Below are 51484 nucleotides of genomic sequence, written 5' to 3' on the forward strand. Positions count from 1 at the left end.
CAACCGTTGCGCCGAAGCCCGCCGCTCCGCGTGTGAACGTGCCGGTGCCCACCCCCGGCGCGCCGCGTCGCGCCCAGGAAGCCGCACCCGCACGCGGCCCGGCTTCCCCGGCCCCACGTAACGGGGCACAGGGCGCATATGGTGGGCAAAGCGGCGAGAGCTTGCCGCCGGTGGCGCCGTGGGACGACATGCCCCCCGACGACTACGTGCCGCTGTCGGCCGAGGACGATTACTTCGGGCCGCCCGACGACGGCTACATGCCGGTATTCGACGTCGGCCCCGATGACGTGCGTGTGCCGGCCGCCGCGCTCGCACCGGCGCCGCTCGACACGCGTCCGCTGCCGCCTGCCATCCCGCTCGACGCCATCGGCTTCGACGGCGACTGGCCGGCCCTCGCCGTGGGCCTCGCGCTCAAAGGCATTTCCTATCAGCTCGCCTTCAACAGCGAACTGATGGCGCTCGAAGGCGGCATGCTCAAGCTGAACGTGCCGGTCCCGCAGTATGCTGAAGCCTCGCAGGTCGCCAAGCTCAAGGTGGCGCTCGCCGAGCGTCTCGGCAAGGCGGTCGACGTGCAGGTCGAAGTCGGCCCGGCGCGCCGCACGGCAGCGGCGTTCGACGCGGCCGCCCGCGCCCAGCGTCAGAAGGACGCCGAGCGCGAAATCGGCGCCGATCCGTTTGTCCAGTCGCTGATCCGCGAGTTCGGCGCGAGCATCGTGCCCGGCTCGATCCGGCCAATCGCACCGGACGCCGCCGGCAGCACCTCGTCAACCCATTGATTAGCGGCGCACCATAGCGCCACATTCCCAAATTTCACGCTATCAAGAAGGAGCATGTCCATGATGAAAGGCCAACTCGCCGGGCTGATGAAGCAGGCCCAGCAGATGCAGGAAAACATGAAGAAGATGCAGGAGCAGCTTGCACAGATCGAGGTGGAAGGGCAGTCGGGCGCCGGTCTAGTCAAGGTGACGATGACGTGCAAGAACGACGTGCGCCGCGTCTCGATCGACCCGAGCCTGCTCGCTGACGACAAGGACATGCTGGAAGACCTCGTCGCCGCCGCATTTAACGACGCTGTGCGCAAAGCCGAAGCGACCGCCCAGGAAAAAATGGGCGGCATGACCTCGGGCCTGCCGCTGCCGCCGGGCTTCAAGCTGCCGTTCTGAGCGCAGGCTGGATAGGTTTTTGCTGTGCCGCTTTCATGCTGTGACGAAGCTGCGGCATGAAAGCTGCGGCGAGCGGACGCGCGCCGTCGGCCCGTCCATCGCTGCAAGTAACATCCAGGCCAAAGCAAGGCCAAAGCAACGCCAAAGCAAGGCCAAAGCAAGGCCAAAGCAAGGCCAAAGCCACGCCACACCCAGGTCACACCCACTTCGACACCGCCGATTCCGCATGAAACAACCCTCCGCCTTGTCGGCGCTTGTCGAAGCGCTGCGCGCGCTGCCCGGTGTCGGGCCGAAATCCGCGCAGCGCATGGCCTATCACCTGATGCAGCACGACCGCGAGGGCGCGGAAAAGCTCGGCCATGCGCTGCTGTTTGCGACCGGGCATCTGCAGCACTGCGAGAAGTGCAATACCTTCACCGAGGCGCAGATCTGCGAGGTCTGCAGCGACGAGGAACGCGATCCGACGCTGCTGTGTGTCGTCGAGACGCCCGCCGACCAGATCATGCTCGAACAGACCATGACCTATCGCGGCCTGTATTTCGTGCTGATGGGGCGGCTGAGCCCGCTCGACGGCATCGGCCCGAAGGAAATCCATTTCGACCGGCTCGTGAAGCGGGCTTCCGACGGCATCGTCAAGGAAGTCGTGCTCGCGACCAACTTCACCAACGAAGGTGAAGCGACCGCGCATTATCTCGGGCAGACGCTCAAGGCGCGCGGGCTCGCCGTGACGCGGCTGGCGCGCGGTGTGCCGGTGGGCGGCGAGCTCGAATATGTGGACGCAGGGACGATTGCGCGGGCGATGCTCGACCGGCGCTCGCTGTAGCCGCCGCGCTTCGCACAGATTGAGGAGACGACACCATGAGCGCAATCCCTGACGCGACACGTCCCAGCGGCCCGCTCGCGGGCGTGAAGGTGCTCGAACTCGGCACGCTGATCGCCGGCCCGTTCGCGGCGCGCTTTCTCGGCGAGTTCGGCGCCGACGTGATCAAGATCGAAGACCCGAAGGGCGGCGATCCGCTGCGCAAGTGGCGCAAGCTCTACCCCGAAGCCGGCGGCACGTCGCTCTGGTGGGCCGTGCAGGCGCGCAACAAGCGCTCCATTACGATCAATCTGAAGGCCGAAGAGGGCAAGGAGATCGTGCGGCGGCTGGCAAAAGAAGCCGACATTGTGGTCGAGAATTTTCGCCCTGGGCTGCTGGAAAAGCTCGGCCTCGGCTATGACGTGCTGTCAGCCGAAAACCCCGGCCTCGTGATGGTGCGTCTGTCCGGTTACGGACAGACGGGACCGTATCGCGACCGTCCTGGCTTCGGCGCGATCGCCGAATCGATGGGCGGTCTGCGCCATATCACCGGCTACCCGGATTTGCCGCCGCCGCGCATCGGCATTTCGATCGGCGATTCGATTGCTGCGCTGCATGGCGTGATCGGTGCGCTGATGGCGCTGCATCATCGCCAGGTGAACGGCGGCAAAGGGCAGGTGGTCGACGTCGCGCTCTACGAAGCGGTCTTCAACATGATGGAGAGCGTGGTGCCCGAGTACGGCGTCTACGGCATGGTGCGCGAGCGTACCGGCGCATCGCTGCCGGGCATCGTGCCGTCCAACACGTATCCGTGCCGCGACGGCAGCATCGTGATCGGCGGTAATAGCGATCCGATTTTCAGGCGGCTGATGCTCGCCATCGAACGCGAAGATCTCGCCAACGATCCGGCGCTCGCGCACAACGACGGCCGCGTGCCGCGCACCCAGGAAATCGATGCGGCGATTGCTGCCTGGCTTGCCACCCGCACCATCGACGAGGCGCTTGAAGTGCTGAACGGCGCGGATGTGCCGGTGGGCCGCATCTACAGCGTGGCGGATATGTTCACGGATCCGCAGTTCATGGCGCGTCAGATGATCCAGCGCTTCAAATGGCAGGACGGCAAGGAAATCACCTTGCCGTCGGTCACGCCGAAGCTCTCCGAAACGCCTGGCGAAACACGCTGGCTTGGCCCGGAGCTAGGCGAGCATACGGATGAGATCTTGCGCTCGCTCGGCTATGACGCCGGGCAGATTGCCAGCTTGCACGCGCAGCAGATTGTCTGAGCCCCGGCTTACGGCGTAATCACCACCTTGCCCACGACGCGGCGCTCGGCCATCTCCCGCAGCGCCCGCCCGGTTTCCTCGAGCGGATAGTGCGCCGAGACGTAGGGCCGCAGCTTGCCTTCGCCTATCCATCCGGTCATTTGCCTGAACGCTGCCGCGTTGTGCTGCGGCTCGCGTTTGGCGAAATCGCCCCAGAACACGCCGACGAGGCTGGCGCCTTTTAGCAGCGTCAGATTGAGCGGCAATCTGGGAATCTCACCGTTGGCAAAGCCCACGACGAGATAACGCCCGCGCCAGCCTATGCTGCGAAACGCCGGCTCGGCGTAAATTCCGCCGACCGGATCGTAGATCACGTCGGGCCCTTTACCGCCGGTGAGCGCCTTGATGCGCTCGCGCAGGTCTTCGGTGCTGTAGTTGATGGTGGCGTCGGCGCCGTGCTTCACGCAGATGGCGAGCTTTTCAGCGGAGGAGGCCGCGGCGATAACCCGCGCTCCGAGCGCCTTGCCGATCTCCACTGCCGCGAGTCCAACCCCGCCGGCCGCGCCCAGCACCAGCATCGTTTCGCCGGCCTTCAGCGCGCCGCGGTCGACCACCGCATGGTGCGATGTTCCGTATGCGAGCGTGAAGGCTGCCGCGATCGAGAAGTCGATGCCCTCGGCGAGCGGTACACAGGCGGCCGCTGGCGCAACGGCCTGCTCGGCAAAGCCGCCATAGCCCGTGAATGCCACGACGCGCGCACCCGGCTGAAACTGCGTCACCCCGGCGCCGACCGCGCGAACCACGCCAGCCACTTCCGAACCCGGCGTGAAAGGCAGCGGCGGCTTGACCTGGTATTTATTCTCGATGATCAGCACGTCGGGAAAATTCACGCTGGCCGCCTTGACGTCGATGACAACTTCACCGGCTTGCGGTGTCAGCTCAGGCAGATCGACGACCTCCAGGCTCTCAGGCGGGCCATACTGATTGCAGCGAATCGCGCGCATTTCGTCTCCATTTCGATCGGGGTTCAGCAAGGTATTCTGAAGTGTAAATCAAGCCGAACGACCGTGCGTTTTTTCCGCGCGGCGTAGGCCCGTTCCGCAATGCCCGGGCTGTCGTTCGCGCGTCTTCTTTCCTCGGTTACAATCGCCGCATGCGAATCCTACTCAGCAACGACGACGGTTATCTGGCGCCAGGCCTCGCTGCGCTTTATGAAGCGCTGAAGGCATTTGCCGATGTCACTGTGATGGCGCCCGAGCAGAACTGCAGCGGCGCCTCGAACTCCTTGACGCTCTCGCGGCCGCTATCGGTGCTGCGCTCGTCGACGGGTTTCTATTACGTGAACGGCACGCCGACCGATTCCGTGCATATCGCCCTGACCGGCATGCTGGACCACACGCCCGATCTGGTCGTCTCCGGTATCAACAACGGCCAGAACATGGGTGAGGACACGCTGTACTCGGGCACGGTCGCCGCGGCCACCGAGGGCATCATGTTCGGTGTGCCGGCCATTGCGTTTTCGCTGGTCGACAAGGACTGGGGGCATCTCGACGCCGCCACCCGCGTGGCCGCTGAAATCGTCGCGCATTATCTCGGGCATCCGCTGCCCGGCAACCCGTTGCTGAACGTCAATATTCCCAATCTGCCGTACGAGCAGCTTGGCGACTGGCGCATCACGCGTCTGGGCAAGCGGCATCCGTCGCAGCCGGTGATCCGCCAGACCAATCCGCGCGGCGAACCGATCTACTGGATCGGTCCGTCCGGCAGCGCGCGCGATGCGAGCGAGGGCACCGATTTCCATGCGGTTGCCAACGGCCATGTGTCGATCACGCCGCTGCAACTCGATCTGACCCATACCGACATGCTGCCCGCCGCGCGCGACTGGCTGCGCGCCGGGAGCGGCGCTTCATGACCAACGAGCGCGCAAAGCGCTTTCCGCTTGGCCTCGAGGATCTGGTGCGTGAGCCACGCCGGCCCGAAGGACGCCCCGGCGAGGTGCGCGCGGCAAATCTCGCTGCCGCCGCCGAGCCGCGTGCGGGCGGGGGGCGCGGCAAGACAGCGGTGCGCGGCGACGCAACGGCCAATCGCAGCACGGCGCGCGCGCCGGCCAAGGCGGCGGCGCCGGTGGTGGCGAAACCGGCTGTCAAGGTAACCAGCAATCTGGCCACCAAGCCGGCAGCCAACCTGACCACCAAGCCGGCCACCAAGCCGAGCGGCTCTTCCGTCAGTAAAACTGCTGCAGCCCTGGCTGCCTCGTCACCCGTCAGCCGGCCCGCACCCAAGCCGCTTGCCGCGCGTCCGAGCGTCAAACCCGCCAGGCCCGCCGAACGCAGCAGCGCGCCCAATGTGCCTTTGAACGGCGCACTCGCGCTGACTTCGGAACGGGTTCGCGAACGCATGGTCGAACGCCTGCGGGCAAACGGCATCACAGATCAGCGCGTGGTGCATGCGATGTCGGTGGTGCCGCGCCATATGTTCGTGGATCCGGGACTTGCTACCCAGGCCTATGAGGATGCGGCCTTGCCGATCGGTCATCACCAGACCATCTCCAAGCCTTCGGTGGTGGCGCGGATGATCGAGCTGGCCGCGGCCGGCCGCACGCTCACGAACGTGCTTGAGATCGGCACCGGCTGCGGTTATCAGGCGGCAGTGCTGAGCCAGGTTGCTCGCGATGTTTATTCGATTGAACGCATCAAACCGCTTTACGAGCGCGCCAAGACCAACTTGCGTCCGCTGCGCATTCCGAACATCCGGCTTCACTACGGTGACGGCCGCATCGGTCTGCCGGCTGCCGCGCCGTTCGACGCGATCGTGATCGCCGCAGCCGGACTCGATGTGCCGCAGGCGTTGCTCGAGCAGCTCGCCATCGGCGGGCGCCTCGTTGCGCCGGTCGGCACGCAGGACGGCCAGACGCAGCAGGTACTCACGCTCGTCGAGCGCACCGGACCGGCGCAGTGGCGCGAGTCGCGGCTTGATCGCGTTTTCTTTGTACCCTTAAAATCCGGAGTGATCTGAAACCGATGACCATGAGCAAGTTGCGCGCGATGCAAAAAACCAGCCTGAATGTCCACCTGACCGTAGCCCAGCGTAGCGTGTGCGTGGTCGCGCTCTCCCTGTTGACGGCCTGTGCGACACGGCTCGATAACGCGCCGGTCGTCGACAAATCCGGCGACCTCGGTACCCAGGCTGCGCAGCAGCCGGCGGCACCGGTGCCGCTGGGCCCGCCGCCTCCGGGTTATTACCGGGTGAAGCCGGGCGATACGCTGTACCGGATCGCGTTGGAGAACGGTCAGAACTATCGCGACATCGCGACGTGGAACAACCTGAGCAACCCGAACCAGATTGAAGTCGACCAGTTGCTGCGCGTGGCGCCTCCGGGTGCGAACGTTGCGGCGCTGACGCCGGGCGTGGCGACGTCGCCGATCGCCGGCGGCGGCGTGCAGACAGCGCCGCTTGGCAGTTCGCCGGCGCCGGGCCCAGGCGGCGCAGCCGGCGTGGCGTCAGTGCCGCCGGTCTACGGCGCGGGTTCGACCGCTACCACGATCCCGCCGCAACCGGCTGCGAGCGATTCGAGCGCGGCGCCCGCCAGCAACGTTGCTTTTGCATGGCCGGTGCGCGGTCCGATTCTCGGCACCTTCGACGATTCGGCCAACAAGGGCGTCAATATCGGCGGGGCTGCCGGCGATCCGGTGAAAGCGGCTGCCGATGGTCGCGTCGTTTATGCTGGAAATGGGCTGCGCGGTTACGGCAATCTCATTATCATCAAGCATGATGCAACTTATCTGACGGCGTATGCACATAACCGCGCTTTGATGGTAAAAGAGGGAGACGCGGTGACCAAGGGGCAGAAGATCGCCGAAATGGGCAATAGCGATTCGGACCGTGTGATGTTGCATTTCGAAGTTCGCCGACAGGGTAAGCCTGTCGACCCACTGAAGTATTTGCCGCCGCAATAAGCGATACGACCATGCCGAAATCGAAGCGCCGCCCGCCGCAAGCCGAGTCTGAGAACATCAGCCGCGCCACGCATGTCACGGTGGAGGACGGCGGTGCTTCGGAGATCGAAGACGATAGCGTCGACGATCTGGACAACGCACGCGACATCGACGAGCGCCAGGGCGGTGCGGAAGAGGGCGGCGAAGCGCGCGAAGGCGCAACCGACAGCGCGCCCGACGCCGACGATTTCCGCGCGCTGCTGCAGGCCGAACTGACCGCTGACACGATTCAGCACTACCTGAACCGGATTAGCGTCAAGCCGCTCTTGACGGTGGAAGAAGAGCAGCGCTATTCGCGGCTCGCCAAGGCGGGTGAATTCGAAGCGCGTCAGGTGATGATCGAGCGCAATCTGCGCCTTGTCGTCAGTATCGCGAAAGGTTATCTGAACCGCGGCGTGCCGCTGCTCGATCTGATCGAAGAGGGCAACCTCGGCTTGATGCACGCCATCGAGAAGTTCGATCCTACACGCGGCTTCCGTTTCTCCACGTACGCCACTTGGTGGATCCGTCAGAGCATCGAGCGCGCCATCATGAACCAGGCGCGCACCGTGCGTCTGCCGGTGCACGTGATCCGTGAGCTCAATCAGGTGCTGCGCGCCAAGCGCCATCTGGAAAAGAATTCGATGAACTCCGGCGAAGCGGCCGATCGCCGTGACGCCAGCATCGACGATATCGCGTACCTGACCGGCAAGACCACCGACGAAGTCACCGACATCCTGGCGCTGAACGAGCACACTGCTTCGCTCGACGCGCCGCTCGATCTCGATCCGGCGAGCAGCCTGCTCGATCTGCTGTCCGACGACCAGAGCCAGTCTCCGGATGCCGAGGTGCAGCACCGCGAACTGGAAACCCTGACGCGTGCGTGGCTGGCCCGTCTCTCGGACAAGCATCGCCATGTGATCGAGCGCCGCTTCGGCCTCAACCATATCGAGCCGGCCACGCTCGAAGAGCTGGCCGATGAAATGGGCCTCACGCGCGAGCGTGTGCGCCAGATCCAGCAGGAAGCGCTGGTTCGCCTGAAGCGCTTCTTTGCCTCCAACGGTGTGCGCAAGGACGCCGTTTTATAAAACCGATGACACCGATTCTTGTTTTCGACATCGAGACGATTCCCGATGTCGCCGGCATTCGCCGCCTCGAAGATTTGCCCGCCACGCTGAGCGACGCCGAAGTCGCCGAGCATGCCTTTGCCGCGCGCCGCGAAAAGACCGGCAGCGATTTTCTGCCGCATCACCTGCAACGGATTGCGGCCATCTCCTGCGTGTTTCGCGACAACAACGGCTTCCGGGTGCGCTCGCTCGGCACGCTGGAAGACGGGGAAGCCGCGCTCGTGCAGTCGTTCTACCGGGTGATCGAGAAGTACACGCCGCAACTGGTGTCGTGGAACGGCGGCGGTTTCGATTTGCCGGTGCTGAACTATCGGGCGCTCGTCAACGGGATTCCGGCGAGCCGCTTCTGGGATCTCGGCGAGGACGACCGCGAGTTCAAGTGGAACAACTACATCAGCCGCTACCACGCGCGCCACACGGACCTGATGGACGTGCTGGCGATGTACCAGGCGCGCGCCAATGCGCCGCTCGATGCACTTGCCAAACTATGCGGCTTTCCCGGCAAGCTCGGCATGGACGGCGGCCAGGTGTGGCATGCGTTCCAGGCTGGCCGCATCGAAGAAATTCGCAATTACTGCGAGACCGATGTGGTCAATACGTATCTGCTGTATTGCCGTTTCCAGCTGATGCGCGGCGGCTTCTCCGCCGAGGAGTACGCGGACGAGATCGCGCTGGTGAAAAGCTCGCTCGCGCAGGAGCCGGCGGCGCACTGGGCAGAGTATCTGGCGGCGTTCGACGACTAGCCGGCGCCTGCCGGTTGCCGTTGACCGCATTTCGCGCCTTCAGTCGAGCTCCAGCAGGATCGGTTGATGATCCGACGCCTGCGTCACGCCATCAATCTCGCAACGGCGCAGCCGGCCCCGCAGATCCTCGGTGACGAAGATGAAGTCACAGGTCAGAGGACCGGATGACCACTGCACCTTGTCGTAAACCCCAGCCGTCGGTGGTGGGGTTTCGCCCGGATGCAGCGCTGTCCACGCATCGATAAAAGCCGGGCTGTCCGGCAGCGGCGCCAGCATGCGCCGATAAGCGTCGCTTTCAAACGCGCTGTTGAAATCGCCGCAGACGACTGCGCTGACCGGTCGCGAGGTGTCCACGAACGGCCCCGCGGCGTTCTCCGCTTTTGCCGGATGCGCTGCGTGTCCCGCCGCCTCTAGTTGCAACCCGCGCAGCGCGTCGACTTGCGCGAGCCGCTGGTTCAGCGAATAGAACTCCAGATGCGTCACCAGCACCCGCAGCGGACCATCCGGCGCTTGCAGCACCACTTCCAGCACCGCGCGCTGCATCGATGGTGCAGCCGGGTCGGCGGGCCACGGCAGTGCGTGCCGGGTGACGCGTTCGACCGGCAGGCGCGTCGCCAGCGCGTTGCCGAACTGCCGGCGGGAAGCTCCCTGCGTCGCGGATGCCGCGGGTGTCGCTGTCGTGAGCGGCGGCAAATCGGCGCCGATCGCCTCGAACACGCTAAAGCCGGGCAGGGCCGCCGCGAGTTCGGCGAACTGGTCGCCGCCCGGATGCCCCGGCAGCGCGCCGAAGCCGCGTGTGACCTCCTGCAGGCATAGCACGTCGAAATCGAGCAGCCGGCGCGCCTGCGCAAGCGTGCGTGCAAGGTCCACCTCGCCCACGGCGTTGCGTCCCCACTGGACATTCCAGCTTATCAGTCGCATCGTCAAATCTCCGTCGCCGGTTGTGGTTCGTCTACAATCTCGCCTTCCCCCAATAGTCTGTCAGGAAGCCGCAGGTGTCTCAGATTGCCCCCAATCGTGCCTCGAACCGCTCGTCGCGAGGCAAGAAAAAAGCGTCCGCCGAAGCCGGCGCATCCGGCGCGGCCGCCGCGCCTGTTATCGCCCCGATTCTCGACGTCGAATCGCTCGACATGGAAGCGCGCGGCGTAGGCCGGACCGTCAACGAAGACGGTACACCGGGCAAGGTGATTTTCGTCGAGGGCGCATTGCCCGGCGAGCGTGTGACCTATTTGAGCTATCGCAGGAAGCCGAGTTTCGAGCAGGCAGAAGTGGTCGACGTGCTGCGCGAGAGCGTGATCCGCACGAAGCCGCAATGCCAGTTCTTCGGCATCTGCGGCGGTTGCTCGATGCAGCATCTGGATGTGCGCGCGCAGATCGCCGTCAAGCAGCGCGTGCTCGAAGACAACCTGGCCCATCTGGCCAGGCTGCGGCCCGAGACGGTGTACCGGCCGATTCACGGCCCGACATGGGGCTACCGCTACCGGGCGCGCCTGACCGTGCGCCACGTGGCCAAGAAGGGCGGCGTGCTGGTGGGCTTCCACGAGCGCAAGAGCAGCTTTATCGCCGACATGACCTCCTGCGAGGTGTTGCCGCCGCACGTCTCGGCGATGCTGGTGCCGCTGCGCCGGCTGGTCGAGGGGCTGTCGATTCGCGAGCGCATGCCGCAGATCGAGCTCGCCGTCGGCTCGACGGTGACGGCGCTGGTGCTGCGCATTCTGGAGCCGATCAACGCCGCTGACGAGCAACTGCTGCGCGAGTTCGCCGATGCGCACAACGTGCAGTTCTGGTTGCAGCCGCAAGGACCGGACTCGGTTACGCCGTTCTATCCGCTTGACGCCCGGCTCGACTACACGCTGCCGGAGTACGACATCCGCATGCCGTTCAAGCCGACCGACTTCACGCAGGTCAACCACCAGATCAACCGCGTGCTGGTGGGCCGCGCGCTGCGCCTGCTGGCGCCCTCGCGCGACGACCGGGTACTGGATCTGTTCTGCGGCATCGGCAACTTCACGCTGCCGCTCGCGCGGATCTCGAAGGAAGTGGTGGGCATCGAGGGCAGCGAAATCCTGACCACACGCGCACTCGCGAATGCCGAGGAAAACGGCGTGGCGGGACACACGTCGTTCGCCTGCCGGAACCTCTTCGAGGTCACCGCCGACGACATCCGTGCACTCGGTCATTTCGATAAATTCCTCATCGACCCGCCGCGCGAAGGCGCACTGGCGGTATCGAAGGCGCTCGCCGAGATCGCCCAGAGCGGTGAAGGCCCGCTGCCGAAGCGCATCGTCTACGTGTCCTGCAATCCGTCGACGCTGGCACGCGACGCGGGCTTGCTGGTTCACGAGGCCGGTTACCGGCTCAAGGGCGCGGGCGTGGTCAATATGTTCCCGCACACCTCGCATGTGGAGTCGATTGCACTGTTCGAGCGCGACTGATCGGGAAGATGGCTGACGGCCCAGCGGCCGTCGTCCGCGTGCTTGCTTGCCCGTACGCAAACAGGCCCGGCACAAACAAAAACGCCACGACGTTAGGGTCGTGGCGTTTTTTTGTGTGGCGTGAGGCTTAGAACTGCCACCACGATTTTTGCGCTCCCGGCCGGGCATGACCGGTGATGTACGGGCTATCCGGGAAGGTGCCGGCCAGCACGCGCTTCGTATCGTCGGCCAATTGCGGCTGATTCAGTTTCTGATACGAGAGCATCATGATGTGCAGTGCGTCTTCGATGGCCGGCGCATTGCGGTAGTCCTTGATGGCAAGCTGCGCGCGGTTGATGGCCGCAACGTACGCGCCACGACGGTAGTAGTAGTCCGCCGCATGGACTTCGTGCGACGCCAGCGCATTCACGATATAGCGCATGCGTTGTGCCGAATCCGGTGCGTATTTGCTGTTCGGATACTTGTCGACCACCACCTTGAACGCGTCATACGATTCGCGCAGCGACTTCGGATCGCGCTCGCTCATGTCCTGGCCGGAGAAGCGGCCGAACAGACCCAGGTCGTCGTTGAAGTTGATCATGCCCTTGAGGTAGTACGCGTAGGCAATATCAGGGTGACCCGGGTGCAACTGGATGAAGCGGTCGATAGCCTGGTTGGCGGCGTCGTTTTCGCTGTCTTTCCAGTTGCAGTAGGCGACGTTGATCTGCGCCTGCTGGGCAAAGTGGCCGAACGGATCGCGACCCTCAAGCATTTCGAAGTATTTCGCGCACTTGCCCCAGTCGCCACCGGACAGGGCGTCCTGCGCCTCCGTATATAATTTGTTGTTCGCCCACGTTGCCGTTTCATCGGTCTTTTCCGGCAGGCCATGGCAGGCCGCCACAATCGTGACGGCAACGAGGCAGGCCAGATAGCGCGCCACCCGGGAGACGGTGCTCCGTACCGTTGTGCGGGCTGCGGTCTTGGTGGCCGCCGTGCTTGGGGCCGCCGTCTTTTGGGCCAATTCGGTAATGATATTCAAGGCTCGCATTTTCCAGTCTAGCTTTACGTCCAGGTGACCCAGACTCAATGACCCGTTCAAATAATCCGGTTCCCGCTACTGGTACCCGGAATAGCAACAAAGATTATAGCCCAAGCGCTGACCCCTCCGACGCGTTGGGTAGTGATTCGTTAGACGACGATCTTGACGGCGACGCGCTCGTGCCGCAGCAGGCCGCGAGCGAGGTGCCGACCGTGGCCAGCAAAGCCGTGGACAACACGCCGCGCGTCGTCACCGTGCCCGACGAGCTGGCCGGTGAGCGGCTCGACAAGGTGCTCGCCAAAGTCTTTCCGGAGTTTTCGCGCAACCGGCTGCAAAGCTGGATCGAAGCGGAGCGCGTGCGGGTGGACGGCGTGCCCGCGAAGATTCGCCAACCGGTGCCGCTTGGCGCGAGCATCGAGCTTGTACCCGATCTGCTGCCCGAGCAACTGGCGTTTACGCCTGAGCCGGTGCCGCTGGATGTCGTCTACGAGGACGACACGCTGGTTGTCATCAACAAGCCCGCCGGCATGGTGGTGCATCCCGCCGCCGGTAACTGGAGCGGCACTGTCCTGAACGGCTTGCTGCATCGCTATGGCGAGGCGGCGGCCGGCTTGCCGCGCGCCGGCATCGTGCACCGCCTCGACAAGGAGACGTCCGGGCTGATGGTGGTGGCGCGCACGCTCGAGGCGCAGACCGACCTTGTGCGGCAACTGCAGGCGCGCACCGTCAAGCGCCGCTATCTGGCGCTGGTGTGGGGCACCATGCCGGAAGAGGGCACGATCGATGCGCCGATCGGCCGCGATCCGCGCGAGCGCACCCGCATGGCGGTGGTCACGAGTGCAGCGGGCAAACCCGCGCGCACGCATTTCCGGCGCGTCGACACGGTGATCTGGCAACGCCAGCCGGTGTCGGCGATCCACTGCGACCTCGAAACGGGACGGACTCACCAGATTCGCGTGCATTGCGCGCATGTCGGTCACCCGTTGCTGGGCGATCCGGTCTATGGGCGCGCGCGCGGCAAGCGCTCGGTCACGCCGCTGCCGGACGGTTTCGCGCGCCAGGCGCTGCACGCGTGGCGCCTCGGCCTGATCCATCCGCAGACCGGCCGCGACATGCAATGGCGCGCCGAGGTGCCGGAGGACATGGCCGCATTGTCCGCCGCACTCGGGCTCGGACGTGACGACGAAGGCGAGTTCGACGAGTCGTATTACGAAGATGAGGAAGCGCAAGGTTACGAAGCATCCTTCGATGACGGATTCGATGATGACGACGATGAGGACGATCACGCATGACGCAGCCTGAATCGAGCCGGCCCGAGGGCGTGTTGGATGGGGCGGCGCCACCTGGATCCGCGATGCCTGCGCTGACGCTTGCCGATGTGCTGCAACCGGCCTGGCGAGTCGCACCGCGCGTGCGTACGCTCGTGACCACCCGCAACGGCGGCGTGAGCTTGCCCCCATACGGCGGTTGGCGCGCTGGCGCCGATCAGCCGGGAGGCCTGAACCTTGGCCGGCTGGCCGGTGACGATCCGGTCTGCGTGGCAGAGAACCGCGCCCGTCTGATGGCTCTGACGGACGGCGCCGAGGCGGCGTGGCTCGAGCAGGTTCACGGCGCGGAAGTCGTCGACGCGCACGAAGTGCTGATGCGGGCCCGGGAGGGCGCACCGATGATGCGCGCCGATGCGAGCGTGACCGACCGGCCGGGCACGATCTGCGTGGTGATGATCGCCGACTGCATGCCCGTTCTGATCTGCGATGCCGAAGGCCGTGCCGTGGGCGCTGCGCACGCGGGCTGGCGCGGCCTCGCAGCGGGTGTGATCGAGAAGACCGCGCAGCGCGTGGCCGAACTCGCCGGCACGCAGGCCGGCTTGTTGCATGCGTACCTTGGACCGTCCATCGGACCGCAGGCATTCGAGGTTGGCGCAGACGTGCGTGACGCCTTCATGGATGGCGCTGATATAACCGAACGTGAAGCCACGGCTCGGGCATTCGTGCCGCGCCCGGGCGCAGCGGGCAAATATCTCGCTGATCTTCCCGCGCTGGCGCGTTTGCGCTTGCATCGGTCGGGTGTGACCGCAATTAGCGGCGGCGATGCATGCACGGTGACTGAGCGCGAACGCTTTTATTCGTATCGGCGCGATCGCGTGACGGGCCGCATGGCCGCAATGATCTGGCTAGCGGATTAACAGGCGGAGTGGCTTGCCTCTCGGCGAGCCAGAGCAGGCGGGGCGCATAAGGGTTTGTTCGGGGGCGCGGCGGGCATTTTTGTTGCGCCGCCGAAGCGCATGCGCCAATCGCGGTGTGGCGAATACAGCGCGCCGAAAATCGCCGCCACGCTTTGCGTTAAATCCAGAAAAGGCCCTGTAATACGGGCCTTTTACATTTCCTGAACATTTGCTCAAGCCCGTCTCAATAACGCGATGAAATACATGGGGAAAACGATAATTAAAAAAGTATCGCACTGCGGCAAAATCGGGAACAAGCATTGACATGCCTTGCGATGGGGAGCAAAAATGTCCCCCACACACGGGACAGGGCGTGACGAGGTCGCGAGCAATCGCCCACGTGCGCTGGAAACCTGCCTCTCAACCGTCCGCGAGGACTCACCGGTCAAAAGCAGGTATGGCAGCATCACAACATTCCTCGACTTCCTCAAGCACGGACTCCACGACGGAGCGTACCCAGCAGCAGGCCGGTGCAGGTTCCGCCGGACCGCAGCAGTTATTCGACGCGTGGATGAACGCGTGGCGTTCCCTTGGGGTGCCCGGTGCAGGCCAGGGTGGGGCATTCCAGATGCCACAGATGCCCGCTATGCCGGCCATGCCCGACTTCGGCAATGCCGCCGCAGCCATGGCGCCGTTTGCCGGCCTCAAGCTGCCCACGGCGGCGATTCCCACGGAGCATCTGCAGAAACTGCAAGCCGACTATTCGCGTGAAGCGATGCAGTTGATCCAGCAGGCGGCCGACGCCACGCCGAAGATTCCCGAACTCAAGGATCGCCGCTTCAGTTCGGACGCGTGGAGCGCCTCGCCGGCGTATGCGTTTACCGCCGCGTGGTATCTGCTCAACGCACGCTATCTGCAGGAACTGGTCGATGCGCTCGACGCCGAGCCGAAGGTGCGTGAGCGGATTCGCTTCGCGGTTCAGCAATGGACGGCTGCCGCTTCGCCAAGCAACTTTTTCGCACTCAATCCTGAAGCACAGAAGACCTTGCTGGAAAGCCGCGGCGAGAGTCTGCGCCAAGGCGTTGCCAACCTGCTGGGCGACCTGCAGCGCGGCAAGATTTCGCAGACGGATGAGTCGCGCTTCGTGGTCGGCAAGAATCTCGCGAACACCGAAGGCTCGGTGGTGTTCGAGAACGACCTGATCCAGTTGATCCAGTACAAGCCGCGTACGGCGAGTGTGCGCGAGCGGCCGCTCCTGATCGTGCCGCCTTGCATCAACAAGTTCTATATCCTCGATCTGCAACCCGAAAACTCGCTTGTCGCGCATGGGCTCGAGTCCGGACACCAGGTCTTCCTGATTTCATGGCGCAACGCAGACGCATCGATCGCGCATAAGACGTGGGACGACTACACGGAAGAAGGTGTGCTTACCGCGATCGACACCGTGCGCAAGATCAGCGCGCGCGAGCAGATCAACACGCTGGGTTTCTGCGTCGGCGGCACGCTGCTCGCCACGGCGCTTGCGGTAGCAGCGACGCGCGGCGAACATCCGGCCGCTTCGATGACGCTGCTCACCGCCATGCTCGACTTCTCGGACACGGGTGTGCTTGACGTGTTCGTCGACGAAGCGCATGTGCAGATGCGCGAACAGACCATCGGCGGCAAGAACGGTGCGCAACCGGGTTTGATGCGCGGCATCGAGTTCGCCAATGCGTTCTCGTTCCTGCGCCCGAACGATCTCGTGTGGAACTATGTCGTCGACAACTATCTAAAGGGTCGCACGCCGATGCCGTTCGACCTGCTGTACTGGAACAGCGATTCGACGAGTTTGCCTGGTCCGATGTATGTCTGGTATCTGCGCAATACGTATCTGGAGAATCGTCTGCGCGAGCCGGGTGCGTTGACGGTGTGCGGCGAGAAGGTGGACCTGTCGCTGATCGACGTGCCGACCTTCATCTACGGTTCACGCGAAGACCATATCGTGCCGTGGCGCACGGCTTACGCTTCGGTGCCGTTGCTGAGCGGGCCGCTCGAGTTCGTGCTCGGCGCATCGGGGCATATCGCGGGCGTGATCAATCCGCCTGCCAAGAACAAGCGCAACTACTGGGTGCTCCAGACCGAGGACAGGCATTTGCCGGAGAACCCGGACGACTGGTTCGAAGAGGCAACGGAAGTGCCCGGCAGCTGGTGGCCCGAGTGGACCCGCTGGCTCGATCAGTATGGCGGGAAGAAGGTCAAGTCGCGCGCCACCGCGGGCTCGGCCGAGTTTCCGGTAATCGAGGCAGCGCCCGGCCGTTATGTGATGCAACGCGAGTGACATGCCGTAGACGAATGGCCGCGTAGGGCTGTGCAGGAGTTGTGTAGCGGCAGCGCAGCGGCGGGCCAGAGCGGTTAGAGTGGTGACAGGGTTTGAGCGGCACGGTGCAGGTGAATGGATTTTTAACTTGACGGGCGGCGGAGCGACTGGCCGCAAAGTCCGGAGGAAATTGAAATGACTGATGTAGTGATCGTATCGGCCGCGCGTACGGCAGTCGGCAAATTCGGTGGGTCGCTGGCGAAAACCGCTGCACCCGATCTCGGCGCCATCGTGATTCGCGCTGCACTCGAACGCGCGGGCGTCAAGCCCGAGCAGGTCAGCGAAGTCATCATGGGTCAGGTTCTGACGGCGGGCTCGGGCCAGAACCCGGCGCGTCAGGCGCTCATCAAGGCTGGGCTGCCGCTGGCAGTGCCCGGCATAACCATCAACAAGGTCTGCGGCTCAGGCCTGAAGGCCGTGATGCTGGCGGCCAATGCCATCATCGCCGGCGACGCCGACATCGTGGTGGCCGGCGGCCAGGAAAACATGAGCGCCGCACCGCACGTGCTGCCGGGCTCGCGCGACGGCTTTCGCATGGGCGACGCCAAGCTGATCGACAGCATGATCGTGGACGGCCTGTGGGACGTGTACAACCAGTACCACATGGGCGTGACGGCGGAGAACGTCGCGAGGGAATACGGCATCACGCGCGAGCAGCAGGACGCGTTCGCCGCGCTGTCGCAGAACAAGGCGGAAGCGGCGCAGAAGGCCGGCCGTTTCGACGACGAGATCGTGCCGGTCGAGATTCCGCAACGCAAGGGCGAGCCGCTGCGCTTCGCCACCGACGAATTCGTGCGCCACGGCGTCACGGCCGAATCGCTCGCCGGTCTGAAGCCGGCCTTCTCGAAGGAAGGCACGGTCACGGCCGCGAACGCGTCGGGCCTGAACGACGGTGCGGCCGCGGTGGTCGTGATGTCGGCCAAGAAAGCCGAAGCGCTCGGTCTCAAGCCGCTCGCACGCATCAAGGCGTATGCGAACGCCGGCGTCGATCCGAAGGTGATGGGCATGGGCCCGGTGCCGGCTTCGCGCCGCTGCCTCGAGCGCGCGGGCTGGACCCCGGCCGACCTCGACCTGATGGAAATCAACGAGGCCTTTGCGGCCCAGGCACTCGCCGTGCATCAGCAAATGGGCTGGGACACCTCGAAGGTCAACGTGAACGGCGGCGCGATTGCGATCGGCCATCCGATCGGCGCATCCGGTTGCCGGATTCTCGTCACGCTGCTGCACGAAATGCAGAAGCGCGACGCCAGGAGGGGCCTGGCCTCGCTGTGTATCGGCGGTGGCATGGGCGTGGCGCTGGCAGTCGAGCGCGGCTGAGGCGTTTGAGTGGAGCAAGGCAGGAGTGCCGCGCACCGCTCGCTCATTTGCAGCAAGAGATGAGCGGGGGCGCGGTGTGTTGGCGGCCTCGCCAGCCGGTCGCCCGGCGGCAGTGGAGATGATGCAGTAAAGGCGAGGGAAGAGGCTGCCGGTCGGCGCCTCGAAAAACGATAACGGAGTGTGGTTTATGGCACAGCGAATTGCGTATGTAACGGGCGGGATGGGCGGCATCGGCACGAGCATTTGCCAACGTCTTCATAAGGAAGGCTTCAAGGTTGTCGCCGGCTGCGGCCCGAACTCTCCGCGCCGCGCAAAGTGGCTCGAAGAGCAGAAGGCGCTCGGTTTCGACTTTATCGCTTCGGAAGGTAACGTCGGCGACTGGGAGTCAACCAAGGCGGCGTTCGACAAGGTGAAGGCCGAAGTCGGCGAGATCGACGTGCTGGTCAACAATGCGGGCATTACGCGCGACGTCGTGTTCCGCAAGATGACTCACGAAGACTGGACGGCGGTAATCGACACCAACCTGACGAGCCTGTTCAACGTCACCAAGCAGGTGATCGACGGTATGGTCGAGCGCGGCTTTGGGCGGGTGATCAACATCTCGTCGGTGAACGGGCAGAAGGGCCAGTTCGGGCAGACCAACTACTCGACGGCCAAGGCCGGGATTCACGGTTTCACGATGTCGCTGGCGCAGGAAGTGGCGACCAAGGGCGTGACGGTCAACACCGTTTCGCCTGGCTACATCGGCACGGACATGGTCAAGTCGATCCGCCCCGATGTGCTGGAAAAGATCGTCGCGACGATTCCGGTGCGCCGTCTCGGCCAGCCGGATGAAATCGGTTCGATCGTGGCCTGGCTCGCGTCGGACGAATCGGGCTTTTCCACGGGAGCCGATTTCTCGTTGAACGGCGGTCTGCACATGGGCTGATCCGTGAGGCGCTCCGTCGTGAGACGGAGCGCGGCATGGTTCAGGTGTTTCCGGCGGCGTCTCGCGCGCGCAATCGTAGGCCCGATTGCCCCGTGCGGCAGGACGCCGTTTCTGCGCTTCAATGGCGCTCAAAGGCGTTAAATGACCACTACTACAAAGAAAACTGCCGAACGACTGATCAAGAAATATCCGAACCGTCGGCTCTATGACACCGAGACAAGCACGTACATTACGCTGACCGATGTCAAGCAGCTCGTGCTGGATCAGGAGGATTTCAAGGTCATCGATGCGAAGAGCAACGAGGACCTGACGCGCGCCATTCTGTTGCAGATCATTCTGGAAGAAGAGAGCGGCGGCTTGCCGATGTTCTCGTCGTCGATGCTCTCGCAGATCATCCGTTTCTACGGGCACGCGATGCAGGGCATGATGGGCACCTATCTCGAGAAGAACATCCAGGCGTTCATCGACATTCAGGCCAAGCTCGCCGATCAGTCGAAGAATCTGTATGAAGGCAAGGCCATGAACCCCGAAGTCTGGTCGCAGTTCATGAACATGCAGGCGCCGATGATGCAGGGCATGATGACCAGCTATATCGAGCAGTCGAAGAACATGTTCGTGCAGATGCAGGAGCAGATGCAGAACCAGGCCAAATCCATGTTCAGCACGTTCCCGTTCACGCCTGCCAATCCGCAGACGAATCCGGAGCCGGAGAAGAAGTAGGGGCGGCGTACGCGCCGTCCGGTTCAGGGTGGAGCGGGCGCGACCGCTGCCGCAAGGATGCGCGGCGCGGCGGGCTGATCCGCTTTCAGCGTGCGAGGCTGCGCGGTGCGTGGCGCGGGGTACAATAGCAGGTTACGTTTACCGCCACCCGCTGGATCGATCCTATGCCGCAAGCTTCTTCCCCCATTTCGCCGAACACGGCCGCACCCAAGGTCGGCTTCGTTTCGCTCGGGTGCCCGAAAGCACTCGTCGACTCCGAGCAGATCATCACGCAACTGCGCGCCGAAGGCTACGAGATCTCCGGCACGTATGACGGCGCGGACCTGGTGGTCGTCAACACTTGCGGTTTCATCGACGAAGCCGTGCAGGAAAGCCTCGACGCGATCGGCGAGGCGCTGACCGAAAACGGCAAGGTGATCGTCACCGGCTGCCTCGGCGCGAAGAAGAGCGCGAGCGGCTCGGGCCTGATCGAAGAAGTCCATCCGAAGGTGCTGGCCGTGACCGGTCCGCACGCTGTGGGCGAGGTCATGCAGGCGGTCCACAGCCATCTGCCGAAGCCGCACGATCCGTTCGTCGATCTGGTGCCGGCCGCGGGCGTCAAGCTCACGCCGCGTCACTACGCGTATCTGAAGATTTCCGAAGGCTGCAACCATCGTTGCACGTTCTGCATCATCCCGTCGATGCGCGGCGACCTCGTGTCGCGTCCGGTCGCGGAAGTGATGCTCGAAGCCGAAAACCTGTTCAAGTCCGGCGTGAAGGAACTACTGGTGATTTCGCAGGACACCAGCGCCTACGGCGTGGACGTGAAGTACCGCACCGGCTTCTGGAACGGCAAGCCGATCAAGACGCGCATGACCGATCTCGTGGGCGCACTCGGCGAACTGGCCGCGCAGTACGGCGCGTGGGTGCGTCTGCACTATGTGTATCCGTACCCGAGCGTCGACGAAGTGATTCCGATGATGGCCGAAGGTCCGTTCAAGGGTCACGTGCTGCCGTACCTCGACGTGCCGTTCCAGCACGCGCATCCGGAAGTGTTGAAGCGCATGAAGCGTCCGGCCAACGCCGAGAAGGTGCTCGAGCGTGTGCGCGCATGGCGCGAGATCTGCCCGGACCTGACGATCCGCAGCACGTTTATCGCCGGTTTCCCTGGTGAGACCGAAGAGCAGTTTCAGACGCTGCTCGACTTCATCCGTGAGGCGGAGCTCGACCGCGTCGGTTGCTTCGCTTATTCGCCGGTTGAAGGCGCCACCGCCAACGAGCTCGATGGCGCTTTGCCCGACGAAGTGCGTGAAGAACGCCGTGCGCGCTTCATGGAAGTGGCCGAGGAAGTGTCGGCGAAGCGCATCGCGCGCAAGGTCGGCAAGACGCTCAAGGTGCTGGTCGACGAGATCAATGCCGACGGCGGCATCGGCCGCACGGCTGCGGACGCGCCGGAGATCGACGGCGTCGTGTACATCGCGCCCACCACCAAGGCCTCGAAGCGTTACAAGGTCGGCGACTTCGTCTCGGTGAAGATCACCGGCGCGGACGGCCACGATCTGTGGGGCGAGGTGTAAGCCATGGCCAACGCGGCGAGTCCGGCCATCCTCGCGCTTGGCGAGGCGATGGTCGAATTCAACCAGGTGTCGAAGGATCAGCCGGACTATCTGCAGGGCTTCGGCGGCGACACGTCGAACTTCTGTGTTGCGGCTGCCCGCCAGGGGGCGACGGCCGGTTTTGTATCAGCGGTGGGCGACGATCATTTTGGGCGCCTGTTGCTCGATCTATGGCAATGCGAATCGGTGCATACGTCGATGATCAAGGTCGACAGTCAGGCGCCCACCGGCGTGTATTTCGTCTCGCACGGCCCGGACGGCCACCAGTTCGATTATCTGCGGGCAGGATCGGCGGCGAGCCGCTATGCCCCGCGCGATTTGCCGCTTGACGCGCTGGCGGCGGCGCAGGTCCTGCATCTGTCCGGCATCAGTCTCGCAATCGGCGTGAGCGCCTGCGACGCGGCGCTCGCCGCGATCGGCCATGCACGCGCGAACGGCGTGCGCATCAGCTTCGACACCAATCTGCGTCTCAAGCTCTGGCCGCTCGCGCGGGCGCGTGCGGTGATGGTCGAAGCAATCCGCCATACGGACATCTGCCTGCCAAGCTGGGACGACGTTACCGTGTTGACGGGACTCACGGGCCGCGACGAGATCGTCGATTTTCTGCTGGCGCTTGGGCCGCGCGTTGTGGCGCTCAAGCTCGGCAAGCAGGGCGCCTATGTGGCCACGCCGGATGAGCGGCGCCTCGTGCCGGGGCACGTCGTGGATGCCGTCGACGCCACCGGCGCCGGCGATTGCTTCGGCGGCGCGTTTATTGCCCGGATCGTCGCGGGCGACGATCCGTTTGCCGCAGCACGTTATGCCAATGTGGCGGCGGCCTTGTCGACGCAAGGCTTTGGGGCGGTGGCGCCGATTCCGCACCGTGCGGCGGTCGAGCAGGCGCTGCAGGCTGGAGGGGCGGACGCCTCGCCTGACTAACGCTAACGCCCATGATCCTTGCGAGACGGTCTGACGATAACGAGACAAGGTAGCCAGCGAGCGATGCCAAGCACACTGGCATTCCAGATCACTATCAGAGAGTAAGAGGAGCGAGCAATGCAACGGGACGTAGTGGTGGTAAGCGGGGTGCGTACGGCCATTGGCGACTTTGGCGGCAGCCTCAAGGACTTCTCCCCGACCGACCTCGGCGCGCGCGTGGTGCGCGAAGTGTTGTCGCGGGCCAAGGTGTCGGGCGACGAAGTCGGCCATGTGGTGTTCGGCAATGTGGTCCACACCGAACCGAAAGACATGTATCTGGCCCGGGTGGCGGCTCTCAACGGCGGCGTTGCGCAACACGCGCCGGCGCTGACGGTGAACCGTCTGTGCGGCTCCGGTCTGCAGGCCATCGTATCGGCTGCGCAAAGCGTGTTGCTTGGCGATGCGGATATCGCCATTGGCGGCGGCTCGGAAAACATGAGCCGCGCGCCGTACATGATGCCGGCTGCGCGATTCGGCCAGCGCATGGGCGATGCGCGCCTCGTCGACATGATGCTCGGCGCCCTGAACGACCCGTTCCAGGGTATCCACATGGGCGTGACAGCCGAGAACGTCGCGCAGAAATTCGGCATTACCCGTGAGGCGCAGGACGCGCTTGCGCTCGAATCGCATCGCCGGGCTGCCCACGCTATCGCGAACGGTTATTTCAAGGAACAGATTCTGCCGGTTACGATCGCCTCGAAGAAGGGTGACGTCGTGTTCGAGCAGGATGAGCATGTTCGCCTGAACGCGTCGGCGGAAGATTTTTCGAAGCTGAAGCCGGTGTTCGCGAAGGAAAACGGCTCGGTGACGGCCGGCAACGCGTCCGGCATCAACGACGCAGCCGCCGCGGTCGTGCTGATGGAACGCAGCGTCGCCGAACAGCGCGGCGTGAAGCCGCTCGCGCGTCTCGTGGCCTATGCGCATGCCGGCGTCGATCCGGCCTATATGGGTATCGGCCCGGTGCCCGCCACCCGCAAGGTGCTCGAGCGGGCCGGCCTGAGCGTCGCCGACCTCGATGTCATCGAAGCCAACGAGGCATTTGCCGCGCAGGCATGCGCGGTCAGCAAGGAACTTGGGCTCGATCCCGCGAAGGTCAATCCGAATGGCTCCGGCATTTCGCTCGGCCATCCGATCGGCGCGACCGGCGCGTTGATTACCGTGAAGGCGCTGTACGAGCTGGAGCGCATCGGCGGCCGCTATGCGCTCGTGACCATGTGCATTGGCGGCGGCCAGGGCATCGCGGCGATCTTCGAGCGGATCTGATGCGGGGCGCGGAGCGCCTCGTTTCATGCAACAGGAAGGAACGGATGTTGGAATCGAAATCGATGAACGGTGCCGCGCGTTGGCGCGGCTGGATTCCCGGTGCGGCGGCCGTGCTGCTGCTGGCCGGTGCGGGCGCCTTGACGCCCAACCCGGTATGGGCGCAAAGCGACGCAGTCAAGGAACTGGCCGCGCCGCCGCCCATTCAGTTGCCGCTCAAACCGAGCGCGGAATTCGCGAAGTTTCCGCGCTATGCCGGCACGCTCGGCACGCGCCAGATCGTGCTGCGGTTAGGACCCAAGACCGACGATCCGTCGGGCGTGCACGGCGAATATCAGTACACCGATACGGGTGAAGTGATCCTGATCGCAGGCGACCGCGATGGCGACACGCTCGAAGTCGAGGAGTCGAACGACGGCACCCACATCACCGGCAACTGGGTCGGCAAGTTTGCGGCAGACGGCTCGCTGGCGGGCGACCGCATGAACGTCGACGACTCCGATCCGCAGCCGTTCGACCTGCGTCCGCTGGCGCCGGGCCAGGCGGTGCCGGCGGCGGGGGCGGCCCAGCCAACGGCGAGCGGCGCGGCGACTGGCGCGTCCGCGGCGAGCGGTGCGCATACGGTGAACGGGGTCAACAATCTCTCGATCGGCGAGTAAGCGCCGCGCCGCGGCGCGCACTATCCGTTCCGTTCTGGCTTAACGTGAAATGACTATGACTCAATCCAAATCTCCACGCGGCCTGCAGACCCGCATCGTGCGCGCGGAAGACCAGCTCACGCCGGGTTTCGAATCGTTCGCCGTGCCGGTGGCGCGCGCCTCGACCGTGGTGTTCCCCGATCTCGCGACGATGCGCGCGCTCGACTGGCGCAACGACGCTCAATGGCGCTACGGTCTGCATGCCACGCCTACCTCGCTCGCACTGGCGCAGCGGCTCGCGGCGCTCGAGGGCGGCAATCACGCGCTGCTGCAGCCGTCGGGGCTGTCGGCGATTTCCAACGTCTATTTTGGCCTTGTCAAAGCAGGTGACGATGTCCTGATTCCGGACAACGTCTATTCGCCGAACCGCGAACACGGCGATTGGCTCGCGCGCGACTTCGGCATCACGGCGCGGTATTACGATCCGATGATCGGCGCCGGAATCGCCGGACTGATCCAGCCGAACACCCGCCTGATCTGGATCGAGGCACCGGGCTCGGTGACCATGGAAGTGCCCGATGTGGCGGCGATCACCGCAGCGGCGCGCGAGCGCAACGTGATCACCGCGATTGACAACACCTGGTCGGCCGGGCTTGCATTTCGCCCGTTCGAGCACGGGGTCGATATCTCGGTGCAGGCGCTGACCAAATACCAGTCCGGCGGCGGCGACGTGCTGATGGGCGCAACCATCACCGTGAACCGCGAGCTGCATCTGAAGCTGAAGTCGGCGCGTATGCACATGGGCATCGGCGTCTCATCGGACGACTGCTCGTTGATCTTGCGCAGCCTGCCGAGCATGCGGGTGCGTTTCGAACAGCATGACCGCAGCGCGCTCGCAATTGCGAAGTGGCTGAAGACGCGCCCGGAGATCGCGGCGGTGCTGCACCCGGCGTTGCCCGATTGCCCGGGGCATGAGTTCTACGAACGTGACTTCACGGGGGCGGGGGGGCTGTTCTCGGTGGTGTTCGACGGCCGCTACACACCCGCGCAAATCGATACGTTTTGCGAGTCGCTTGAGCTGTTTTCGATCGGCTGGAGCTGGGGCGGGGCGCATAGTCTCGTGATGCCGTACGACATTGCGTCGATGCGCACGGCAGCGCAGTGGCCGCATCGGGGCACGCTGGTGCGCTTCTATATCGGTCTCGAGGAAGAGGCTGATCTGCGGGCGGATATGGAGAATGGTCTGGGCACGCTGGCCTGACGAGGTTTGCGCCTTCGGCGCGGGCCGTGCTGGATGGTTCGGAGCTCGGAGAAAGCCCATCGGGATAAGGCCCCGGTGGGCTTTTTTACATTTGGGGCGAACCTTGTGCGAGCGCGCTGCAATTGTCCAATCGGCTGAGTAGTCCTGATTAAACGTTGTCGCTACGATGGAGTGAGGCGGGTTTTCGCGCAGTCCCTACACATCGGGCTTCAATGGATCTCTTTTTCTGGTTACTGCTGAATCTTTGCGTACCGATCGTCGGGCCGGTTTTTACCTTGGCGCTCGCGTCAGTCGCTCATGGCGGCGCTGTTGCGAGGCGACTGATCGTTGAGTCAGTCAAGGACGGTCAGTTGCTATGGTCGGCAATGGCGCTTTCTGCGTCCGCAACCTACGAGGCCGTCACGGCCCTCGAGGCCAGAGGTGCGATGCCTCTGCCGGAGCTCTGCATTGCCGGGTTTTGCGTGGCTGCCTTTTCCTGCTCCATTGTCGTCATGACGGCAACGACCAAGGCCCACACTGATGGGGCGATTGCGCAAACGCGGTCTAAGCGTGTGCAGCCTGGAGTCACTTCTTCGCCCCTCGGAATAGTGTCCATTTCAATCGGCATGACTGGCATCATCGCCTTTGCGTACACGGCAATGCATGTTTACTTGTTATGGTAAAATTTAACCCGATCGAGTTAAAATGCTGGCTCATCTGGGAGGATCAAATGTTTGACGTATTTCGTTTTGTAGAGTCACAGAAAAACGTCGACCGGGTTATGGCCTGGTGTAGTTACGGGACCTACGCCGTCTGCGCAGTGATGATCGTCGCCATCTGTATTGCCATGATTATTGAGCATAGCTAAGCAGGCTGGTCGCAGATGACGCGGTGTCTCGCGGTGTCTCGCGGTGTCTGATTGACAGCGCCTCGCCGAGAGGCGCCGCGTATCTCAAAACAACCGCAGCAACCCGTCCAGCCCCACATGATTGAACGCGACGCTTGCCGCTTCGCGCACCACCGGCTTGGCGCGAAACGCCACGGATAGCCCTGCCTCGGCCATCATCTTCAGGTCGTTCGAGCCGTCGCCCATCGCAATCGCGCGGCCCGGTTCGATGCCCAATTGAGCGCAGGTCTCGCGCAGCGTGCGCGCCTTGACTTCCGCATTCACGATTTCTCCCGTCACCTGGCCGGTCAGTTTGCCGTCGACGATTTCAAGCGTGTTGGCGCGCGTGAAATCCAGGCCGAGGCGAGCTTTCAGCTTTTCCGTGAAGAACGTGAATCCGCCGGAGACGAGCAAGGTTTTCAGACCCGCCGCCTTCGCACCGGCCAACATCTGTTCGGCTCCCGGCGACAGGCGTAGCCGCTCTTCATACACGCGTTCCAGCGCGCTGGCGTCGAGACCCTTGAGCAGCGCCACCCGGCGGGTGAGGCTTTCGTTGAAATCCTTGATTTCGCCGCGCATTGACGCTTCGGTGATCGCCGCAACCTCGGCCTTCAGGCCGCAAAAATCGGCAATTTCGTCGATGCACTCAATCGTGATCAGCGTCGAATCCATATCCATGGCGACCAGCCCGAAATCCCGCAACTGCCGGTTGGGTTCGATAAATGCGAAATCCAGGGCGTGCGTGCTGCAGTAGACCTCCAGATCGGCACGCTGTGTGGGGTTCGCGTCGGCAATGCGGATCGCGTGGGTGTCGATGGCAGCGGCGTGCGAGCCGCGGGCAAGCGCGACGAGCGTCTTATGGTGGTCGGTGGACAGAGGCGCGGGGCTTTGGATGACGAGGTTCATGTCGACGCAGGAAGGAGCGCGCGGCGCGCGGGGTAAATCCGCCTATTGTAACGGGTCGGCGCGCTGCATCTGCGGCGTCGCAAGCTCATACTGGGAGTTTGGAACCGGAGGCACCCCATGACCCTGCGCGTGACCGGCGACGACGCTCACATCCTTGCCCGCGACTTCAGTCTGCAGCATCTGACGCCCGCCTTTTATGCGGATCCCTATCCGGTGTACCGGGCGCTGCGCACGCATGAGCCGGTCAAGCGCATGCCTGACGGCTCGCTATTCCTGACCCGCTACAAGGACGTGCAAGCGGTCTATCGTGATCCCAGAACCTTCAGCTCGGACAAGACCGTCGAATTCAAACCGAAATACGGTGCGTCGCCGCTCTACGCGCATCACACGACGAGCCTGGTGTTCAACGATCCGCCGCTGCATACGCGGGTGCGCAAGCTGATTGCAGGCGCGCTGACGGCGCGGGCGATTGCGGCGATGGAGCCTGGTCTGATCCAACTGGTAGATGCGCTGCTGGAACGCGCCGCCGCGCAAGGGCAGATCGATCTGATCGGCGAGTTTGCAGCGGCGATTCCGCTCGAAATCATCGGCAATCTGCTCGATGTGCCGCACGCCGAGCGTGGGCCTTTGCGAGAGTGGTCGCTGGCGATTCTCGGCGCGCTCGAGCCGGCGCTCACGGCGGCGCAACTCGAACGCGGCAACCGCGCGGTGAGCGAATTCGTCGAGTACCTGCAGGATCTGGTGGCGCGGCGCCGGCGTGCTCCCGGCGATCCGCAACACGATGTGCTGACGCGCCTGATCCAGGGCGAAGTGGAGGGCGAACGGCTGTCGGAAGCTGAGCTGCTGCAAAACTGCATTTTCATTCTCAACGCCGGCCACGAGACGACCACCAACCTGATCGGCAATGGTCTCGTCACGTTGACCGGGTGGCCCGACGCACGCGAGGCTTTGCTTCGGGAACCTCTTCTGATCGAGAGCGCCGTCGAAGAATGCCTGCGCTTCGAAAGCTCGAACCAGCTCGGCAACCGCATGGCGACCGTCGACACCGAGATTGGCGGCGTCGCCGTGGCACATGGCACGCCGATAACGCTGTGTATCGGCGCGGCGAACCGCGATCCGGAGCAGTTCGTCGATCCCGAGCGCTTCGACATCCGCCGCGAGCCGAATCGCCATCTTGCTTTCGGCTTCGGCATTCACCAGTGCGCAGGGTTATCGCTTGCGCGTCTCGAGGCGCGCATTGCAATCGGGCGCTTCGTGCAGCGCTTTCCGGCATACCGCTTGAGCGGCACGCCGACGCGCGGCGGCCGCGTGCGCTTTCGAGGCTTTGCCGCGGTGCCCTGCGAGGTGAGCTAGGCGCGCGCCATCGCCGCGCGCCCGCCGACTCAGCGTGGCTCAGCGCGGCTCAACGTCCCAATACGGCGGATCGCCGAAGTGAGCCGCGAGAAAGTCGATAAATGCCAGCGTCTTCGGCGGCACGAAAGCGCGGCTGGGATAGACGGCCCAGATCGCCACCGTCTCGGCGGGCGGATAGCTGTCGAGGATGGTCACGAGTTCGCCGCTGCGCAAGTAGCGCGCCACGTCCCATGTCGATTTGAGTGCAATGCCGAAGCCTGCCAGCAACGCGTCGCGGATCACTTCGCCGTTGTCGGTAGCGAGGCGGCCGGTCACGCGCACGTCGAGCGGACCGGTGGGCGTTTCGAAGGCCCATGTGTTCTGGTCCGCCAGAATCACGCATTCGTGCTGAGCCAGATCGGCCGGGTGACCCGGGGTTCCGTGTGCGGCCAGATAAGCGGGCGCGCAGCAGATCACACGGTGGTTGACCGCCAGCCGCTTGGCGACCAGCGTCGAATCTTTCAGCGCACCGAGCCGGATTGCCACGTCCACACCCGCATCGACCAGATCGACGAGATGATCGGAGAGCCGCAGGTCCACGCTCACACCCGGATAACGGCGCAGGAAGGCCGGGATCACCGGCGACACGTGCTGGCGCCCGAACGACGACGGCATCGACACCCGCAACCGCCCCTGCGGCTCGGTCTGCGCCCGGCCCACCGAGGCGCGCGCCGCAGCGGCCGCATCGAGCAGCGTTTGCGCGCGGCTCATGAAAATCTCGCCGTCTTGCGTGAGACTGATACGGCGCGTGGTCCGATGCAGCAGACGCGCGCCGAGCAGCCGCTCGAGCTGGGCAAGCCGCGCGCTCGCCACGGCTGCGGACAAGCCGAACTCACGGCCGGCCGCCGACACATTGGCGAGCAGCGCGGCTCGCACGAACAGCGCGACATCGAGCAGATCGAGCCGTTCGCGCTCAGGCTGGGCAGATGTGGCGGCAAGGACCGGGGTCGTCATTATTCTGAATTTCAAGAAAATGTTTAAGCCATTATGCCTGTTCTGGAGGAACAAGGATCGTCCTAAGATACCCACAGTCCGGACGTAATGACGCGACGCGCGGCGCGACCGGCAGTGCGACCCAAGCCCTGCAGTGGAGCCCGAAGCACCGGAGCGCAATGTTTATCCCTTCTATCTCACGAACGAATCAGGAGTTGCCATGAAAGCCGTCGGTCTTTATCGCTATTTGCCCATTGACCATCCCGAAGCGCTGCTCGATGTCGAGCTTCCTCAACCCGTAGCGAAGGGCCGCGACCTGCTGGTGAAGGTCGAAGCGATCTCGGTGAATCCGGTCGACTTCAAGGTCCGCTCGCCGAAAGACACCGTGGAGAGCGCACCGCGCGTGCTGGGCTGGGACGCAGCCGGGACGGTGGCCGCAGTCGGCCCCGAGGTCACGCTGTTCAAGGTGGGCGACCCGGTGTTCTACGCCGGCAGCATCACCCGGCCGGGGGCGAACAGCGAATATCACCTGGTGGATGAGCGTATTGTCGGCCGCAAGCCGGCTTCGCTCGACTTCACGCACGCAGCCGCCTTGCCGTTGACGGCGATTACCGCGTGGGAAGCGTTGTTCGACCGCCTCGGCGTGTCCCCGCAGGGCGCGGACAAGGGGCGTTCGGTGCTGATTATCGGCGGCGCCGGCGGGGTCGGCTCCATCGGGATTCAACTGGCCAAACAACTGGGCGGACTGACCGTCATCGCAACGGCGTCGCGTCCGGCGTCGGCGAAGTGGGCGACCGAACTGGGCGCCGACCATATCGTCGACCACTTCGGCGACATGCCCGCCCAACTGAAGCAGATTGGTTTCGAGCAGGTCGATTTCGTGCTGATTTTCAACGACACCGACAAGCATTTCCCGGCCGCCGCAGCCGTCATCAAACCGCAAGGGGGCATTTGTACGATTGTGGAAAACAACCAGCCGATCGAGGTCGAACTGCTGAAGGCGAAAAGCTCGGCGTTTCACTGGGAATTCATGTTCACGCGCTCGATGTTCGGCACTCCGGACATGATTGAACAGCACAAGCTGCTGACCGAAGTGGGCCGCCTCGTCGATGCGGGCACCCTGCGCACGACCGTCGGCGAGGACCTCGGCAAGATCAATGCGCAGAATGTGCGGCGCGCGCACCAGTTGCTGGAACAGGGGCGCGCAATTGGCAAGCTGGTGCTGACGGGTTTCTGAGCCGTCCATCTCGCGCAATCGGAAACGAAGAAAAGGTCTTGCCGCAAGCGGGTTAACACCCGATCCGCGCGAAGCGCGTTCGGGTCCGCTTGGCGTTAGACTGGCAGGGCGTGAGGCAAAGTCGCTGCGCGACGCGAGCGTGCAGCGGCACAACGACGAGGTGACCGCATGAGCCCCTGCTTCCGACTCTCCGCCGTTTCTGTTCTGGCCGCCCTGGCGTGCACGCTGACGCCGCTGGCCCACGCCGTCACGCCGATCACCGTCACTTCGCAAGCCGCGCCGGATGGCCCAATCCGCTATACCGTCAAGGTGACTTCGAAGGAGTTCGGCAACGCGCAGGAAACGCGCACGATCCGTTCCGGCGAATCAGACGATTTCACATGGAAGACGACGCCGCCCGGCAGCCCGGTTGCGGCGCCAGAGCAATGTCCTGACTACGACTCGTTGCCGCTCGACACCAATGGCACGGTGCTGCGGCAAACGCAGATCCGCTTCGCGCCGGTGGTTGCCGATGACGGCACGGCGACCGTGCAACTGAGCTTCCAGGCCCTCGCGCCACACGGCACCAAAAACGTGACCCATGCGGGCAAGACGCTCAAGTGTCCGAACGACGTGCGGCTCAGCCAGATCGTGCGTTTCACGATGCCCACCAACGGCAGCACGAAGACGCTGACACTGACTGACGGGACTCAGGTCGCCGTCTCGGCGAAGCGTTGATTCATTGCCGCGCGCTCGCTGCCCGCTCGACCAGCCTCGATGCCAGAAACCGGTGTTCCGGTGAAAACAGCCGCCGGTACGTGAGCAGCACTGCGCCCACCGTGCCGAGCGCCGAGGAAGCGGCGATCAGGAACATGATCACGATCTGATAGCGCACGGCCTGCAGCGGCGACTGGCCGGCCAGCACCTGGCCCGTCATCATGCCGGGCAGGCTGACGACGCCGACGACCGCCATCTGGTTGAGAGTCGGGATCATGCCGGCTCGCACCGCTTGCCGCGCCGGTCCCTGGGCTGCTTCCCAGCGGGTCGCACCGAGCGCGAGCGCCATCTCCACGCGGTCGCGGCGGGCGGTCAACTCTTCGGTCATGCGCTCGATGCCGAGCGACACTCCGGTGAGCGTGTTGCCGAGGATCATGCCGAGAATCGGAATCGCATATTGCGGCTCGTACCACGGGCGGATCCGGATCACCACGAACAGGCCCACCGAGGCCACCAGCCACGAGCTGAGCCAGATGGACAGCACACTGTCGACGCGCTGTCCGGCATAAGTGCGCGCGCCGCGCTGCGCGCCCGCGAAGCCGGCGATCAGGGTCATCAGCACCATCAGCGGCAGCACCACGAACCAGCGGTCGAAGCGGAATACCCAGCCGAGCACATAGCCGATGGCCAGCAACTGGACGACGGTGCGCACCGCGGCCCAGGCCAGCTTGCGTTCAAGATCGAGCTTGAGCGCGACCGACACCGCGCCGTTGACGATGATCAGCAAGGCCGCGATCGCCAGATCCCAGAGGCTGAGGTTTTGCAGGGTCATTGGGTGCGCTCCTCATCGGCGTTGGGGCTGCGCGCCGCTTCTGCGAGCACGCCGGCGCGCATGGTCAGATGGCGCTCGCTCATGCGTTTCGCCTGGGCCGGATCGTGCGACACCCACACCGAAGCATGCGGCTTGTCGTCGGCGTTAAACCAGGCCTCTATCAGCCCCTCGATCGCATGCGACGACTCGGGGTCGAGCGAGGCGGTGGGCTCGTCGAGCAGCAGCACTTCGGGCGAGAGCTGCAGGACGCGGATCAGCGCGGCGATCTGCGCTTCGCCGCCCGAGAGGTCGCTTGCCCGCTTGTCAAGAAAGTCGGCGCCGCGGCCCGCCTGCAAGGCGAGCGAGGCGGCCCTCGCGCGATCAAAGCTAACGTCGCGGTAGGCCTTCAGCGAAAACGGATAGCGCAGGTTGTCTTCGACACTGCCGTCGATAATCGCCGGGCGCTGGCGGATATAGGCGACGTTGCGCCGGTAGCGTGGAATGGCCGCGCGCCCGACCCGTTTGCCGTGCCAGGCCATGCGCCCGCCATCGAGCGGATCGAGCAGCGCAAAGGCGCGCAGAAATACGCTCTTGCCGGAGCCCGACGGCCCGGTAATGGCGACCCGGTCGCCTGCGTAAAGAGCAAAGCGGGTCGGTTGCAGCAGCATCTGGCCGCTCAACGGGTCGCGCCGGGTGATGTCCTCGGCGTCGACGATCGGACTGTCCGTCATGGTGAGGGTCCTGGCGATAGGTACAATGCACGCCCCGCGTCGCGCCTCGGCACGCCGCTGTGGCTGGCCTTGCCAGAAGGCCGGTGCGGTGAACCGGGCACGCTAACTGCTGTCCGATACGGAAACAGAAAAGAACGGAGTTCCTCATGGCAGTGTCGCGGACGCCCGGCGGGCGAATTGGCAAGATCATCGCACGGCTCGTGGCGGTAATCGTTGTGCTGATCGTCGCACTGGCGGTTTTTATTCTGACGTTCGACTGGAATCGCGCGCGTCCATGGGTGGACCAGAAAGTGAGCGAGGCGATTGGCCGGCAGTTTGTCATCGAGGGCGATCTGCGGGTCGGCTGGCGCCATCCGGTGGGCGAGACAGGCTGGAGGGCCTGGGTGCCCTGGCCGCGTTTCTCGGCTGCCAATATCACGGTGGCCAACCCCGGCTGGGCGAAAGAGCCGCACTTCGCGACGCTCGACGAGATCGACTTCGAAGTGGCGGTGCTGCCGTTGCTCGCACATGACATCGTAATTCCGGCGATTAATCTGGTGAATCCCTCGGTCGATCTGGAGCGGCTCGCCGACGGGCGCGACAACTGGACTTTCAAGCTGCAGTCTTCCGCTGGGCCGTCGGAGTGGAAACTGGACCTGCACGACATTGCGTTCGCCCGGGGCAATATCGCCTTGTCGGATCAGCAGAGCAAGACCGAGATGCAGGTTGCCGTCGATACCCTCGGCCAGCCGATTCCGATCGGCGAAGTCATGAAGGAACAGGAAGCGTCCTCGCGCAGTGCGTCCGCGCAGGTAGTCGGCAAAGAGGGGGCGAGCCGTCTCACGGCCCAGGCAAATGCGATCGCGGCATCGGAGGCGGCCGCTGCCTCGGCCGCCGCGGCTGCCTCCGGCGCCTCAGGGGCCTCAGGGGCCGCAGGCACTTCAGCCGCTTCGCAGGCCGCCTCGCAGGCCGCGGCCGCCGCGCCCGGCGGCGCCGGCTCCAGCGCGGCGCCTGCCGGCAGCGAGGCGACCATGACATCGGCGGCTTCCGCGCCGGTCAATGCGGCGAGCAGCGTGGGCGCTGGTGCGCGTCCACCGGTCCCGCCGTACGCCATCGGCTGGACGGTGAAGGGCTCCTACAACCACACGCCGGTATCGGGCAGCGGCAAGCTGGGCGGGGTGCTGGCGTTGCAGGACATCAACCGGCCGTTCCCGTTGCAGGCCGACGTCAAGGCTGGCGATCTGCACGTGGCGCTGGTGGGCACGCTCACCGATCCGGCCCACCTCGCCGCGCTCGATCTGCGCCTGTGGCTGCAGGGCACGAGCATGGCGCATCTGTACGCGCTCACGGGTGTGACCCTGCCGGAGACCCCGCCGTATGCCACGGACGGCCGGCTGGTTGGCCAGTTCAAGCGCGACGGCAATGTCTTCAAGTATGAGAACTTTACGGGCCGGGTGGGCGGCAGCGATGTGAACGGCTCGCTCACCTATAGCGCGCGCGAGCCGCGGCCGCTTCTGCAGGGCGAACTGGTGTCGAACCTTCTGCAGTTCTCCGATCTGGCTCCGGTGATCGGCGCGGATTCCAGCGCGAGCAAGGCGAGGCGCGGCGACGCGACCCATCAGCCGGCGGGCAAGGTGTTGCCGGTCGAGGAGTTTCGCACCGACCGCTGGAAGGCGATCGACGCCGACGTGCAATTCACTGGCCGGCGTCTGATCAAGAACCCGGACCTGCCGATTACCAACCTGTACGCCCATGTGGTGTTGACAGACGGCGTACTGTCGCTGACGCCGCTGTCATTCGGGGTGGCGGGCGGCACTCTTGCATCGGACATCCATCTGGACGGCAGCAGCACGCCGCTGAAGGGCCGTTTCTCGACCTCGGCGCGCCATCTGAAGCTCAAGCAGTTGTTCCCGAACTTCAAGACGATGCAAAACGCCCTCGGTGAAGTGAACGGCGACGCGGCGCTCTCCGCGACCGGCAATTCACCGGCAGCGCTCGCGGCCACGGCGAACGGCGAGGTGAAAGCGCTGGTCACCGACGGCACCGTGAGCCGCCTGCTGATGGAAGCGGCCGGCCTGAATGTGGCCAACGTGGTCTATGAAAAGCTGTTCGGCACGGCCGACGTGAAGATCAACTGCGCCGCTGCGGACTTCGTGGCGACCAACGGCGTGCTCGACCCGCGGGTGTTCGCGCTCGATACGGACGACGCCGTGATCGACATCGACGGCAACGTCAATCTGCGCGACGAGACGATGGACCTCGGCGTTCACCCGCACACCAAAGGCTTCCGGGTGTTTACGCTGCGCTCGCCGCTATATGTGAAAGGCACTTTCAAAGACCCGCATGTGGGCGTCAACGCGACCGCTCTCGCGCTGCGTGGCGGCGCAATGGTCGGCCTCGGGCTGATCAACCCTCTGGCAGCGTTGATTCCGCTGATTGCGCCGAGCAATAACAAGCCGCTGCCGTGTACCCAGTTGTTGGCGAACGAACGCGCGCAGCCCACTGCGCCGCCGCCGGGACAAAAGCAAAAGGCACGGGCGCCGTTGTCGCTGGACGGTACGGCGCCGGCGGCGAGCGGCAAGGCGAAGGCCGCACCGGGCGCATTGTCGCCGGCGGCAGGGGCGACCTATCGGGGTAGCTAGGGGGAGTTGGGGACACGAGCCAAAAAACAGGCGCGCTCATGAAAACATGAGCGCGCCCCGATGTTGCGAAAGGTTGCGAAAGCGGAAAGAACGTTAGCGCAGCGAACGCGGGGTGGCATCGCCCGCGGCATCCTGGCGCCGCACGCCGCGGCGCGGCCCACCGACCGCCGCGCGGGTAGCGCCGAATTCCGGCAGGATGCGGCCGCGTGCACGGCTCGCGAACACCAGAAAGCCGAAGCCGTCCGCCTCATACCAGTAGCCGCCGTTTTCCAGCCCATCGAGCGGTTGTTCGAGGGCATTGGCGATTGATTCGATGCAGCGCCGGCGCAGCTCGGCCGGTGCAGGATAGGGCGGTTGCGCGCCACGCACGCTGCATAGGAGCACGTCGAGACCGGGCAGCACGTGGGCATACAGAACCGGCTCGTCCTGTGCGCGGGCCCGCGCGATCTTGGTGTCGAGCTGGCCGAACGGTTTGAAATGCCGTAGCACGGCCAGGAACGACTCATCGCCGTCCACCTTCGCGCGCCTACGCTTTTTCGGGAAGGACATAAAAATTCGCCTGAAAAAGAATTGCAAGAAACGCAGCGTCCTCATGCGACCACTCCCGGCTTCGCGCCGCCGCACGTCGATCTTTTATAGCATACGAAAATGCCAGATTCACGGTGATTCGACGATCAATCTGCCTCACACCCATCCGCACGAATCGTGCCGAATCGCCTTGCCGCGCGCATTCGCATCCCAGCACAGTCTCCATACTTCTGTCTCAATGATAGACGCACGCGCCGCGTAGGGGAGTCCCCCGCCATTAAAAAAAGACATTTTTATGTTGGCCAGCGCTTCCAGGGCGGCACGTTGAAATATCTCGGGTTCACGTCGATAATGAGCCGGTTCCGCTGCGGCGGTTCGGCGGACTGCGCCGCGTGGGGCAACGCGCAGCCCGCCGCCTGGACCGTGCAGCGTTCGAACAGACTACCAGGCGCACATGAAACTATTCACCAAGGGTCTGCTGCTGATTGCCATGCCGAGCGTGATCGAGCTGGGATTGCTCGGCCTCGTGTTCGACACCCAGCAGCAGGCGGCGCACGCCGCGCAGTGGGTGGCCAACAGCAAGCACATCCTGTATGAGTCGTCTTCGCTTATAGATCCGCTGCTGCGGCAAGCCGCGCGGGTCCGCACGGGCATGGTGGTCGGCGACGCCACGTTTCTCGACCGCCATGCGGCATGGGTCGATCTTGCGGACCGCCTGGCGCAACTCGAACAACTGGTGGTCGACACGCCGCAGCAGGCCGAGCGCGTGCGGCAGATGCGCGCCACCGTCGACGCTTACCGGCAGCAGGCCGACGACATCGCGAAGGCTCTGCATGAAGGGCGCAGCATGGCGCCGTTCGTCGCCCTCGAAGCGGGCGCCGTGCCGCGCCAGGTGGCGCTGTTTCGGGACCAGCTCGATGTATTCGTCACCGAAGAATCGCGGCTCGATGCCGAGCGCAACGCGTCGCTCGCACAAACCCGCGCTCGCCAGCAATATGCGCTGATTGCCGCGGTGCTCGGTTCCATGCTGATCTGGGGCATCACCGCGCTGGTGTTTGCGCGCAGCATCGGCCGCCGCCTCGAGGTGCTCACCGGCAACGCCGAGCGTCTTGGGCACGGCCGGCCATTGAGCGCACCGCTCTCGGGCAACGACGAAATCGCCGCGCTCGACGCCGTGCTGCACCAGACCGGCGCACGGCTGCGCGCGGCCGAGCAGGATCAGGCGGTGCTCAAGGCGAGGCTGGAGGCGCGCGCCAAGGAACTGGCCGGGGTCAACGAGGAATTGCGCCAGGAAACCCAGGACAACGAGATGTTTATCTATAGCGTCTCGCATGACTTGCGCTCGCCGCTCGTCAATCTGCAGGGCTTTTCGAAGGAACTGCAGGTTTCCTGCGACGAGCTGCGCGCCACGGTCGACGCAGCCGGCTTGCCGCAGGCCGAACAACAGCGCCTGACCAACGTGCTCGACGGCGACGTGCGCGAATCGCTGCAATTCCTGCGGACCGCCGTGACGCGCGCCGCCGCGATCATCGAGGCGCTGCTGCGCATCTCGCGGGCCGGGCGCCTTGAATATCAGTGGCAGCGTGTGAGTATCGGGCGGGTGGTGGCGCGGGTCGTCGACGGCCTCGCCGGCACGATCGAGGCGCGCGGCGCGCAGGTTACGGTGCGCGAGTTGCCGCCCGCCTGGGGCGACCCGGGTGCGATCGAGCAGATTTTCGGCAACCTGATCGGCAATGCACTTAACTTTCTCGATCCGGACCGTACCGGCCGGATCGAGATTGGTGCATTCGAGGCGGAGCCGGTGGACGAACGCCATCCTCCGGCCGTGCGCACCCGTACGTACTACGTGCGCGACAATGGGCTCGGCATCCCGGCGGCTTATATGTCCAAGGTGTTCCGGGCCTTCCAGCGCCTGCATGGCGAAGTGGCCAAAGGCGATGGCATCGGACTCGCGCTGGTGCGGCGCATGGTCGAACGGCACGGCGGGCGTGTCTGGGTGGAGTCGGCGGAGGGGGCCGGTTCGACGTTTTTTGTCGTGCTGCCCGAGCAGCCGGCGCGTCTGTGATGGGGCGAGGGAACAGGGACGATAGCCCGGCCCTTGATCCAGGCCGGCTCGCGTCGCGGCCTGCGAGGCTTGCGCGAAAAGTATGAAACACTAACAAAATGGGCACGCACCGGCGAACGGCCGGCACGGAGGCAGTATGAAGAATGGGGAAACGGTCAGCATTATTCTGATCGAGGACGACGACGGCCATGCCACGCTCGTCGAACGCAATTTACGCCGGGCCGGCATCTCGAACGGCTTTCTGCGGTTTTCCGACGGCCAGGAGGCGCTGGACTATTTTTTCGGCGAACCGCCGGGCGGGGATGCCGCCAGCAAATATCCGCCGCGCCAGGACCTGACGAACCTCGTGGTGCTGCTCGATCTGAAGATGCCGCGGGTAGACGGCTTCGAGGTGCTGCGCCGTCTCAAGGAAGCGCCGCAGACCGCAGCCGTGCCGGTGATCGTCCTCACGACCACTGACGACCCGCGTGAAATCGAACGCTGCTATGAGCTCGGTTGCAACGTCTACATTACGAAGCCCGTCGAATATGACGCGTTTATCGAGGCCGTGCGGCGTCTCGGTTTCTTCCTGCAGGTGGTGAAGTTGCCGCAGGGCCAGCGTTTGGCGGCGTCGTAACGGAATTGCTTAAGGTTGTGTAATGTTGCTTAAGGGACGAATCGGCCTGAAGTCCGTGAGAATAGATCTAGCCAACGAAAGAACCAGCATGACCGAAGACGTATCCACGCCGCCCGCGGCTTACGTGCTTGTCGTCGATGACGACGAAGGCATTTTGCGTCTTGCCCGCAAGTCGCTGCAGCGGGCCGGTTGCCGGGTGACGCTTTGCTCCGATGTCGGCAGCGCCCGTGAACGCATCTCCGTGGGCGCACCGGACCTGCTCGTGCTCGACTACCAGCTCAACGGTCCCGAGACCGGGCTGGATTTCTTCCGCCGCCTGCGCGCCGAGGGCGTGCGGATTCCGGCCATCCTCGTCACCGGCTTTACCGACGAGTCGCGTGTTATCGAGGCATTGCGCGCCGGCGTCTCGGACGTGGTGCCGAAGTCCGGCGACTATCTCGACTATCTGCCCGAAGCGGTGGAGCGGGTGCTTTCGCAGGTACGCCTGCAGCGGGCCTCGGCCGAGGCGGTGCTGCTGCGCGATCGCGAGCAGCATTACCGCACCTTGTCCGAGGCGCTACCGCATCTGGTGCTGACGTGCGGCGCCGACGGCGACTGCGATTTTCTGTCGAAGCAGTGGTTCGAATACACGGGTCTCGACGAAAGCCAGTCGCTTGGCCTCGCGTGGCTCGAAGCCGTGCATCCGGACGACCGCGAGGAAATCCGCCAGACCTGGCTCAAGGCGGTCAGGAGCGGTGCCGGCGACTATCGGCACGAGCTGCGCATTTGCCGCCATGACGGCGCTTACCGCTGGTTCGACGCACGCATCGTGGCGATGCGCGACGCCGACGGCGCCGTGACGAAATGGTTCGGCAGTTGCACGGATATCCATCCGCAGCGCGAAGCGATCGAGGAGCACGCACGGTTGCTGGCCTCGGAGCAGGCGGCGCGGCATGCCGCGGAAGAGGCCAACCGGGCCAAAGACCGCTTTCTAGCCATGCTCTCGCATGAACTGCGCACGCCACTCACGCCAGTGCTGGCCGGGGCGCGGGTGCTCGAGCTGATCCCCGAGCTGCCGGAACAGGCGCGTTCATGTGTGTTGATGATCCGCCGCAATGTGGAGCTCGAGGCGCGGTTGATCGACGATCTGCTCGATCTCACGCGGGTGGCCAACGGCAAGCTGCGCTTGTCGCTTGAAACGGTGGACGTGCATGAGGTGATCGACAGCGTGCTCGAGCTGTTTCGCAGCGAGATTCAGGTCAAGCAGCAGGACGTTCATATCGACAAGGCCGCCCAGCACCATTATGTGCTGGCCGATCGGGCGCGCCTGCAGCAGATGCTCTGGAACCTGATCCGCAATTCCGCCAAGTTCACGCCGGATGGCGGCCATATCTACGTGCGCACGCGCGATGAGCGCATGCAGGTGCAGATTTCGATCGAAGACACGGGGATCGGCATTGAGCCCGAGCAGATCGGCAAGCTCTTCAATGCGTTCGAACAGGGCAACCAGAATATGACCCGCCAGTTTGGCGGTCTTGGACTGGGGCTCGCCATTACCAAGGCGCTCACCGACGTGCATGGCGGCACGGTGACCGCGCAGAGCCCGGGCGCGCACTGCGGCGCGACCTTTACGATTACGTTGCCGACGGCCGCCAAACCGGTCGAGCAGCCGGTCGTGCCGGCTCCCGCCGCGCCGCATCCGGCGGGCATGCTGACGGTTTTGCTGATCGAGGATCATATCGATACCGCCGACGTGATGGCGCAATTGATCCGCGGTCTCGGTCACGACGTGACGGCGGTGGGACGGGTGGCCGATGCGCTGGCGGCCACGCAGTCGCAGCCGTTCGATCTGATTGTCAGCGACGTCGGATTGCCGGACGGTACCGGCCTCGATTTCATCAAGGCATTCCGTGAGCATTCGGACGTGCCGGCCGTGGCTTTGACGGGCTTCGGCACCGATGAGGACGTGCGCCGCTGTCTCGGCGCGGGATTCACCTCGCATTTGACCAAGCCGGTGAATTTCACGCAGCTTGAACAGTTGATCGAGAGTGCGGCAAACGTCAAAGCCGAGAAAACCGCCGGGAGCGATTCCACGTAGTGCGAACTTTTGGCAAGGCGTGATTCGCCTGCCGATAAAAAATGCCTGCTGCGAGAGGTTTCGCAGCAGGCATTTTTGTTTTGTGTCCGACGCTTCGCTATACGGATGCGCGGCGATTTAACAGTTGAAGAGGCTCATCAGACCGAAGATGTTTAAGGTGTACGCGGCGCGTTCTTCAGCGAATCACGGATTTCACGCAGCAGCAGCACGTCTTCCGGCGTCGGAGCGGGCGCCGGCTCTTCAGCCGCAGCGGGCTTACGCAAGTTGTTGATGAACTTCACCATCAGGAAAATGATGAACGCAAGAATGATGAAGTTGATCAGCACCGTGATGAACGAGCCGTAGCCGAACACCGCCACGCCGGCCGTCTGCAGGTCTTTGTACGACTCAGGGCTGCCCTTGAAGCTCGCCGGGATGTCACCCAGGCGAATGAACTTGTTGGAGAAATCCAGGCCGCCGGTAGCAACGCCGACGACCGGCATGATCAGGTCTTTGACAATCGAATTAACAATGGTGGAAAACGCGCCGCCGATAATCACACCGACTGCAAGATCCATCACATTGCCTTTAAGGGCAAATTCTTTAAATTCCTTGATCATGCTCATAAGGCATTCCTCCTTGAAGTCGATGGCGCCATGATAGCCAACGTCTGAAGGATAGGGTAGTGCTTTTAAGGGCGTGCTTCGGTCTGCAATCGACCCGGAAACTATGACTCGAGTGCGCGTGCCCGTTCGATGTGGCTGGCAAAGCTGACCGCATCGATATTGGCGCCGCATAGCAGCACGCCAACGCGCTTGCCCTGCAGCGTCTCGCGCAACGGACCGAGCAGGGCCGCCGTGGCGGCTGCGCAGGCCGGTTCCACCGCGAGCTTCAGTTGCGTGAAGAGCGTCAGCATGGCCGCGCGCAACTCGTTGTCGCTGACCGTGACCAGCCGGTCGATATGGCGCCGGCACAATTCGTAGCTGTACTGCTCAGTATGGGGAGCCATCAGCGAGTCGGCAATGCTGTGCATATGCCCCATCTTGACCGTGTGATTGGCAGCGAAGCTCTTGCTCATTGCATCGGAGCCGTCTGGCTCGACGCCATATACGTGAATGCGCGGGTTTGCCAGCCGCAGTGCGGTCGAGACACCGGCGGCGAGGCCGCCACCGCCGATCGGCACGATCACGGCATCCAGATCCGGCGTCTGCGTGGCCCATTCGTAGCCGAGCGTCGAGGTGCCGAGCACCGTGCGGTAACCGTTGAACGGATGCACGAAGTAGCGGCCCTCTTCGGCCTCGATGCGCCGGACGATTTCGAAGGCCTCAGCGCCGTTTTCGGCCAGCACCATCTCCGCGCCGTACTGACGGCACAACGCAACGCGCGCCGGGTTGGCCGAGCGGAACAGCACGACCTTCGCACCGATGCCGAGGCGCATTGCCGCATACGCGACCGCCACCGCATGATTGCCGCCCGACACGCAGGTGACGCCGGCGCTGCGCTGGGCTTCGTCGAGTGCGAGGAGGTTGGTGAACGCGCCGCGCGTCTTGAAGCTGCCGCCCGCCTGCAACAGCTCGAACTTGAAGTTCACCACCGTGCCTTCCAGCGAGGGGAAATCGAGCTTGTCGAACACCGGCGTGCGGGCAACCCACGGCGTCAACGCGAAATGTTGCGTGGCGATCGCGTCGAGCGTTGGAATCGGTTCGCCGTCGATCGTATGGTCGGTGTGCTGCGGCGTGGCGGTGGACATGGCGTGGGGTGCAATCGTTCGTTCTGTTTGGAGTCAGGCAGCTCGGGGCAGTTCAGTTGTTTGGTCGTTTAGCCGTTTCAGGTTCCGCCCGCGCAACCGGGCGGGCTGACGGGCGGTGCTTCTCAATGCGCATGAGCCTCCACCGACATGCTGTGGATCAACTTGCCAAGAAAGCGTTCGCAAGCCACCAGTTGTTCGAGCGCGACGAACTCGTTGGCCTTGTGCGCCTGCTGGATATCGCCAGGCCCGCACACGATGCTCGGAATCCCCGCCAGCGAAAACAGCCCCGCCTCGGTACCGTAGGCGACCTTGCGCTTGTCCTGATCCGCGGTCAGCGCACGCACCAGTTGCGTGATCGCCGCCTGCTCCGACGAATCGAGGCCAGGCGCCGCGGCAATCTTCGAGAACTCGATGGCAGCCGATGGATGTTCGCGCAGCATTTTCGGCAACAGCGTTTCGCGGGCGTACTGATCGATGCGCGCAAAAATCGGCTCCGGGTCGAGCGTGGGCAGATTGCGGAATTCGAACTGGAAGCGGCATTCGGCGGGGACTGTATTGATTGCGTTGCCGCCCTGGATGGTGCTGGTCTGCGCGGTGCTGAACGGCACGTCGTAGAGTTCGTCGAACGGACCCTGTTCGCGGAACTGGTCGGCCATATCGCGGATATAGCAGATCAGGCGCGCGGCGTACTCGATCGCGTTCAGACCCTTCGGCGTCAGCGACGAATGCGCCGCCTGGCCGCGCACGCAGCATTGATATGTATTGATGCCCTTGTGCGCGATGATCGGGCGCATGCTGGTCGGCTCACCGACGATGCAGCCATCCGGCTTGATGCCGCGTTTCATCAGGTCTGCAATCATCAGCGGCGCGCCGACGCAGCCCACTTCTTCGTCGAACGAGAGCGCGAAGTGAATCGGCTTGGCGAGCCTCGTGCGCTGCATGTGCGGCAGGAGCGTGAGCGCGGCGCCGATGAAACCCTTCATGTCACAGGTGCCACGGCCGTAGAGCTTGTCGCCGCGCACTTCCGGCTTGAACGGATCGCTGTCCCACTGCTGCCCGTCGACCGGCACGACGTCCGTATGGCCCGACAGCACGATGCCGCCGTTGGTCTCACCGTCATGCGCGGGAATCGTCGCGAACAGATTGGCCCATTTGCCGCTTTCGTCGTGAGTCAGCGTACTTTCGACGCCGGCTGCGCGCAGTTCGTCGCGCACCGTTTCGATCAGGCCGAGATTCGGATTGCGGCTCACCGTATCCATCGATACGAGGCGCGTGACCCAAGGCAGCGAATCAGGCAGCGAAACCGGGGAGGAGGCTTGCTCGGACGAGGCAGGAGAGGCGGGCGTGGGTGCTGAACGCGCTGATTCGGCAACGTGAGACATGACGAAACTCCGACTTTTAAGTCTTTCGATCATACCCAAAAAATGCCGCTCCGGCTTGCAGATCTCTACGCTGCGGCGGGCGTCTTGCGCGCCGCAGCGTAAGGGGGACAGGCCGGTTGGCCCGCCCCGGGCTGGCCGGCTTCAGCGTGCCGCCGCGGTTGCCGTTCCGCGCGTGGGCGAGCCGAGTGCGCGCAGGGTCTCCTTGACCGTCGCGACCCGCACCGCCAGATCGGGGCTGCGCGTTTCGATGCGCAGCTTGTCCTGGCCGGCAAGCTTGATGTGCTTGTGCTTTTGCACCATCTCGATGATCCGCATCGCGTCGATCGGCGGATTTGGAATGAATTGCAGGCCGATAACCGATTCTCCCGCGTCGATCTTCGAAATCCCCAAGGGCTTGGCCGCGAGCCGCAGGCGATGCGTTTCGACCAGCGCATGCGCCTGGGGCGGCAGTTTGCCGAAACGGTCGATCAGTTCTTCCTGAATGCCGTCGATCGAATCGTTGTGTTCGCAATTGGCCAGCCGCTTGTACAGCGACAGACGTTCCTGCACGTCGCCGCAGTAATCGGCCGGCAGAATCGCCGGGGCGTGCAGGTTGATCTCGGTGGTGGCCGCGAGCGGCGCCGTGAGATCGGGTTCCTTGCCTTCCTTGAGCGCCTTGACGGCATCGTTCAGCATGTCGGTATAGAGCTGGAAGCCGATTTCCTGGATCTCGCCCGATTGCTTGTCGCCAAGCACCTCGCCGGTACCGCGAATCTCGAGGTCGTGCATGGCCAGATAGAAGCCCGAGCCGAGTTCTTCCATCTGCTGGATCGCTTCGAGCCGGCGCTGTGCCTGCTTGGTGAGCCCTTGCGGGTCGTGCACCAGCAGATACGAATAGGCCTGGTGATGCGAGCGTCCGACACGTCCGCGCAGCTGGTGCAACTGCGCGAGCCCGAACTTGTCGGAGCGGTGAATCAGGATCGTGTTGGCGCTCGGCACGTCAATGCCGGTTTCGATAATGGTCGTACACAGCAGCACGTTGGCGCGCTGCGCGACGAAATCGCGCATCACCCGTTCGAGTTCGCGCTCGTGCATCTGGCCGTGCGCGACCGCAATGCGCGCTTCGGGCACCAGCGCTTCGAGCATCTGGCGGCGGTTCTCGATGGTCTCCACTTCGTTGTGCAGGAAGTAGACCTGGCCGCCACGCTTGAGCTCGCGCAGCATGGCCTCGCGAATCACACCGTCCTCTTCGCGGCGCACGAAGGTCTTGATGGCGAGCCGCTTTTGCGGTGCGGTGGCGATCACCGAGAAGTCGCGCAGGCCTTCGAGCGCCATGCCGAGCGTGCGTGGAATCGGCGTGGCAGTCAGCGTCAGCACGTCCACTTCGGCACGCAACGCTTTCAAGGCCTCCTTCTGACGCACGCCGAAACGATGCTCCTCGTCGATGATGACGAGCCCCAGGCGCTTGAACTGCACATCCGAGGACAGCAGCTTGTGCGTGCCGATCACGATATCGACACTGCCTTCGTTGATCTGCTGGATCGCCGCGTTGACTTCCTTGGTCGATTTGAAGCGCGACAGTTCGGCGATGCGCACCGGCCAGTCGGAGAAGCGGTCCGAGAAGGTTTGCGTATGCTGCTCGGCGAGCAGCGTGGTGGGCGAGAGCAGCGCCACCTGCTTGCCGCCCATCACGGCGATGAAGGCCGCGCGCAGCGCCACTTCGGTCTTGCCAAAACCGACGTCGCCGCAGACGAGCCGGTCCATCGGCTTGCCGCTCGTCATGTCGCCGATCACGGCGGCGATCGCCGCGGCCTGGTCGGGCGTTTCCTCAAAGCCGAAGCTTTCCGCGAATTTCACGTAATCGCGCGGTTCGAGCGCGAACGCATGGCCCTCGCGGGCGGCGCGGCGCGCGTACAGGTTGAGCAGTTCGGCGGCGGTGTCGCGAATCTGCTGGGCGGCCTTGCGCTTGGCCTTTTCCCACTGGCCCGAGCCGAGCGAGTGCAGCGGGGCGCTTTCCGGATCGGCGCCGCTATAGCGCGAGATCACGTGCAACTGCGCGACCGGCACGTAAAGCTTGCTTTCGCCCGAGTATTCGAGGTGCAGGAACTCGGTTTCGCCTTCGCCGAGGTCCATGGTCACGAGACCCATGTAGCGGCCGATGCCGTGCTGGGAATGCACAACCGGGTCGCCCACTTTCAGCTCGGACAGATCGCGCACCATCGAATCGACGTTGCTCGCCTGTTCCTGGCGGCGGCGCCCGGCGCGGCGCGCGAGCGGGCCGTACAACTCGGTCTCGGTGACGATGGCAATGCCTTCGGCCGGCACGGCAAAGCCGCTGGAGAGCGGCGCGACCCCGATGACGAAGCGCTCGTCGCCCGTCAGCCAGTCGTTGAAGCTGTCGCTCGACGTGGGCCGCAGATGATTGTCGGCCAGCAACTGCAGCAGGGTCTCGCGCCGGCCCGCCGATTCCGCCGCGAACAGCACGCGATTGGGCGTGCTTTGCAGATAGGCGCGCAAGGCTTCGACGGGGTCGTCGGCATGCCGGTCGATGGCGAGATTGGGCAGGGGCGTCGACCAGCCGCCGCCGGCGTCGGCCGGCAGCACGAGGCGCGCGAACGGCTTGGCGAAGGTGAAGAAGTCCTCGTCCGAGAGAAACAGGCGCTGCGGTTCGAGAATCGGCCGGTCGCGGTCGTGCGAGAGGAAGCTGTGACGCTGCTTCGTGTCGTTGGTGAAGCGGCGGATGGCCGCATCCAGATCGCCGACGAACGCGAGTTGCGCGCGCTCGGGGAGATAGTGGAACAGCGTGGCGGTCTCTTCGAAGAAGAGCGGCAGATAGTACTCGATGCCCGCCGACGGCACGCCATTGCCGATGTCCTTATAGATCGACGCGCGGCTCGGGTCGCCCTCGAACACTTCGCGCCAGCGGCTGCGAAAGGCGGTGCGGGCGGCCTCGTCGAACGGGAATTCGCGGCCCGGCAACAGGCGCACGTCTTTCACCGGATAGAGACTGCGCTGGGTGTCGGGGTCGAACGCGCGGATCGAGTCGACCTGATCGTCGAACAGGTCGATCCGGTAGGGCAGCGGCGAGCCCATCGGGAACAGGTCGAGCAGCGAGCCGCGCACGCAATACTCGCCCGGACGCACGACCTGGCTCACGTGCTCGTAGCCCGCCAGCGTCAACTGGGCCTTTAGCCTGGCTTCGTCGAGACGCTCGCCCTGGGAGAACGAGAACGTGTACGCCGCCATGAAGGAGGCGGGCGGCATCCGGTAAAGCGCCGTGGTGGCGGGCACCAGCAGGATGTCGCAACGGCCTTCACCGAGGTCGTGGAGGGTGGCCAGACGCTCGGAGACGAGATCCTGGTGCGGCGAGAAGGTATCGTAAGGCAGCGTTTCCCAGTCGGGCAGCAGGCGGATACGGGCTTGCGGCGCGAAGAAGGCGATTTCCTGCGCGAGGCGCTGGGCGTCGACCGCGCTCGCGCACACGACGGCGAGGAGCGGCACCTGTTCGCGATAGGCGAGGTGATAGCGGGCGATCAGCAGGGCATCGGACGAGCCGTGCGTGCCGTCGAAGGCGAAACGCTGGCCGGCCTTGACGAGCGCGACGGGCGAGGAGGACTGCGATGATGCGGCGATGTCTGGCATAGAGGGAAAAGGCGGCCGGTGGGTCACACGTGAGCGGCAAGTTTACGCGTGTCATGGCGTGGATGCGAAGGACCTATTATAAAATCCGTCCTTTACTTTGACTTCGCGGCGTCCGCACCAGTGACTTCACGTCTTTTTGCTCTGATTCCGTGCGCAGGCACCGGCAGCCGATCCGGCGCCGCGATGCCCAAACAATATCGCACTGTAGCCGGTCGCGACCTGTTGCATTATTCGCTGGCCGCGTTCGACGCCTGCAGCGAGTTCGCGCAGACGCTGGTGGTGATCGCCCCTGACGACCAGCATTTCGACGCCCGGCGCTTTGCCGGCTTGCGTTTCGCGGTGCGCCGCTGCGGCGGAGCGTCACGCCAGGCCTCGGTGCTGAACGGCCTGCACGCGCTGGCCGAGTTCGGCGCGCACGACGACGACTGGGTGCTGGTGCACGACGCGGCACGCCCCGGCATTACGCCCGGCTTGATCCGGGCGCTGATTGGCGCGCTGAAAGACGACGCGGTGGGCGGCATCATGGCGCTGCCGGTGGCCGACACCTTGAAGCGGATTGCGCCGGACAGCGGCGGGCGGATTGCCCGCACCGAACCGCGCGGCGGCTTGTGGCAGGCGCAGACACCGCAGATGTTCCGGATCGGGATGTTGCGCGAGGCGATCCTGCTGGCGCAGCAGGACGGACACGACCTGACGGACGAGGCGAGCGCGATTGAGTGGATGGGTCACGCACCGCTGCTGGTGCAAGGCAGTTTGCGCAATTTCAAGGTTACGTATCCGGAAGATTTCGATCTGGCTGAGGCGATCCTGAGCCGGCCGACGGCTTCCTGAAGAGTTTTATCGTTGATAACCGGACTACAAGCTATGGATTTCAGAATCGGACAAGGGTATGACGTGCACGCGCTGGTGGCGGGGCGGCCGCTCATTATCGGCGGCGTGACGGTGCCGTATGACCGCGGGTTGCTCGGGCATTCCGACGCGGACGTGCTGTTGCATGCGATTACTGACGCTCTCTTTGGCGCTGCCGCGCTGGGGGATATTGGGCGGCATTTTTCTGATACTGATGCGAAGTTTGCGGGAGCGGATTCGCGGGTGCTGTTGCGGGAGTGCGCTGCGCGGGTGGCTCAGGCTGGGTTTTCTATTGGCAATGTGGATAGTACTGTGATTGCGCAGGCGCCCAAGCTTGCGCCTCATATTGAGGCTATGCGGGTTAATATTGCTGGGGATTTGGGGTTGCCGCTTGATCGGGTTAATGTTAAGGCTAAGACTAATGAGAAGCTTGGGTATCTTGGTAGAAGCGAGGGGATTGAGGCTCAGGCTGCGGTTTTGTTAATCAAGAAGTGATTTGCTTTTTGGCCTGCGCGGCGCTTTTTTTTGGTTTTCTCGCGGTGTTGGCCTCTCCTTGCTTTCTTATCGGTCTATTAGCGTTGCCCCTGTGCGGGGCGGCACCTACTTTTCTTTGCCGCCGCAAAGAAAAGTAGGCAAAAGAAAGCGGGCTGCAACCGCCAGCTTGTAGTGAGCCATCCCGGTTCGCCATCGGGAACGGCCCAAGACGAGACCCGTCCTCGCACACTCCTCCTTAGTGACAAAGCACTCATCCGTTCCAGCGTTGCGCTGCGCGCCCCGCCGTCGGGCACAACTCCTTCTTGAAACTCTATAGGTATTCTAAATATTGCGGCTTGCCGATTTTCGTTAAGCTAACGCCGCTTGCCGGCGGAGAGCCCTTGATGCGCTGTGGTGCTGAATTATTAGCGGTGGACCTGGCTGATCCACCGGTTTTCCTGTGCAAACCCATCCGCGACGCACGGAGTGCGGAGTGGGGTGGATGAGCGCTGTGTCACGAAGGGTGAGTTTGCGAGGGCAGGTCTCGTTTCGGGCCGTTTCCGGTGGCAAACCTAGATGGCTCACTACGGGCTAGCGGTGTGAGCCCGCTTTCTTTTGCCTACTTTTCTTTGCGGCGGCAAAGAAAAGTAGGTGCCGCCCCGCACAGGGGCAACGCTAATAAACCAGAAGCAAAACAAGGAAAGGCCAACACCCCAGGAACACCAACAAAAAGCGCCGCGCAGACAAATAACGTCAAATAGAACCAAAAACGCCACGCAAAAAACCCGCGCAGCGTCCCACAGAAAGTGAAACATCAATTACTTCCCTTCAGCAACAATAACCTGCGCTGCAGCATTAACAACAGCCGCAACCCTCCCAACATCCCGAAGCTGAGTGGAACTCATCCCTTCAGCCACAAGCGTATCAAAGTGCGATTTAACACAAAAATGGCACTTGCCAATAATAGAAGCGGCCAGCGCATACATCTCAAACCGCCGCTTATCAACACCCCCATGCGAAGCATAAGCATTCATCCTTAATCCCGCCGGCTGCGATTTCAGATCCGCGCTGTCTGTCATCTCGACATACGGATACCAGACATTGTTCATCCCCATCAACGCTGCCGCTGTCAGCGCGCCATTGACCTCCTCCGGGGACAGCACGCTCGCATTGCGAATCGCATCCACAATCACCGCGCTCTTCGCCGCAAACGCCGCCGCCAGCGCCACCCCCACCGCGTCATTGCCCGCCAGCGACGAGCGCGCAATCGTGCCGTCCAGGTTCAAACGAATGTCTTTAGCGTAGTCCGGTACAAGTGCTTTAATCGCAGACAAGAATTCCATTGACATCTCCTATCAGGTTGCCGATAAAAAAGCCCGCCGGCTCTTTCAAGCGTGGCAGGCTTCCGGCTTGCACGGCTTACAGCGTCGCGCCGCCCACTGCACGGTTGCACGGGCACAGTTCGTCCGTTTGCAGGCCGTCCAGAATCCGCAGCACTTCTTCCGGGTTGCGGCCGACGTTCAGGTTGTTCACCGAAACGTGCTGGATCGTGTTGTCCGGGTCGACAATGAACGTCGCCCGCAGCGCCACGCCGGCTTCCTTGTCGCGCACGCCCAGTTGGTCGATCAGCTCGCCCTTGACGTCGCCGAACGCGTAGTGGTTCAGCTTGTTCAGGTCCTTGTGCTCGCGGCGCCACGCCAGCTTCACAAATTCGTTGTCCACGCTGCCGCCCAGCAGGATCGCGTCACGCTCTTCAAAGTCGCCGGCCAGCTTGCCGAATTCGACAATTTCCGTCGGGCACACAAACGTAAAGTCCTTCGGGTAGAAATAAATGATCTTCCACTTGCCCGGGAACGACTGTTCGGTGATGTCCTCGAACGCCGACACGCCGTTTTCTTCGTGATTGTTGAAGCCCGGCTTGGCAGCGGTGACGGTGAACGCTTCGAGTTTGTCGCCAACGGTTTTCATGAGGAATGCTCCTGTGAAGGTCGCCAATGAGTGGAAAAACCAGCCAGTCCAAGCTACCTGTCCGCTGTAACGGGTACGTTACACAGACTTGACTATAAGTACATTGCTGCATCGCAACAATAGTTTTTGGCTAAGAGGGTGAATAGCTTTTCTTCACTCAATGGATAGCCGGCGCAAATGCCGCCACTTTGCGTCGAATCGCGGAAGGTGCGTTGCGTAGCGGCCATGGCGGGGCACGCAATGCAACACCGGCGCCTTGCTCGGGT

45 protein-coding genes are annotated in these 51484 nt (G+C 63.9%); 31 read left to right on the plus strand and 14 right to left on the minus strand.

Translation table 11 applies throughout. From position 1 onward, the window contains the following. From FFS45_RS34230 to FFS45_RS34245, 4 genes are all read left to right on the plus strand, one after another. Positions 1-776 (plus strand): DNA polymerase III subunit gamma/tau C-terminal domain-containing protein (locus FFS45_RS34230; RefSeq protein ID WP_283204783.1); only part of this gene is annotated, 776 nt, incomplete at its 5' end. A gap of 60 nt (positions 777-836) precedes the next feature. After that, positions 837-1163, plus strand: a complete 327-nt coding sequence (locus FFS45_RS34235) for a YbaB/EbfC family nucleoid-associated protein (protein ID WP_006048866.1) — start codon at positions 837-839, stop codon at positions 1161-1163. A gap of 226 nt (positions 1164-1389) precedes the next feature. Continuing rightward, entirely contained in the window at positions 1390-1986 is a 597-nt protein-coding gene (gene recR / locus FFS45_RS34240) for a recombination mediator RecR (RefSeq protein WP_137959063.1), read from the plus strand. Between the two features lie 35 nt (positions 1987-2021). Then, complete coding sequence (locus tag FFS45_RS34245; protein ID WP_137959064.1) at positions 2022-3245, plus strand: CaiB/BaiF CoA-transferase family protein; 1224 nt, start codon at positions 2022-2024, stop codon at positions 3243-3245. An 8-nt stretch (positions 3246-3253) separates the two neighbouring features. Here FFS45_RS34245 and FFS45_RS34250 read toward each other — a convergent pair whose 3' ends face one another. After that, entirely contained in the window at positions 3254-4228 is a 975-nt protein-coding gene (locus FFS45_RS34250; protein ID WP_137959065.1) for an NADPH:quinone oxidoreductase family protein, read from the minus strand. A gap of 149 nt (positions 4229-4377) precedes the next feature. Between FFS45_RS34250 and surE the strand changes: the two genes are divergently transcribed. From surE to FFS45_RS34275, 5 genes are read left to right on the plus strand one after another with little or no spacing between them, the layout of a single operon-like run. Beyond that, entirely contained in the window at positions 4378-5136 is a 759-nt protein-coding gene (surE, locus tag FFS45_RS34255; RefSeq protein ID WP_137959066.1) for a 5'/3'-nucleotidase SurE, read from the plus strand. After that, positions 5133-6239, plus strand: coding sequence for a protein-L-isoaspartate(D-aspartate) O-methyltransferase (locus tag FFS45_RS34260; RefSeq protein WP_137959067.1), 1107 nt, complete (start codon positions 5133-5135; stop codon positions 6237-6239). The genes surE and FFS45_RS34260 overlap by 4 nt, the downstream gene beginning before the upstream one ends. An 11-nt stretch (positions 6240-6250) precedes the next feature. Next, positions 6251-7180, plus strand: coding sequence for a peptidoglycan DD-metalloendopeptidase family protein (locus FFS45_RS34265; RefSeq protein WP_137959068.1), 930 nt, complete (start codon positions 6251-6253; stop codon positions 7178-7180). An 11-nt stretch (positions 7181-7191) separates the two neighbouring features. Then, positions 7192-8286, plus strand: a complete 1095-nt coding sequence (rpoS, locus tag FFS45_RS34270; protein ID WP_137959069.1) for an RNA polymerase sigma factor RpoS — start codon at positions 7192-7194, stop codon at positions 8284-8286. A 5-nt stretch (positions 8287-8291) separates the two neighbouring features. Next, positions 8292-9068, plus strand: a complete 777-nt coding sequence (locus tag FFS45_RS34275; protein ID WP_137959070.1) for a 3'-5' exonuclease — start codon at positions 8292-8294, stop codon at positions 9066-9068. Between the two features lie 39 nt (positions 9069-9107). On the opposite strand, the gene FFS45_RS34280 is transcribed toward FFS45_RS34275, so the two are convergent. Beyond that, positions 9108-9989, minus strand: a complete 882-nt coding sequence (locus FFS45_RS34280) for an endonuclease/exonuclease/phosphatase family protein (protein WP_137959071.1) — start codon at positions 9987-9989, stop codon at positions 9108-9110. Between the two features lie 209 nt (positions 9990-10198). Between FFS45_RS34280 and rlmD the strand changes: the two genes are divergently transcribed. Beyond that, the gene (gene rlmD / locus FFS45_RS34285; RefSeq protein ID WP_249363036.1) at positions 10199-11503 is read left to right on the plus strand and encodes a 23S rRNA (uracil(1939)-C(5))-methyltransferase RlmD; all 1305 of its coding nucleotides are present in this window, start codon (positions 10199-10201) and stop codon (positions 11501-11503) included. Between the two features lie 127 nt (positions 11504-11630). Here rlmD and FFS45_RS34290 read toward each other — a convergent pair whose 3' ends face one another. After that, positions 11631-12530: an outer membrane protein assembly factor BamD gene (locus FFS45_RS34290; RefSeq protein ID WP_137959073.1), complete on the minus strand. Its 900-nt coding sequence runs from the start codon at positions 12528-12530 to the stop codon at positions 11631-11633. Between the two features lie 38 nt (positions 12531-12568). Between FFS45_RS34290 and FFS45_RS34295 the strand changes: the two genes are divergently transcribed. The 12 genes from FFS45_RS34295 to FFS45_RS34350 all read left to right on the plus strand — a co-directional run bounded on the left by FFS45_RS34295 (position 12569) and on the right by FFS45_RS34350 (position 26379). Beyond that, positions 12569-13813 carry an RluA family pseudouridine synthase gene (locus tag FFS45_RS34295; RefSeq protein ID WP_137959074.1) on the plus strand — a complete coding sequence of 415 codons (1245 nt, stop codon included), beginning with the start codon at positions 12569-12571 and terminating at the stop codon, positions 13811-13813. A gap of 62 nt (positions 13814-13875) precedes the next feature. Beyond that, positions 13876-14706 (plus strand): peptidoglycan editing factor PgeF, encoded by an 831-nt coding sequence (pgeF, locus tag FFS45_RS34300; protein ID WP_137959103.1) that lies wholly within the window; start codon positions 13876-13878, stop codon positions 14704-14706. Positions 14707-15142: 436 nt separating this feature from the next. Continuing rightward, on the plus strand, positions 15143-17002 hold the full coding sequence (phaC, locus tag FFS45_RS34305) for a class I poly(R)-hydroxyalkanoic acid synthase (RefSeq protein WP_137959075.1): 1860 nt from the start codon (positions 15143-15145) through the stop codon (positions 17000-17002). 174 nt (positions 17003-17176) lie between these two features. Next, positions 17177-18358: an acetyl-CoA C-acetyltransferase gene (locus tag FFS45_RS34310; RefSeq protein ID WP_137959076.1), complete on the plus strand. Its 1182-nt coding sequence runs from the start codon at positions 17177-17179 to the stop codon at positions 18356-18358. Positions 18359-18545: 187 nt separating this feature from the next. After that, positions 18546-19286, plus strand: coding sequence for a 3-ketoacyl-ACP reductase (locus FFS45_RS34315; RefSeq protein WP_137959077.1), 741 nt, complete (start codon positions 18546-18548; stop codon positions 19284-19286). A 141-nt stretch (positions 19287-19427) separates the two neighbouring features. Further along, a complete protein-coding gene (gene phaR, locus FFS45_RS34320) occupies positions 19428-20006 on the plus strand; it encodes a polyhydroxyalkanoate synthesis repressor PhaR (RefSeq protein ID WP_090683853.1) in 579 nt (192 codons plus the stop codon). A gap of 164 nt (positions 20007-20170) precedes the next feature. After that, entirely contained in the window at positions 20171-21562 is a 1392-nt protein-coding gene (gene rimO / locus FFS45_RS34325; protein ID WP_137959078.1) for a 30S ribosomal protein S12 methylthiotransferase RimO, read from the plus strand. 3 nt (positions 21563-21565) lie between these two features. Beyond that, a complete protein-coding gene (locus FFS45_RS34330) occupies positions 21566-22519 on the plus strand; it encodes a sugar kinase (protein ID WP_137959079.1) in 954 nt (317 codons plus the stop codon). A gap of 117 nt (positions 22520-22636) precedes the next feature. After that, positions 22637-23821: a beta-ketothiolase BktB gene (gene bktB, locus FFS45_RS34335; protein WP_137959080.1), complete on the plus strand. Its 1185-nt coding sequence runs from the start codon at positions 22637-22639 to the stop codon at positions 23819-23821. 44 nt (positions 23822-23865) lie between these two features. After that, positions 23866-24477 carry a hypothetical protein gene (locus FFS45_RS34340; protein ID WP_137959081.1) on the plus strand — a complete coding sequence of 204 codons (612 nt, stop codon included), beginning with the start codon at positions 23866-23868 and terminating at the stop codon, positions 24475-24477. Positions 24478-24532: 55 nt separating this feature from the next. Beyond that, complete coding sequence (locus tag FFS45_RS34345; protein ID WP_137959082.1) at positions 24533-25717, plus strand: cystathionine beta-lyase; 1185 nt, start codon at positions 24533-24535, stop codon at positions 25715-25717. Between the two features lie 212 nt (positions 25718-25929). Then, positions 25930-26379 (plus strand): hypothetical protein, encoded by a 450-nt coding sequence (locus tag FFS45_RS34350; RefSeq protein WP_137959083.1) that lies wholly within the window; start codon positions 25930-25932, stop codon positions 26377-26379. Positions 26380-26648: 269 nt separating this feature from the next. Here FFS45_RS34350 and serB read toward each other — a convergent pair whose 3' ends face one another. Then, positions 26649-27488, minus strand: coding sequence for a phosphoserine phosphatase SerB (serB, locus tag FFS45_RS34355; protein WP_137959084.1), 840 nt, complete (start codon positions 27486-27488; stop codon positions 26649-26651). A gap of 117 nt (positions 27489-27605) precedes the next feature. Between serB and FFS45_RS34360 the strand changes: the two genes are divergently transcribed. Then, a complete protein-coding gene (locus tag FFS45_RS34360) occupies positions 27606-28841 on the plus strand; it encodes a cytochrome P450 (RefSeq protein ID WP_137959085.1) in 1236 nt (411 codons plus the stop codon). A gap of 39 nt (positions 28842-28880) precedes the next feature. Here the strand turns inward: FFS45_RS34360 and FFS45_RS34365 are convergent, their stop codons facing one another. Continuing rightward, positions 28881-29834, minus strand: a complete 954-nt coding sequence (locus tag FFS45_RS34365; RefSeq protein WP_137959086.1) for a LysR family transcriptional regulator — start codon at positions 29832-29834, stop codon at positions 28881-28883. A gap of 199 nt (positions 29835-30033) precedes the next feature. Between FFS45_RS34365 and FFS45_RS34370 the strand changes: the two genes are divergently transcribed. Together FFS45_RS34370 and FFS45_RS34375 are read left to right on the plus strand one after the other, a co-directional pair. Continuing rightward, positions 30034-31050 carry a zinc-binding alcohol dehydrogenase family protein gene (locus FFS45_RS34370; protein ID WP_137959087.1) on the plus strand — a complete coding sequence of 339 codons (1017 nt, stop codon included), beginning with the start codon at positions 30034-30036 and terminating at the stop codon, positions 31048-31050. Positions 31051-31218: 168 nt separating this feature from the next. Continuing rightward, entirely contained in the window at positions 31219-31767 is a 549-nt protein-coding gene (locus tag FFS45_RS34375; protein ID WP_137959088.1) for a DUF6013 family protein, read from the plus strand. A 1-nt stretch (position 31768) separates the two neighbouring features. Here FFS45_RS34375 and fetB read toward each other — a convergent pair whose 3' ends face one another. Both fetB and FFS45_RS34385 read right to left on the minus strand, forming a co-directional pair. After that, positions 31769-32578 (minus strand): iron export ABC transporter permease subunit FetB, encoded by an 810-nt coding sequence (gene fetB, locus FFS45_RS34380; protein WP_137959089.1) that lies wholly within the window; start codon positions 32576-32578, stop codon positions 31769-31771. Beyond that, positions 32575-33288, minus strand: a complete 714-nt coding sequence (locus FFS45_RS34385; protein ID WP_137959090.1) for an ATP-binding cassette domain-containing protein — start codon at positions 33286-33288, stop codon at positions 32575-32577. Before FFS45_RS34385 ends, fetB begins: the two co-directional genes overlap by 4 nt. A gap of 146 nt (positions 33289-33434) precedes the next feature. Between FFS45_RS34385 and FFS45_RS34390 the strand changes: the two genes are divergently transcribed. Then, positions 33435-35909 carry an AsmA family protein gene (locus FFS45_RS34390; RefSeq protein ID WP_137959091.1) on the plus strand — a complete coding sequence of 825 codons (2475 nt, stop codon included), beginning with the start codon at positions 33435-33437 and terminating at the stop codon, positions 35907-35909. A 93-nt stretch (positions 35910-36002) separates the two neighbouring features. On the opposite strand, the gene FFS45_RS34395 is transcribed toward FFS45_RS34390, so the two are convergent. After that, the gene (locus FFS45_RS34395; RefSeq protein ID WP_074264787.1) at positions 36003-36503 is read right to left on the minus strand and encodes a hypothetical protein; all 501 of its coding nucleotides are present in this window, start codon (positions 36501-36503) and stop codon (positions 36003-36005) included. A 388-nt stretch (positions 36504-36891) separates the two neighbouring features. On the opposite strand from FFS45_RS34395, the gene FFS45_RS34400 reads away from it, so the two are divergent. The 3 genes from FFS45_RS34400 (at position 36892) to FFS45_RS34410 (ending at position 41195) form a co-directional block, all read left to right on the plus strand. Then, positions 36892-38502 (plus strand): ATP-binding protein, encoded by a 1611-nt coding sequence (locus tag FFS45_RS34400; protein ID WP_137959092.1) that lies wholly within the window; start codon positions 36892-36894, stop codon positions 38500-38502. Between the two features lie 136 nt (positions 38503-38638). Further along, positions 38639-39118 carry a response regulator gene (locus FFS45_RS34405; protein WP_137959093.1) on the plus strand — a complete coding sequence of 160 codons (480 nt, stop codon included), beginning with the start codon at positions 38639-38641 and terminating at the stop codon, positions 39116-39118. A gap of 88 nt (positions 39119-39206) precedes the next feature. Further along, a complete protein-coding gene (locus FFS45_RS34410) occupies positions 39207-41195 on the plus strand; it encodes a response regulator (RefSeq protein WP_137959094.1) in 1989 nt (662 codons plus the stop codon). A gap of 152 nt (positions 41196-41347) precedes the next feature. On the opposite strand, the gene mscL is transcribed toward FFS45_RS34410, so the two are convergent. The 4 genes from mscL to mfd all read right to left on the minus strand — a co-directional run bounded on the left by mscL (position 41348) and on the right by mfd (position 47927). After that, positions 41348-41800 carry a large conductance mechanosensitive channel protein MscL gene (gene mscL / locus FFS45_RS34415; RefSeq protein ID WP_137959095.1) on the minus strand — a complete coding sequence of 151 codons (453 nt, stop codon included), beginning with the start codon at positions 41798-41800 and terminating at the stop codon, positions 41348-41350. Between the two features lie 101 nt (positions 41801-41901). After that, on the minus strand, positions 41902-42924 hold the full coding sequence (locus FFS45_RS34420) for a threonine/serine dehydratase (protein WP_137959096.1): 1023 nt from the start codon (positions 42922-42924) through the stop codon (positions 41902-41904). 122 nt (positions 42925-43046) lie between these two features. Further along, the gene (gene argE / locus FFS45_RS34425) at positions 43047-44306 is read right to left on the minus strand and encodes an acetylornithine deacetylase (protein ID WP_137959097.1); all 1260 of its coding nucleotides are present in this window, start codon (positions 44304-44306) and stop codon (positions 43047-43049) included. 141 nt (positions 44307-44447) lie between these two features. Next, positions 44448-47927, minus strand: coding sequence for a transcription-repair coupling factor (gene mfd / locus FFS45_RS34430; protein WP_137959098.1), 3480 nt, complete (start codon positions 47925-47927; stop codon positions 44448-44450). 120 nt (positions 47928-48047) lie between these two features. On the opposite strand from mfd, the gene ispD reads away from it, so the two are divergent. Beyond that, the gene (ispD, locus tag FFS45_RS34435; RefSeq protein ID WP_137959099.1) at positions 48048-48758 is read left to right on the plus strand and encodes a 2-C-methyl-D-erythritol 4-phosphate cytidylyltransferase; all 711 of its coding nucleotides are present in this window, start codon (positions 48048-48050) and stop codon (positions 48756-48758) included. 33 nt (positions 48759-48791) lie between these two features. Further along, the gene (gene ispF, locus FFS45_RS34440) at positions 48792-49271 is read left to right on the plus strand and encodes a 2-C-methyl-D-erythritol 2,4-cyclodiphosphate synthase (RefSeq protein WP_137959100.1); all 480 of its coding nucleotides are present in this window, start codon (positions 48792-48794) and stop codon (positions 49269-49271) included. A 797-nt stretch (positions 49272-50068) separates the two neighbouring features. On the opposite strand, the gene FFS45_RS34445 is transcribed toward ispF, so the two are convergent. Both FFS45_RS34445 and FFS45_RS34450 read right to left on the minus strand, forming a co-directional pair. After that, positions 50069-50593 (minus strand): carboxymuconolactone decarboxylase family protein, encoded by a 525-nt coding sequence (locus FFS45_RS34445; RefSeq protein ID WP_137959101.1) that lies wholly within the window; start codon positions 50591-50593, stop codon positions 50069-50071. 76 nt (positions 50594-50669) lie between these two features. After that, entirely contained in the window at positions 50670-51218 is a 549-nt protein-coding gene (locus FFS45_RS34450) for a peroxiredoxin (RefSeq protein WP_137959102.1), read from the minus strand. Between the last annotated feature and the right edge of the window lie 266 nt (positions 51219-51484).

Source organism: Burkholderia sp. 4M9327F10, from assembly GCF_005503145.1.
Lineage (GTDB): Bacteria > Pseudomonadota > Gammaproteobacteria > Burkholderiales > Burkholderiaceae > Paraburkholderia.

Bases quoted from the DNA above. Each gene is read 5' to 3' on its own strand.
- FFS45_RS34280 (WP_137959071.1), bottom strand. From the start codon at position 9,989: ATGCGACTGATAAGCTGGAATGTCCAGTGGGGACGCAACGCCGTGGGC.
- mfd (WP_137959098.1), bottom strand. From the start codon at position 47,927: ATGCCAGACATCGCCGCATCATCGCAGTCCTCCTCGCCCGTCGCGCTC.
- FFS45_RS34385 (WP_137959090.1), bottom strand. From the start codon at position 33,288: ATGACGGACAGTCCGATCGTCGACGCCGAGGACATCACCCGGCGCGAC.
- FFS45_RS34310 (WP_137959076.1), top strand. From the start codon at position 17,177: ATGACTGATGTAGTGATCGTATCGGCCGCGCGTACGGCAGTCGGCAAA.
- serB (WP_137959084.1), bottom strand. From the start codon at position 27,488: ATGAACCTCGTCATCCAAAGCCCCGCGCCTCTGTCCACCGACCACCAT.
- FFS45_RS34390 (WP_137959091.1), top strand. From the start codon at position 33,435: ATGGCAGTGTCGCGGACGCCCGGCGGGCGAATTGGCAAGATCATCGCA.
- recR (WP_137959063.1), top strand. From the start codon at position 1,390: ATGAAACAACCCTCCGCCTTGTCGGCGCTTGTCGAAGCGCTGCGCGCG.
- mscL (WP_137959095.1), bottom strand. From the start codon at position 41,800: ATGAGCATGATCAAGGAATTTAAAGAATTTGCCCTTAAAGGCAATGTG.
- FFS45_RS34295 (WP_137959074.1), top strand. From the start codon at position 12,569: ATGACCCGTTCAAATAATCCGGTTCCCGCTACTGGTACCCGGAATAGC.
- FFS45_RS34340 (WP_137959081.1), top strand. From the start codon at position 23,866: ATGTTGGAATCGAAATCGATGAACGGTGCCGCGCGTTGGCGCGGCTGG.
- FFS45_RS34445 (WP_137959101.1), bottom strand. From the start codon at position 50,593: ATGGAATTCTTGTCTGCGATTAAAGCACTTGTACCGGACTACGCTAAA.
- FFS45_RS34420 (WP_137959096.1), bottom strand. From the start codon at position 42,924: ATGTCCACCGCCACGCCGCAGCACACCGACCATACGATCGACGGCGAA.
- FFS45_RS34375 (WP_137959088.1), top strand. From the start codon at position 31,219: ATGAGCCCCTGCTTCCGACTCTCCGCCGTTTCTGTTCTGGCCGCCCTG.
- fetB (WP_137959089.1), bottom strand. From the start codon at position 32,578: ATGACCCTGCAAAACCTCAGCCTCTGGGATCTGGCGATCGCGGCCTTG.
- FFS45_RS34245 (WP_137959064.1), top strand. From the start codon at position 2,022: ATGAGCGCAATCCCTGACGCGACACGTCCCAGCGGCCCGCTCGCGGGC.
- FFS45_RS34370 (WP_137959087.1), top strand. From the start codon at position 30,034: ATGAAAGCCGTCGGTCTTTATCGCTATTTGCCCATTGACCATCCCGAA.
- FFS45_RS34405 (WP_137959093.1), top strand. From the start codon at position 38,639: ATGAAGAATGGGGAAACGGTCAGCATTATTCTGATCGAGGACGACGAC.
- phaR (WP_090683853.1), top strand. From the start codon at position 19,428: ATGACCACTACTACAAAGAAAACTGCCGAACGACTGATCAAGAAATAT.
- argE (WP_137959097.1), bottom strand. From the start codon at position 44,306: ATGTCTCACGTTGCCGAATCAGCGCGTTCAGCACCCACGCCCGCCTCT.
- FFS45_RS34330 (WP_137959079.1), top strand. From the start codon at position 21,566: ATGGCCAACGCGGCGAGTCCGGCCATCCTCGCGCTTGGCGAGGCGATG.
- FFS45_RS34410 (WP_137959094.1), top strand. From the start codon at position 39,207: ATGACCGAAGACGTATCCACGCCGCCCGCGGCTTACGTGCTTGTCGTC.
- rimO (WP_137959078.1), top strand. From the start codon at position 20,171: ATGCCGCAAGCTTCTTCCCCCATTTCGCCGAACACGGCCGCACCCAAG.
- FFS45_RS34250 (WP_137959065.1), bottom strand. From the start codon at position 4,228: ATGCGCGCGATTCGCTGCAATCAGTATGGCCCGCCTGAGAGCCTGGAG.
- pgeF (WP_137959103.1), top strand. From the start codon at position 13,876: ATGCCTGCGCTGACGCTTGCCGATGTGCTGCAACCGGCCTGGCGAGTC.
- rlmD (WP_249363036.1), top strand. From the start codon at position 10,199: ATGGAAGCGCGCGGCGTAGGCCGGACCGTCAACGAAGACGGTACACCG.
- FFS45_RS34260 (WP_137959067.1), top strand. From the start codon at position 5,133: ATGACCAACGAGCGCGCAAAGCGCTTTCCGCTTGGCCTCGAGGATCTG.
- FFS45_RS34350 (WP_137959083.1), top strand. From the start codon at position 25,930: ATGGATCTCTTTTTCTGGTTACTGCTGAATCTTTGCGTACCGATCGTC.
- FFS45_RS34395 (WP_074264787.1), bottom strand. From the start codon at position 36,503: ATGAGGACGCTGCGTTTCTTGCAATTCTTTTTCAGGCGAATTTTTATG.
- bktB (WP_137959080.1), top strand. From the start codon at position 22,637: ATGCAACGGGACGTAGTGGTGGTAAGCGGGGTGCGTACGGCCATTGGC.
- FFS45_RS34360 (WP_137959085.1), top strand. From the start codon at position 27,606: ATGACCCTGCGCGTGACCGGCGACGACGCTCACATCCTTGCCCGCGAC.
- FFS45_RS34365 (WP_137959086.1), bottom strand. From the start codon at position 29,834: ATGACGACCCCGGTCCTTGCCGCCACATCTGCCCAGCCTGAGCGCGAA.
- rpoS (WP_137959069.1), top strand. From the start codon at position 7,192: ATGCCGAAATCGAAGCGCCGCCCGCCGCAAGCCGAGTCTGAGAACATC.
- surE (WP_137959066.1), top strand. From the start codon at position 4,378: ATGCGAATCCTACTCAGCAACGACGACGGTTATCTGGCGCCAGGCCTC.
- ispF (WP_137959100.1), top strand. From the start codon at position 48,792: ATGGATTTCAGAATCGGACAAGGGTATGACGTGCACGCGCTGGTGGCG.
- phaC (WP_137959075.1), top strand. From the start codon at position 15,143: ATGGCAGCATCACAACATTCCTCGACTTCCTCAAGCACGGACTCCACG.
- FFS45_RS34290 (WP_137959073.1), bottom strand. From the start codon at position 12,530: ATGCGAGCCTTGAATATCATTACCGAATTGGCCCAAAAGACGGCGGCC.
- FFS45_RS34315 (WP_137959077.1), top strand. From the start codon at position 18,546: ATGGCACAGCGAATTGCGTATGTAACGGGCGGGATGGGCGGCATCGGC.
- FFS45_RS34265 (WP_137959068.1), top strand. From the start codon at position 6,251: ATGAGCAAGTTGCGCGCGATGCAAAAAACCAGCCTGAATGTCCACCTG.
- FFS45_RS34275 (WP_137959070.1), top strand. From the start codon at position 8,292: ATGACACCGATTCTTGTTTTCGACATCGAGACGATTCCCGATGTCGCC.
- FFS45_RS34450 (WP_137959102.1), bottom strand. From the start codon at position 51,218: ATGAAAACCGTTGGCGACAAACTCGAAGCGTTCACCGTCACCGCTGCC.
- FFS45_RS34345 (WP_137959082.1), top strand. From the start codon at position 24,533: ATGACTCAATCCAAATCTCCACGCGGCCTGCAGACCCGCATCGTGCGC.
- FFS45_RS34400 (WP_137959092.1), top strand. From the start codon at position 36,892: ATGAAACTATTCACCAAGGGTCTGCTGCTGATTGCCATGCCGAGCGTG.
- FFS45_RS34235 (WP_006048866.1), top strand. From the start codon at position 837: ATGATGAAAGGCCAACTCGCCGGGCTGATGAAGCAGGCCCAGCAGATG.